The organism is Pseudomonas cedrina subsp. cedrina, from assembly GCF_001983175.1.
GTDB classification, from domain to species: domain Bacteria; phylum Pseudomonadota; class Gammaproteobacteria; order Pseudomonadales; family Pseudomonadaceae; genus Aquipseudomonas; species Aquipseudomonas cedrina.
On sequence record NZ_MNPW01000002.1, the window covers coordinates 339,754 to 396,294 of the forward strand.

The window sequence follows — 56,541 nt, forward strand, 5'->3', positions numbered from 1 at the left end:
GTAGGCACTAAAATGGGGCTGCAACGCAGCGATGAAGACTTCGGCCAGACCCTCGGTTACTGGGGCGTGGGCAGCGGTCCTTACGTGATGCTGCCGTTGCTGGGCCCAAGCACCTTGCGTGATGCGCCCTCCAAGTACGTGGACAGCTACACTCAGCCGTACCGTTACATGGACGATGTGTCCCTGCGCAATAGTGTCATGGGCCTCAACCTCGTTGACACCCGCGCCAGCCTGCTCGACAGCGAGAAGCTGATCACCGGTGACAAATACACCTTTATCCGCAACGCCTACCTGCAGAACCGCGAGTTCAAGGTCAAGGATGGCAAGGTCGTCGACGACTTCTAGGCCGTGACGTTTTGAAATGAAAAAGGCGACCCCAGTGGTCGCCTTTTTTGTGCGCGATCGCTATGGCTCCATCCTTACTTTGCGTTGTGGTCGTGCCTGTTCTTATAGCTCCCGGTGATTTGCGGTGTAAAGACGCCCGGCGACCATCGGCATGAGCTTGAAACCCCTCACGGATGGGAGTACCGTCTGCGCCTTAGAAGGGCACCTCTGCTTTACCGTTGTGCATGGGCGAAATCCCAATGCTTTGTAGGACAGAGAGGCTAGAAAGCGAATCCAGTACGTGCGCCCGGCCATTGCCGAGCCGCCTACGCCAACCTAATTCTGGCGCCGTTTGCCCACATGCAGAAAACCAGTGCCACGCTGCTGATAATCGATGACGACGAAGTAGTGCGCGCGAGCCTCGCGGCCTATTTGGAAGACAGTGGCTTCAGCGTCCTGCAGGCCAGTAATGGCCAACAGGGTCTCCAGGTATTCGAGCGCGACCAGCCCGACCTTGTGATCTGCGACCTGCGCATGCCCCAGATGGGCGGCCTTGAGCTGATTCGCCAGGTAACCGAGCTCGCCCCCGAGATGCCGGTGATCGTTGTGTCCGGTGCCGGCGTGATGAACGATGCCGTCGAGGCCTTGCGCCTGGGTGCCGCCGACTACCTGATCAAGCCCCTGGAAGACCTGGCGGTGCTGGAGCATTCGGTGCGCCGTGCCCTGGATCGTGCACGGCTGATGGTGGAGAACCAGCGCTACCGCGAAAAGCTCGAAACCGCCAACCGCGAACTCGAAGCCAGCCTCAACCTGCTCCAGGAAGACCAGAACGCCGGTCGCCAGGTGCAGATGAACATGCTGCCGGTGAGCCCCTGGACCATCGACGAATTCCAGTTTGCCCACCAGATCATCCCGTCGCTGTACCTGTCGGGAGACTTTGTCGATTATTTCCGCGTGGATGAACGGCGTGTCGCCTTCTACCTGGCTGACGTGTCCGGCCACGGCGCATCCTCTGCTTTTGTTACCGTGTTGTTGAAGTTCATGACCACGCGGCTGTTGTTCGAGTCCAAGCGCAATGGCACCTTGCCGGAGTTCACCCCGTCGCAAGTGCTGGGCCACATCAACCGAGGCCTGATCAGCTGCAAGCTGGGCAAGCACGTAACGATGGTCGGCGGCGTGATCGACGAAGAAACCGGTCTGTTGACCTACAGCATCGGCGGTCACCTGCCGATGCCTGTTTTATACACTCCTGACAGTGTGCGTTACCTGGAAGGGCGTGGCCTGCCCGTAGGCTTGTTCAATGAAGCCACCTACGAAGACCACATCCTGGAGCTGCCGCCGACGTTCAGCCTGACGCTGATGTCCGACGGCATCCTGGACCTGCTTCCAGAGCCTACACTTAAAGAGAAAGAAGCCGCCTTGCCCCAAAAGGTCAAGTCGGCGGGCGGCAGCCTGGATGGCCTGCGGCAGGTTTTTGGATTGGCCACGCTAGGGGAGATGCCGGATGATATCGCCCTATTGGTGTTGAGCAGGAATCTTTGATGAGTACCGGAAGAATCCAATTCGCCGAGCAAGACGGGACTTTCGTCCTGAAATTTGTCGGTGAAGTGCGCCTGACCCTGTGTTCGGCGTTGGATGCGACGATTGAGCGGATTTTCACAGCGCTGAACTTCTCGGCGATCGTGATCGATCTGACCGAAACCCGCAGCATCGACAGCACCACCCTTGGCCTGCTGGCCAAGTTGTCCATTCTGTCCCGGCAGAAGGTCGGCCTGTTGCCGACCGTCGTCACCACCCACGAAGACATCACCCGTCTGTTGCAGTCCATGGGTTTTGACCAAGTGTTCAACATCGTTGACCGCCCGATCCCGTGCCCGGAATGCCTGACCGATCTGCCTTCGCAAGACCAGTCCGAGGAAATCGTGCGGGTCAAAGTGCTGGAGGCGCACAAGATTTTGATGGGCTTGAACGAGTCCAACCGGGAAGCCTTCCACGACCTCGTCAACGCCCTCGAGCGCCACTGATCCCACTATTGGAATACATCCCAACTGTGGGAGCTGGCTTGCCTGCGATAGCGGTATGTCAGCCACCTATTCATTACTGACCCACCGCTATCGCAGGCAAGCCAGCTCCCACATTTTGAACTGTGACTGGCTTGAGATCAGCGAGCACAAAAAAGGGCGGCACCCGCAAGGGTACCGCCCTTTTTGCCGCCATCTGTCTTACAGCTTGGCCGACAACAACGCCTCCAGCTTCTCCTGATCCCGAGCAAACTGACGAATCCCCTCCGCCAGCTTCTCGGTCGCCATCGCATCCTCGTTGGACTCCCAACGGAACTGCGCTTCAGTCATATGCACACGGGCCTCGCCAGCATGCCCAGGCGACAGCTTACGCTCGAGCTTGCCTTCATCCGCCGCCAGCTTCTCCAGCAGGTCCGGGCTGATGGTCAGGCGATCGCACCCCGCCAGCTCTTCGATCTGGCTCAGGTTACGGAAGCTCGCACCCATCACCACGGTCTTGTAGCCGTTAGCCTTGTAGTAGTTGTAGATGCGCGTTACCGACTGCACGCCCGGATCATCGGAGCCGGTGTAGTCGTTGCCATTGGCCTTCTTGTACCAGTCGTAGATACGGCCCACGAACGGCGAGATCAGGAACACGCCGGCTTCAGCGCAAGCCACGGCCTGGGCGAATGAGAACAGCAAGGTCAGGTTGGTCTGGATGCCTTCTTTTTCCAGCTTCTCCGCCGCGCGGATGCCTTCCCAGGTGGAAGCAATCTTGATCAGCACGCGGTCACGGCTAACGCCGGCTTTATCGTACAAATCGATCAGACGGTGCGCACGCTTGAGTATCGCGCCTTCATCGAACGACAAGCGGGCATCCACCTCAGTGGAAATACGGCCCGGCACCACTTTAAGAATTTCTTGACCCACCGCCACCGCAAAACGGTCGCTGGCCAGACCTACGTCGCCATTGCAGTCCTGCACGCACTCGTCCAGCAGCTTGGCGTAGCCTGGAATCGAAGCGGCCTTGAGCAGCAGGGAAGGGTTGGTGGTGGCGTCTTGCGGCTTGAGCTTGGCGAGTGTGGAAAAATCGCCGGTATCGGCTACAACGGTGGTGAATTGCTTGAGTTGTTCCAGCTTGGAAGTCATGGGCGTGCTCTGTCCTGTGGGTCTGATGACATTACCCGAGCGCCGACAGGCGCTCAAGGGCGCAAATGGGTTCGATCGTTTGCGAGGGCAACAACCTGAAAACAGCCGTTTGAATACCCGGCCGTACTGCTCAATAGGAGGCCAAAACCGCCGCCAGGTTCAACCCGAATGACACACGCACAACACGGTCCCCTGTGGGAGCTGGCTTGCCTGCGATGACGGCCGCACAGTCGCCTATACCTACCAGATGTTCATCAATCCACTGTGGGAGCGGGCTTGCTCGCGAAAGCAATGGTCCAGTCACCCATGCCCCACTGACACACTCTCATTACCGCCCTTCCAACAACTCTCCCGCCTGATCCAGCAACGCCAACGGATCACTCGCCTTATGAATATCCACCGACAACAACTGCCGAAACTTGCGAGCCCCCGGAAACCCCGTCCCCAGCCCCAACACATGCCGCGTTACATGGTGCATCGTCCCACCCGAAGCCACATGCTGCGCAATATACGGCCGCAACTGCGCCAACACCTCGGCCCGACCAATCACCGGCGCCTCACTGCCAAACACCTGCTGATCCACCTGCGCCAGCACATACGGATTGTGATAAGCCTCCCGCCCCAACATCACCCCATCAAACGTCTGCAAATGCTCATGGCACTGCTCCAGCGTCTTGATCCCGCCGTTCAGCACAATCTCCAACTCAGGAAAATCCCGCTTCAACTGCGCCGCCACGTCATAGCGCAATGGCGGAATGTCGCGATTCTCCTTGGGCGACAGCCCCTCCAGAATCGCAATCCGCGCATGCACCGTAAAACTGGTGCAGCCCGCATCCTTCACCTGCCCGACGAAATCACACAGCTGGGCATAACTGTCCCGCCCGTTGATGCCGATACGATGCTTCACCGTCACCGGAATCGACACGGAATCGCGCATCGCCTTCACACAATCGGCCACCAGCGCAGGGTGAGCCATCAGGATCGCGCCGATCATATTGTTCTGCACACGGTCGCTCGGGCAGCCGACGTTCAGGTTCACTTCGTCATAACCGGCCGACTCGGCCATGCGCGCGCAGGCGGCCAAATCAGCGGGAACGCTGCCACCCAACTGAAGGGCCAACGGATGCTCGGCTTCGTTGTGGCGCAGAAAACGCTCGTGATCGCCGTGGAGGATCGCGCCGGTGGTGACCATCTCGGTGTAGAGCAGGGTGTGTTTGGACAGCAGGCGCAGGAAGTACCGGCAGTGACGGTCCGTCCAATCCATCATGGGGGCAACGCTAAAGCGGCGGGAGAGGGGAGCGGTATGTAGGGGCATTGGGGAATCTGAGTCAGCGGGGCGAATGGCGCGCAGTTTATCAGGGATGCTTGTCAGGTACTTGGCGGGTTCTCAAGCCTGGTCACTCAACCTTCGGTGACAACCTGAACATGTGGTCGGTTAGGGTTTCGACGCATACCTTGTGTTGATGATTTATTGTGGCTACGATAATCGCATGCAGATTACCTATGACCCAGCCAAAGACGCTCGCAACGTTGAAGAACGTGGACTCCCGTTTGCACTTGTGCGGGACTTCGAATGGTCTACGGCCTTGATCTTGGAAGATGATCGATTCGACTACGGCGAGTGTCGTTATCGGGCGATGGGGTACATAGGGGATCGGCTGCATGTCGTAGTGTTCACCCCACGGGGTGATGCGGTCCACGTCATCAGCTTTCGTAAAGCCAACAAACGGGAGGTCAAAAATTATGACCAAGAAACCCAGTCCTGAGAAGGTCGATACAGCGAACCCTGAATGGTCGGCTGAAGACTTTGCTAAGGCCAGGCCCGCCAGCGAGGTGCTTGTTGGGTTGTTTGGCAAGGCTCAGGCAAAGGAAATGCTCAAGCCCAAGCGTGGGCGGCCAAAGTCGGTAGCCACTAAAGAGCACGTTAATGTTCGTTTTGATGCTGACGTGCTGGAGCGATTCAGGGCTTCTGGCCCCGGGTGGCAAACGCGAATGAACGCCGCTTTGGCTGATTGGCTCAAGACGCATACGCCAGATGAGTTGAAGGCTTAGTCGCCGAAGATCACTCCTAAGACAATTAGCCGCCGATAAGGCGGCTTTTTACTGCTTGGTGATGAGAAGTCGTCAGCGGCTTTTGGATTCGAGAGCTATATAGTTCGCTTCGTCTTCCAGATTTTTGAAGTGCTTTTTCAAGCCACTCAATCCGCATTCCGGCTCCAGCGCCTGGCGCGCATGGCGGCCACTTGGTCATCTGTGGCGAATTTGCCTTCGTCGGCGCCTTTTACCGCTAGCTCGATCTGAGCGGTCAGTATTTTTTCATGCTCGATGTAGTCGCGAAGAACGTCCATCGCCAGGTAGCTTGCAGCCTGGCCGTTGGTTTTGGCCAAGTCGGCGAGAGAGTTGGACAGGTCTTCCGGCAGGGTCAAGCATATTCCAGTCATGGCAGCCTCGATGATGGAGGGTCGTGGCGCATTTTACACCGTGGAGCACTGGGTTGAATCGACAGTTTGTCGCCAACTCGTCTGCTGCCGGCAAAGCCCTCAGCGGCCTGGATTCTGAAGACCAAGTTGAGCCGCCGGTGTTTCGCCAAGAAATTTCCCACGTTCTTATCAGCTTGCCGCTCAGACCTCCCCTGACTAACCTCCTCCAGTCGCTGTAAACCCAGCGGCCGGAGGTGGAAGACCGTATTGCTAAGGCGTTTTAACTCCCGAACATATTGGAGCTTCGCCCATGCCTAACAAAACACGTAATCCTTATGTTGATCACAACACGGTACCTGTTGATGCCAAGCTACACGCTGCCCAACGAGCGATTCATCATTATCTGCCGCGATTCGCCAACGGTGCTCCCATCGAGCAACCAAGCGGCAACCTATTCATCGTCAGCCCGAACATAGACACCGAAACCCTCCTGGCCAACGCCTCCGAAAATCTAGCGTCCGCCAACCAAATGGCCGCAACCCTGGCTTTCGACCTCGACGAATCCCAACGCGCCATTGCCCTGGGAATCCAGCAGTTAATCGAATTGAGCACGCTACTCGTCGACCGAGCACACGAACAAGTCGCACCAGCGGCCTGACAACTCACCCTGCCGCCTTGCCCCAAGGCGGCAACCTGAACCCACCCTGTCACCCTGCAAAGTTTCATCATCCCCGGTGCTGTTGAGGTCTACGATCCTCCTTAAGAGAGGCCCCTACACCTCCAGCCCACAGGGAGCTAAAATGATCTCCAACCTCGTCAAACTAGTGATGATCACCGGCACGTTGATGTTAAGCGCTTGTTCGTCGAACTCAGCCGGCGTGAATAGCGACCCTTGTTTCACCGGAGGATGCCAAGCTTTCGGCGACCATAGCCCCAGCAAAGCCGCCAGGATGAGTTTCGGCGGCAGTGGGCTTGGCAGTAGTTATGGTGAGTATGGCTCTGGGTTGTTGCACGACGATTGAATAGCAGTGGGGCTGCTGCGCAGCCCGGCGGGAGCAAGCGCCCTCCCCACAGGGGTCAGCCCGTTACGACAGTGCCTTTATGGAAAATCTCACGCCGTGCCCGTCGGCTGATATTTTCGTGCTTGCTCGCCGCGTACACCTCGTCAAACCGCTCGCGATCAACGCCGGCATAGTGGGCCAGTTCGTCCGCTACCATTCGGTCGTATTCTTCTTCGATCACGAAGCGAAAAACCTCCCGGCGATAATAAAACCCGAATTGAAACCCCAGCACTTCGCTCATGTGATTCGTCGGCGTAAGGAAGCAGTTTTCCAGGTCGATGGCCTTGGTGAGCGAGGGTTGCGCCAGGTTGATCATCACATTGTTGGCCCAGAAATCCATGTGCACGATGTCTCTGTTGTGCAGGGAGCGTAGCAATGTGAATGACGCGGTGATCAGGCTGTGGATGTCGCGCTTTTGCTTGAGCCATTCCAGCCCGTTGAGGTAGCCGTCCAGCATCTCGGTGAAGATGAAGAATTCCTGGATCAAGCCCAGCGCCGACTTTCTGTAACCGAAGCCATACAGGCCGGCGACCGGAGCGCCGCGTTTCTGTGCGCGGAAGGTGTTGATGACTTCTTCTACCGGCCAATCGAAGGTCCCGTCGCGTTTTGCGCGGCCAAAGGTGACTCGCAGTTTTGGCCTGAGGCTGTCGAGGGGCTGGGATTTGGCGAACAGGTCGTTCTCCAACCCTTTAAGCGGGGCGCTGACGCGGTCTTTCAATGCGTAGCGACTGTCGATCAGGTTCTGGATCGCCTGCTGGGCGATTTCATCGGCGCCCTGTGAGGTGAAGACCGTGGCGTTTCGGTGGATCAGTGTCGAGGGAAAACTCTGGCGCACAGTTTTGTCAGGAAAGCTCAAAACACATCCTTGTCATATCGTGAATATGACAAAGATGTTACAGGCACGGACCATTGGATCCAACCTGAACGTAGCCTGAACGGAAATTAAATAACTGCTATTTTGTCAATTTATTCTTGACATTTAGGGTTTTCTTATTGGCTGGTCGTACAAGGCGGGTGCGCGCGACTTCGGTAAAAATCGCTGTGAAAAAATCAGGGTACGATGCAATAATGGCACCAAGCCATTATCTCCTTTCACTAAGTACTCTTGATGAAAACGACATTCCCCGCGAAATTGTTCATTGTTGTTATTGCTTCGCTGCTGGTCTGTGTCGTCTATTTCCTGATCGAAGAGTTTCTTTAGCGCCGCTCAAGGTCACTTCGACTGTTTGTATTGCCGAATGAAGAACCTGCCGAGCACAAAGATGCTACCCAGTATCAACCCCAAAAAAGCGCCCAGAAGCGCATACTTTTTGCCATTCTGGGTGGTAGCGACTTTTATTTCATCAAGGGTATTAAATGCTTTTAGCGTATTGCTGGCAGCCACGGTCGGCAAGTTAAGCGCTATGGCTTCGGTATTGGCGGTATCCATGGCGGCTTTCAGTTGGGCGCTGGCCAGTGCAGCAGTGGTCGCAGTGGCTGAGGCGATATAGAGAACCGGCTCATTCCCACCTGATTTTGGAGGGGTGTCCTTCAAACTGATCGATTTAGCTGCCATGACGCCCATGGCCGAATAGAAAATATCGTTTTGTATGGTGCTGTACAGCTTGGTTTCCAGCGAAAGCGGATTTGCAGGCGTTGGAGTGGCTTTTTCATTAACTTGTTTATATAAGCTGTACAGAGACGGTTTGGTAATGTAAGTGCTGGCCGTCCACTGTTCGGGGGACGTTTCATAAATCGCTAATGAGACGATAGTACCCAATACGGTTGCTGCGATAATAGTCAGCTTGCTTTTCCAGAGTGCCTGGATAAGGGGGATCAGATCTACTTCATCATCGTTGTGACGCGCTTTAGAATTTGTTGGAATGCTCACGAAAAATTCCTTAATTTACATTCCTGAATTGTAAAGAAAAAAACACAGCACGCCTACGTAGCATTCGGCTTTGCGGTGGATAGGAATAGTTCCTGTCTAATGGGCTCGGCGCGGTTATACAGCTGAAACTCGCGCCTATTAAGTACATCGGCTACAGAATCATACCTACGGCACAATTGTTCAAGGCGGCCAGTGGCTCAATGCCCACCCTTCATCCGCCGCGCCATCAGATAAACCCCGAGCCCGATCAACGCTGTCACCGCGCCGATATACCCGGTGCTCGTCCACCCCAGCCCAGCCGTGATCGCCATCCCGCCAAACCACGGCCCCAGCGCGTTCGCCAGGTTAAACGCCGCGTGGTTGGACGCCGCCGCCAGGCTGGGGGCTTCATGGGCAATGTCCATCAGGCGGATTTGCAGTGGCGCAGCCATGGCGATCATGGTGCCGACCAGGCCGATACCCAGCAGTACGCCCCACAGCGAGCTGGCGGCAAAGGTGAAGAAGATCAGCACGGCCATCGACCACACCAGGATCCAGCCCATCGCCCGAAACTGCAGGCGATCAAACAGCTTGCCGCCGGCGATGTTGCCGATGATCCCGCCCATGCCAAACGCCGCCAGGCCAAATGGAATCCACTGCGGCGACACTTTGGTCACTTCCAGCATGGTCGGCGCCAGGTAGCTGAATACGCAGAACATCCCGGCAAAGCCAATCGCGCCAATGGCCAGGGCCATCCACACCTGCGGTTTGGTGAAGGCGCGCAGTTCCTTGCGCGGGTCACTGCGTTGTTCGTCGTGGCGGTGGGGCACAAATTGCCAGACCAGGGCGATGGTGACGAGCGCGATCACGCTGACCAGGGCGAACGCCGAGCGCCAGCCCAGGTGTTGGCCGAGGAAGGTAGCGATGGGGTTACCGAGCAGCATGGCCAGGGTCAGGCCCATCATTACCCGGGCCACGGCGCCGGCGCGTTTGTCGTTGGGCACCATGCTGGAGGCGACGACGGCGGCAATCCCGAAGTAGGCGCCGTGGGGCAGGCCGCTGATAAAGCGGAAGGCCACCAGCGCACCAAAGGTCGGGGTAAAGGCCGTTGCCAGGTTGCCTAAGGCATACAGCCCCATCAACAGCAGCAGCAGATGTTTGCGCAGCAGCTTGGCGCCGAGGATGGCGAGCAGCGGGGCGCCAACCATCACGCCCAGCGCATAGGCGCTGATGGCGTGGCCGACCTGGGGTTCGCTTAAACCCAGGTTCTGGGCGATGTCGGGCATCAGCCCCATGATGGCGAATTCACCGGTGCCGATCGCGAAAGCGCCCACGGCCATGGCAGCTTCCATTTTGGCGGCGCTGCGTGCGGGCAGCACGTGCCCGGATGTTTGCTCAAGAGTCATGGAACGCTCTGTGTGGAGGGTGGCACGAAAGGCAGCCGCCGATGCTACGCAAGCAGCGGCGAAGGTGTCTAGAACAGCCTTTTGCTTGAGAGTTCCAGGCCTGTGACCCCACGTCGCGCCTGCCGGCCTTGACAGCAGCGGGTTAAAAGCCGCGATTTAGCGCTGTCAATTGGCCAAACGACGCATAAACGCCGTTTGCCGTGATATTCTGCGCGCCGTCCTGGACCGGCCTCCCCGGGTGCGTACATCCGTATACGCCCCCGCGAGTGGCTGCCGCCCAGGTAGCTGAAGCCAATAATGATAAGAAGTCAGCGCAGAAGGGACATAAAAGTGAGGTCGATACGTCGGTCTTGTGTGCCCACCCCGCGGCCTTGAACACTCAGGGGCGCTAGGGCGGATGGCGTTTTATCATAGGTGCTACTGATGTTTAAGAAAGTAAACACTGCCCTGCTGGGGCTGGCTTTGTCGATGGGGATCACGTCCGTTCACGCGGAAGAGGCAAAGAAAGTCGATGTGCTGCTGATCGGCGGCGGCATCATGAGCGCGACCCTGGGCGTCTGGCTCAACGAGCTGGAGCCGGGCTGGTCGATGGAAATGGTCGAGCGCCTCGACGGCGTGGCCGAAGAGAGCTCCAACGGCTGGAACAACGCCGGTACCGGTCACTCGGCCCTGGCTGAGCTGAATTACACCCCGGAAGACAAGAACGGCAACGTTGAGATCCCCAAGGCGGTCGAGATCAACGAAGCGTTCCAGATCTCCCGTCAGTTCTGGTCCTGGCAGGTCCAGCAGGGCGTGCTGAAGAACCCGCGTTCGTTCATCAACTCCACACCGCACATGAGCTTTGTGTGGGGCGATGACAACATCAAGTTCCTGAAAAAGCGCTACGAAGCCCTGCAAGCGAGCCCGCTGTTCGCCGGCATGCAGTATTCCGAAGACCCGGCGCAGATCGCCAAGTGGGTTCCGCTGATGATGGAAGGGCGTGACCCGAACCAGAAAATCGCGGCCACCTGGACCCCGATCGGCACCGACGTGAACTTTGGCGAGATCACCCGCCAGTTCGTCGCTCACCTGCAAACCACACCGAAGTTCGACCTGAAGCTGTCGAGCGAAGTGCAGGACATAACCCGCAACGACGACGGTTCGTGGCGTGTCAGCTACAAGAACCTCAAAGACGGCACCAAGACTGAAACCGACGCCAAGTTCGTGTTCATCGGCGCCGGCGGCGGCGCCCTGCACCTGCTGCAGAAGTCCGGTATCCCTGAAGCCAAGGAATACGCCGGCTTCCCTGTGGGCGGTTCGTTCCTGGTGACCGATAACCCGACCATCGCCGAGCAACACCTGGCCAAGGCCTACGGCAAGGCTTCGGTGGGTTCGCCGCCGATGTCGGTTCCGCACTTGGACACCCGCGTGCTGGATGGCAAGCGCGTGATCCTGTTTGGCCCATTCGCGACCTTCTCCACCAAGTTCCTCAAGGAAGGCTCGTACCTGGACCTGCTGACCAGCACCACCACCCACAACATCTGGCCAATGACCAAGGTCGGTATTCGTGAATACCCGCTGGTCGAGTACCTTGCCGGCCAACTGATGCTGTCGGATGACGACCGCTTCAAGGCGCTGCAAGAGTACTTCCCGAACGCCAAGCAATCGGACTGGCGCCTGTGGCAAGCCGGCCAGCGCGTGCAGATCATCAAGCGTGACGAAGAGCAGGGCGGCGTCCTGAAACTCGGTACCGAAGTGGTCAGCTCCGCCGACAACTCCATTGCAGGCCTGTTGGGCGCATCGCCAGGCGCGTCCACTGCGGCTCCGATCATGCTGACCGTGCTGCAGAAAGTGTTCAAGGACAAGGTCGCGAGCCCTGAGTGGCAGGCAAAACTGCACCAGATCGTACCGAGCTACGGCACCAAGCTGAACGACAGCCCTGAAGCTGTTGCCAAGGAATGGGCCTACACCGCCGGTGTGCTGCAACTGACGCCGCCGCCTGCGATCCCGCAACTGGGCGCTCCAAAGGCGACCGAGGCTGCCAAGCCTGCGGCTGCGCCGAGCAAGCCGGCGTCTGACCTGGCGCTGTAAGCAACACGCAGTAAAAAGCCCGCTGAACCGGTGACGGTCAGCGGGCTTTTTTATGTGCGTGGGCTCAGCCGCGGCGCTGGGTTCGCTCAACAGGAGGCAACTCAACCGTGCGCTCGGCCGCCGCCAGTGCCACCTTCAAGCCAGCCTGATCGAGCGGGACGCAGTACGCAGGCTTGGCCCGCTCGAACCGCCAGCTTTCATCGAGCCCGCCTGCGTCCACGGCATCGAACCCCAGCTCATCGAGCAACTTGATCACGCTCGCCTTTGCCGCCGCATCGTCCGCTGCCACTGGAAGCGCGCGGCGGTCGGGCGCGCCGTGAGGGCGGGCATCTTGAGCCAGGTCCGGGGCGAAGATCGCGTTGAACACTTTCACCACGTGGGAGTGCGGTAAATGGTCGGCAAGCAACCGGCTGGTCGTGGTTTCAAATCGGTCCAGCGCCTCAATACGTCCATCGCGGTCGGGATAGTAATTGTTGGCGTCCATCACTGTCTTTCCCTTCAGCCACTTCGCGGGCACGCTGCGGTAGTGCTCCAAAGGAATGGCCACGAGCGCCACATCACCGAATTGTGCTGCATCGTCTGCGCTGCCCACCTGCACGCCGAGTATGCCGCTCACCACGCTGCTCATGGTCTGTGGGCCACGGGAGTTGCTCAGCATCACTTCATGCCCGGCGGCAAGGGCCAACTGGGCCACGGCACGCCCTATAAAACCTGCTCCAATTACGCCAATCTTCATGTGCTTGCTCCAGGAAAAGTAGGAAGTGGCTATGATGATTGGCAACCAAGAGGTGATAAATGGCGATAATACATTGGCTGTTGTTACTGGGAGTGGGGAATGATGGACCGTTTATCAAGTATGAATGCCTTTGTGGTGGCCGCTGAACTGGGTTCCTACGCGCGTGCTGCCGAGCGGCTGAACCTGTCGCCACAGATGGTGGCCAAACATGTATCCGCATTGGAACAGCGCCTGGGCGCGCGCCTGCTCAACCGCACTACACGAAAGCAAAGCCTTACAGAGTTGGGCAGCGCTTACTACGAGCGGTGCAAGCACATCCTGACGGAAGCCGAAGCCGCCGACTCCTTTGCACAGATCATGAATGACACCCCGCGCGGCAAGTTGAAAATCACGGCTCCGGTAACCTTCGGCTCCTATAGCCTGATGCCTTTGGTTACCAGTTTTCTGCGTGACAACCCAGATGTACAGATCGATCTGCACCTGACGGATCGTTTTGTGGACCTGGTAGAGGAAGGGTATGAAGCCGCTTTTCGCATCGGCCCCCTGGCGACCACGGGCTTGACCGCGCGTCCGCTGGCGCCGTATCGCCTGGTTGTCTGTGCTTCGCCGGCATATCTGGAGGCCAGGGGCACGCCATCTTTGCCCGCAGACCTTGAGCATCACGAATGCCTGGGCTACGCCTTCTGGTCGCGCCCGGCGGACAGCGAATGGGTGCTCTATGAAGGCGCGGTCCCACACAAGGTTCAAGTGAGCAGCCGATTACAGGTCAACGAAAGCAGGGCGTTGATGTCGGCCGCTCTGGATGGGTTCGGTATCGTGCTCGGCCCGGAGGACTTCTTGCGCACCGCATTGTACAAGGGCGAGTTGGTGCGCGTGCTGCCGGGGTTTGACGCGCCAAGTCGATCGATGCATTTGGTCTACACCGCGAATCGGCAGCGCACGGCCAAACTACGACGCTTTGTCGAAGCTGTGTTGCAGCGTTTCGGCCCGGCTTAAACGTAAAAGCCGTCTCTTACCTGTTCATACAAATGCAGCGCGAGTGCATTGCCGCTATCGCACAGCAGGTACAGATGCTGCGCCGGCAGCGGCGGCAGGTCTTTCATTTCTACCAACCCCTCGCCCATGCGGCTGTGCTCCATCAGGCCCACCGCCACACCGCTGCGCACACAGGCTTCCACCGCGAAGGTATTGGGGCTTTCCAGCAGCACCCGGTGATAAATGCCGTGATCCTTCAACGCCTGCAAGGCCGCTGCGCGGTACGGGCAACCGGTGATGGGCAAGGTGACGGGAAGCGGCGTATTCGGTGGAGAGCTGAAGTGCTCGGCTGCGACCCACAGCGGTTGCACAAACCCCAGTCGCTCGCCTTGTGCCAGCGGCTGTGTGCTGACTGTGATTGTCAGGTCCAACTGGTTTGCCATAAACAGATTCAGCAATTCACCGCTGGTGCGCGCTTCAACTTCCAACTCCAGCAACGGATTGTCGGCAATCAACCTGGGCAAAAACTGCTGGATGAAGGCGGGCGCATAGGTGTCGGGAATCCCCAGGCGGATCTTGCCTTCCATGCGTTGCGGCATCAGTGAAATCAGCAGGCGGTCGTGGCTCTTGAGAAACTCGGTGGTTTCGCCCAGCAGCTTCTTGCCGTACAGCGTCAGTTCCACGCCCTGGTTGCTGCGGCTGAACAGGCGTTGCCCGATCTGATCCTCCAGCTTCTGGATATGCGTGGTCACGGTAGACGCGCTGCGGTGCACATAGTCGGCCGCTTCATTGAAGCGCTGAAAGCGCGCCACGGCATGAAAGGTGCGCAACAAATCGATATTCAGCTGTTTAGCCATGGTTCCATTTTTCCGGATTGCTTATGCAGCTTATTCAAATATACAGAATCATGTGTGCCCCTTAGCCTTGACGTCAACCTACAAGGCAGGAGGCGTCATGAAGCGATCAACCCTGGGACTCTTGGCAGTGCAAGCAGCGTTTGTGTTGTCGTGGAGTTCAGGCTACATCGGCGCAAAGTTGGGTACCCAAGGCAGCGGTGCATTCAACCTGCTGTTCTGGCGGTTCCTGTTGGTCTCGGTGTGCCTGTGCCTGTACTTGAATGCCAGGCTGCTGAAGGTTTCATGGGCGCAGATCCGCCATTACGCCATTATCGGTTTCCTGTCGCAGTTCCTTTATTTGAGTTGCCTCTACGTAGCGATCCAAAATGGCCTGCCGCCCGGCATCGCCGCGATTATCGCTGCGCTGCAGCCATTGATGACGGCCGCGCTCTCGACGGGAAACGCCGCCGAGCGCAGCGGCGGCTGGCAGTGGGTGGGCCTGATGATCAGCTTCGCCGGGGTCTCGATTGTTATTGCCGGCCAATACGGCAGCGGGGGCCAGGGTGTGAGCCTGGTGATGTACCTGTTGCCACTGGTGGCCGCCCTGGGGCTGACCCTGGCGACATTGTATGAGCGCCGCAGCGTACAGCGCCACGATGCGGGCCTGGTACTGCCGCTGTTCATCCAGTCGTTGCTGACCTTGATCGGCTTCACCGGCGCCGTGCTCTACACCGATACGTTGAGCATTCCCCATGAACCCGAGGTGCTGGTCTCGATTGTCTGGTTGACGGTGTTTTCCACCTTTGTCGCCTACTTGAGCCTGTGGATGTTGCTGCGAGTCATGACCGCAACCCATGTGGCGGCGTTGGTCTACCTGGAACCGCCCGTCACCCTCGTATGGGCGGCGTTGATGTTTGGCGACGTGATCCAGGCATCGACCTACGCCGGTATGGCCGTGGTGGGCGCCGGGTTGCTGCTGGTGCGCTGCAAGCGACCGACCGTCGCGTGTACCTCTTGAGGCCCGCAGGTTCAGCAAGCAGACAGACACCACCTGTTAAAAAGAACCCAGGGCCACGCAGGAGCGCGGCTGCAACAAGGGGGCTTTTTTACAGCAGTGGGCGTCAGCGCCCGAGGGTTTTGTATGTTGCTACGTTATGCGGCATTGGCGGCCATGGTCGTCGCAGCATCCGGTTGTGTACAAGAGCGCGTCGTGCACGAGCGCAGGCCGGTGCAACGTGAATACGTCGAGGTTGTCGCGCCGCAACCGCCGCCGGTGCAAGTGATCGAGGTCGAGCCGGCGCCACGCTACGGTTATGTGTGGTCACGCGGTTATTGGCGCTGGGAAGGCGGGCGTTATGTGGCGGTTCACGGACATTGGGAGCCGGTGCGCGAGGGTTATCGCTATGTCCATCCGCACTGGGTGCAACACAGTGACGGGTACCATTGGCAGGTGGGCGGCTGGATTCGCTGAGCCTTGGCCGGATAGGTCTTTGCGTGTCTGCAAGCCGAACGTCATCCGACAGTAGGGCACCGTGCTGATCGGTGCCCAAATCCTCTGGAGCAGCGGCGTATCCGTAGGCCTCAAGCCAGCCGTTTCATGCCCGCTGTCTTGGCCGCATTGCCATCGAAGGTCGCGGTGTAGTCGCAGCCGGCCGCATGGGCACAGCGCTCGATCAGGCAGTCGGCAAAATCAGCCTTGCTCGCGATGAACTTGCGCAGTGCCTGCCAGATGAGATCGGCATGCTCCACGGTCAGTTCGCGCGTGTGCAACAGGGTTTCCAGTACCATCACCACGTCGCTCTTGGCCGTTTGGTAGCAGGATTGCAGCACCCACACCAGTTCCACAATGGTCACCAGGCTGACAAAACCCGGTGACGCGGCGGTGAGTGATTCGATCAGTTGGGACGCCTTGGCTGATTGAGCAGGATCATCCTGGGTCACATAGCGCACCAGCACGTTGGTATCCAGGCCGATCATCCCGCTTTGGCTCCCTGGGCCGCGATGGCGCTATTCATGTCTTCTATGGACACGGCCTTGGCCGGCTTGCGGATGAGCCCCTTGAGGTCCCTGACGGTTTTGCTCGCGGCAATGATGGAAAACTTGCCGTCTTCCATTTCGACAAATTCCACCCGATCGCCTGTTTCCAGGCCCAGGGCGGTCCGGACCTGGACAGGGATGGTGATTTGTCCTTTTGAAGTGAGTGTGGCGGTTGCCATAGTGAAGATCTCCATCGTGATATTCCTTACCTTAGGGTAAGGAATGACAGAGGACAATATCCGTTGGTCCATAGATTGCTCGCAGAGGTGGGTGAGGGGAACAGTGAAAACCCTAGACCGGTTTTCTGATCCTCACACCCTCGGCCACGCGCCAAACAGATACAAACTATGACCGACCGCCGCTGGCTTACTGCACTACGCGATAGCACGGCACATACGCCGCGCCGCCTGGCAGTTTCATGCGGTGCTGGGCGACAAACGCTTTGAGCAGTTCATCCAGCGGTTGCATGATCGCCGGGTCGCCGTGAATCTCGTACGGGCCGTTTTCCTCGATCAGGCGGATACCCTTGTCCTTCACGTTACCCGCCACGATCCCGGAGAACGCACGGCGCAGGTTGGCCGCCAGTTCATGGGGCGGCAGCGCGTGGCTCAGTTGCAAACCGGCCATATTCTCGTGGGTCGGGTCGAACGGGCGCTGGAAGCCTTCGTCGATCTTCAGCAGCCAGTTGAAGTGGAAAGCGTCGTTGCGCTCGCGGCGGAACTGCTTCACGGCCTTGAGGCCGGCGGTCATCTGGCGCGCCACTTCGGCCGGGTCGTCGATGATGATCTGGTAGTGCGCCTGCGCGGCCGCGCCCAGTGTCGCGCCGACGAAGGCGTGCAGTTGCTGCAGGTACGGCGCTGCGTCTTTCGGCCCGGTGAGTATGACCGGGAACGGCAGGTCGCGGTTGTCCGGGTGCATCAGGATGCCGAGCAAGTACAGGAATTCTTCGGCCGTGCCGGCGCCCCCCGGGAAGATGATGATGCCGTGGCCTACACGCACGAAGGCTTCCAGGCGTTTTTCGATGTCCGGCAGAATCACCAGTTCGTTGACGATCGGGTTCGGCGCTTCGGCGGCGATGATGCCCGGCTCCGTCAGCCCCAGGTAGCGCCCGCCGGTAATGCGTTGCTTGGCGTGGGAAATGGTCGCGCCTTTCATCGGACCTTTCATCACGCCTGGGCCGCAGCCAGTGCACACGTCGAGGCTGCGCAGGCCCAGTTCGTGGCCGACTTTCTTGGTGTATTTGTACTCCTCGGTATTGATCGAGTGCCCGCCCCAGCACACCACGATCTTCGGCTCCACACCCGGGCGCAGCGTGCGGGCGTTGCGCAGCAAGTGGAAGACATAGTCGGTGATGCCCTGGGAATTGCTCAGGTCGATGCGCTGGCTGTCCAGCTCGTTCTCGGTGTAGACGATGTCGCGCAGGGCGCTGAACAGCATCTCGCGGGTGCTGGCGATCATCTCGCCATCGACGAAGGCATCGGCCGGGGCGTTCAGCAGTTCCAGGCGCACGCCTCGGTCCTGCTGGTGGATACGTACTTCAAAATCCTTGTAGGCATCCAGGATGGTCTTGGCGTTATCGATGTGTGCGCCAGTATTGAGGATCGCCAGGGCGCACTGCCGAAACAGGGTGTAGATGCTGCCGCTACCGGCTTCGCTCAGTTGCTGGACTTCACGTTGGGACAGGGTTTCGAGGCTGCCCTTGGGGCTGACGGAGGCATTGATGACTTGACGTTGGGGCATTCCGGTTCCTTGAAAGCGCAGCCACCGCACCCGCAAGGGGCCGCGATGGCTTGAGAAGAGTGGGCGCCGAATTCGGTCGCACGAGACGGATATTTACCTCAGGCGCAAGGCCGAGTGCAAATACCGTCCAGCGCCATCATGCCGCAGAACTCACTGAATCAGCTTCCAGTTTTTGTAGAAAACCCGACGCAGGGTAAAGACCATCCCGGCAAACCCTGCGATCACGGCATTGAGCACCAAGGGCAGGGCGGTCGGTCGCACGATGTCGATAAACAGGCAGTAACGCTTTGCGTCATTCTTGTTGAAAGACGCATGCATCAAGGTGTCATCGAAGATAAACAGCGGGTCGTCGTGCCAGTAATGCTTGTGCGTGCCGACCTGGATGTAGACGCCTTCGTGATGGGGCGCCGGGGCCATGTTGTAGAGCACGCGGAACATCATGCGCAGGGGGCCGAAGTGAAACGAGGTCGAGCGGTTTTCGTTGAATACCGATACGCCGATCGTCTTCACGAATGGCAGTTTTTCGCGCAATTTGGGAATGTCCAGAGCGGTTTCGATGGGCCTGCCATACCACTGGAAAAACAACATGCCGCGCTTTTTCTCGGCCATGCGCTCATCCAGGTAGCCGATGATCTCGTCCTTGTGGGCCATGGCCTCATCGATCACCCGTTGCAGTTCTTCACGCCAGGCCAACGGCAGGTCGGGCATTGTGTAGACGTGGCGGTTACGCGAACTCAGCAGGTCGAACAGGGTATTGAACGGTGCCAGCAGCCACGTGTTGCGGCCACTGCCGATAAAGTATTTCTTGATGGTAGGCGCGTCATACAGGCCATTGCGCAGGAAGTCGTAGATCCCGCAGACCACGACCAGGCCGAGAAACACCAGGGTGGTCTCGGGGAATACATCAATGATCAGCAGCACGCCGAAGACCCAGGCGACCGATACCGCTTTTTTACGCAAGGCAGGCTTGTTCATGCAACTCACTCCAGCAGGACGCCATTCGACAGGTCCGGATCCGTGGCCGCGAGTGGTGGGTTTTGAAACATATTGAAACAACTACGTCATGATAAGGCGTAAGCCGCTGGAAAAGGCGTTTTTAAATAGCGTGAAATTGTGAAGGCGCTGCACAGGTTCCAACGCCGGTTGCACAGCGTGGATCGGATTTTGTAATCGCTAGATTTGCGACTATCGTGACGCTTCGGTTTTTTGGACGTCATAGACCGGTACGATTGAAGTTGAATGGCCACCACTGGCCTTCGGCACCTTGGAAGAGGCAGAAATTTTATGATCATCAAACCGCGGGTTCGTGGCTTTATCTGTGTGACCGCTCACCCTGTTGGCTGTGAAGCGAACGTCAAGCAACAGATCGACTACGTGACTGAGCACGGCGCCATCGAAGGCGGCCCAAAAAAGGTGCTGGTCCTCGGCGCTTCCACTGGCTACGGCCTGGCCGCGCGCATCAGTGCTGCCTTTGGCTGCGGCGCCGACACCCTGGGCGTGTTTTTTGAGAAAGAAGGCGAAGAAGGCAAGCTGAGCTCCGCCGGCTGGTACAACAGCGCCGCGTTCGAGAAGTTTGCCGTCGAAAAAGGTCTGTACGCCAAGAGCATCAACGGCGACGCGTTCTCCGACGAGATCAAGCGCCTGACCATCGACACCATCAAGAAAGACCTGGGCAAGATCGACCTGGTCGTCTACAGCCTGGCCGCGCCGCGCCGTACCGACCCGCAAGGCGTAGTGCATACCTCCACCCTCAAGCCGATCGGCAAGGCCGTGACCTTGCGCGGTATCAACACCGACAAAGGCGTTGTCGTCGATACCACGCTTGAGCCCGCGACCCAGGAAGAAATCGACGGCACCGTGAAAGTCATGGGTGGCGAAGACTGGCAGCTGTGGATCGACGCCCTGCGTGACGCCGACGTGCTGGCCGAAGGCGCCAAGACCACCGCGTTCACCTACCTCGGTGAAAAGCTGACCCAGGATATCTACTGGAACGGCTCCATCGGCGAAGCCAAGAAAGACCTCGACAAGAAAGTCCTGACCCTGCGCGACAACCTTGCCGCACTCAAGGGCGACGCTCGTGTGTCGGTGCTCAAGGCGGTGGTGACCCAGGCCAGTTCGGCTATCCCGATCATGCCGCTGTACCTCTCGCTGTTGTTCAAAGTGATGAAGGAGCAGGGCACTCACGAAGGTTGCATCGAACAGGTCTACGGCCTGTTCAAGGACAGCCTGTACGGCGCCCAGCCGAAACTCGACGCCGACGGCCGCCTGCGTGCCGACCTGGCCGAGCTGGAACCCAAGGTCCAGGACGCCGTCGCTGCCCTGTGGAACCAGGTCACCGATGACAACGTCAACGAGATCAGCGATTTCGCCGGCTACAAGGCTGAATTCCTGCGTTTGTTCGGCTTTGAGGTCGATGGCGTGGACTACGAGGCTGATGTGAACCCGACCGTCAAGATCAACGGTCTGGTCCAGGCGTAATTGGCGTAATTGATAGGACGGACAGCGACCTCGGTACAGGGTTACCAGGCCGCTGTCTGTTTTTACGCTGATTTAAGCAAAACGATTTCTTGCCCGGATGAAGTCTGACCGCCTGACTTCGACCACTTCTTTCTCCCAGAGTGGATTCAACGGCACGTGATAGCCGCTATCCTTGGCGGTCTTGATCAATTCCATCATTTCCCTGCTGTTGTTGATAATGCTGATTTCATCGAATCTGCCTAGTTTTGTCGGCAGGAAAAAAGTTGTCGGGTAGTTAGCGGCCACATCCGTCACAGGGTTGCCTGAGTCCGCACTGTGATGGACCACCCGCTCTCCGTCGCGGACCAGCTTTTGATTGATGATGCCGATCATCTGCTTCAGGCGTGGGCTGATATTGCCGAGGTGGGGATCTTCCTTGCTGTAGAAGCGAGCGGCGCTCGCAAAGTCGGCGCTGAGTTCTTCCGGAACCTGCTTGTAGCGCTCCATTCGTTGCTTGAACACGCTGTGGGCGACATCGGGTACAGGGAGGTTATCCTGTGAGCCAAAGTCACTCAGGTGAGGGGCGATCATGTGCAGGTCATAATCGGCGGTCAAGGCTTTGCCCTCTGGCTGCTTCGCCAGCACTTCAAGCGGTTTGCCTTGATGGGTGATGAGGTAGCTATCGCTGCCGGGCGAGATGGGGTGGGCTTCGAATGTGTAAGACTGTTGGCTGGGCCCGCGCGCGTTTAATCGCAGGGTGCCGTCGCGGCCTGCCTGTTGGGTGATGTGGCCGAGCGCCGTCAGTTCGTCGATGCGACTCTTGGAGAGTTTCAGGGGAATCGGGACCGCATGGCCGCCCTGGAGGCAACCCACGATCTGCGCGTTGGCGTTAGCGATTTTTTCCGGTGTTTTCTGCACAAACTGTTCAAGTTTGCTGAAGGCCTGATCTGTACAGATCAGGCCGGCCTGCGGTCCCCAGTTGGCACTTTTGCCTTTTATATGAAAGTCCTTGGTGGGGTGCCCGGCCGCTATCAGCCCCGTGGCCACGGATTCGACCGGGCGTATGCCAATGATGGAATTAGTGGCTGCCGCTATGCCCTGCAAAGGGGCTAGGTGGCTCGCGACTATTCCGGTTTTGCCTCTGACCTGATCGAGCAGAGCGTGCGGGAGCCTGTCGGTGTCTTGCGCGACGCCAGTCTGTTGGAGGGGCTGATTAGGTTGCAACGCCTCCAGGCTGGGTACGAAGGGTAATGTAACGGGGGAAGTCATGTCTTTCATTGGAATGCCTCTACGTCAGGTTTGTGGCCGCGATGGCTGATTCCCTTCAGTACAGATCTCCTTGTGGTGCAAAGCTGACACTAAAGGATGTCGCCCTCCGATGTAGCTGGGGAGGGCAATTTTCAGAACGGTCCTACCCCCCGCTGCCTACTGCTATCGGCCGCAGGCATGCCAGACTGCCTTCGCCATGTTGCGCAAACGGAGGAACCCATGACAATCCATGCAGTTATTTTTGATTTCGGTGGTGTCCTGTTCGACTGGAGCCCGCACCACCTTTACCGCAAGCTGATTTCCGATGATCACGAACGGCAATGGTTTCTCGATAACATCTGTACCCAGGCCTGGAACACCGAGCAGGATGCCGGTCGCTCCCTGGCTGAAGGCACGCGCAGCCTCATCGAACAGCACCCGCAGCATGAGCATTTGATCCAGGCCTATTACGACCGCTGGCATGAGATGCTGCCTGGCCCGCTGTCGGACGGCGTGGCGATTCTCGAGGCGTTGCATCAGGCCGACGTGCCGTTGTTCGGGCTTACCAACTGGTCGGCTGAGACGTTCCCCTATGCGCGGGCCAATTACCCGTTCCTGCGGTGCTTTCGCGATATCGTGGTGTCGGGTGAGTTGAAGCTCATCAAACCTGATGCGGCGATTTATCACGCGAGCCTGCGCCAGGTGCGTGCCCATCTGCCGGATATCCAGCCCGAAGAAGTGGTGTTTATCGATGATGTCGCCGGCAATATCGAAGCGGCCATGGCGCTCGGTTGGCAGGGCATACACCATGTGTCGGCGCAGCGCACGGCGGCGCGCTTGCGTGAGCTGGGCGTAGGTTTCTAGCGCGCCCATTTCTCCATGGCGAAATCCACGAACGCGCGCAGCTTGGGCAGGCGATAACGGTCCTGGCCGTAGAGCAGGTGCATGGGGCGGCTGGGCAGTCGATACTGGGTCAACAAGGCCACCAGCTTGCCGCTCTCCAGGTCCGGTTGCACCAGGGCATCGGCCAGCATGATGATGCCCATGCCGTTCACCGCCGCCTGGCGCAAGCCTTGCGAGCTGTTGATGGTCAATGAGCCGCAGACCTGCACCTCCCGCTCGCCGTCATCACTGGTCATGCGCCACAGTTTTTCAGTGTCGCGCCAGTTGTCATTCGCCGGGTAGGCGAACGCCAGGCAGTCGTGTTGCTGCAGGTCATCGGGCGTTGAAGGCGTGCCGCGTCGCGCCAGGTAGGCAGGTGAGGCGCAGAGTGTGAGGGTGTAGTCCTGCATTGGCCTGGCGATCAGGCTGGACGTTTCCAGTTCGCCAAGCCGGATCGCCACGTCGAAGCCGCTGTCGACCAAGTCCATGCGCTCGTTGCTCAGCACCACGTACAGGTTGATCAGCGGGTAGCGCCGGGAAAATTCGCTCAAGGCCGGGGTAAGGCGTTCGGTGCCGAACACCGGGGGCGCGGTGATGCGAAGGGTGCCTTTGGGCACGTCGCTCTTGGCCTGTTCGGCCAATTGCTCGGAGTCGGCCACCAGCCCCAGCACTTCCAGGCAACGCTGGTAATACTGGCCGCCAAATTCCGTGAGGCTCTGCTTGCGCGTGGTGCGCTTGAGCAGGCTGACGCCCAGGCGCTGCTCCAGTGCGCGCAGGTGGTTACCGACCATGGTGGTCGACATGCCGCACGCGTGTGACGCCGCCGTCATGCTGCCGGTCTCGACCACCTTTACGTACACCGATATCGCCTGGAACAGGTCCATTATCAAGCCTTGATTTAAAGTCATCGCAGGAATGCCGAGTTTATCCAGCTCGGGTGGTTAACGATACTGCAGCCATCACAACGAAGCACTGGAGCCTCTGCCATGACCGCCGCCTGCCTGATGACCACTTACCAACCTTTGGCCCTGAGTTTTACCCGCGGCCTGGGCACACGCCTGTGGGACCAGCAAGGCCGTGAATACCTGGATGCGGTGGCCGGCGTGGCGGTGACCAATGTCGGTCACTCCCACCCCCGGCTGGTGGCGGCGATCAGCGAACAGGCTGGATTGTTGCTGCACACCTCCAACCTCTACAGCATCGACTGGCAACAACGGCTGGCCCAGCGCCTTGCCCGGCTGTCTGGCCTGGATCGCGCCTTCTTCAATAATTCCGGCGCCGAAGCCAACGAAACCGCGCTGAAACTGGCGCGGTTGCATGGCTGGAAAAAAGGCATCGAGGCGCCGCTGGTGGTGGTGATGGAAAACGCCTTCCACGGCCGCACGCTCGGTACCATGGCCGCGAGCGATGGGCCATCGGTGCGCTTGGGCTTCCAGCGCTTACCGGGGGATTTTCTCAAGGTCGCCTTTGGTGATATGGCAGCGATAGAGGCAATGACCAAGGCGTTCGGCACGCGCATCGCGGCGGTTCTGCTGGAGCCGATCCAGGGTGAAAGCGGCGTGTTGCCGGCACCGCAGGGCTACCTGAAAGCGTTGCGTGATCACTGCACGCGGCATGGCTGGTTGATGATGCTCGATGAAATCCAGACTGGCATCGGTCGCACCGGCAGCTGGTTTGCCTTCCAGCACGAAGGCATCGTGCCGGACGTGATGACCCTGGCCAAGGGCCTCGGCAATGGTGTACCGATCGGCGCCTGCCTGGCGCGGTCCGCGGTGGCCCAGTTGTTCACGCCGGGCAGTCACGGCAGCACCTTTGGCGGTAACCCACTGGCCTGCCGAGTCGGTTGCACGGTGCTGGACATTATTGAAGAACAAGGCTTGCTGCAGAACGCCGCGCAACAGGGTGAGCGTTTGCTCGCGCGGTTGCGGGTGGAGTTGAGCGAGCACCCTCAGGTACTGGCGATTCGTGGCCAAGGCTTGATGATCGGGATCGAGCTGGCCAGCCCTTACCGCGACCTGGCCCAGCGTGCCGCGCAGGAGCACGCCCTGCTGATCAACGTGACGCGGGGCAAGGTCATTCGGCTGCTGCCGCCGTTGACCCTGGATGCCAATGAAGTCGAGATGATCGTGCGGGGTATTACCCGCCTACTGGATTGAAATACGATGCCCTGTGGGAGCGGCGGTGCGACGATTCGACTTGCCCGCGATAGCGCAGTGTCAGCTTGCCAATGTCTCGACTGATACACCGCCATCGCGGGCAAGCCCGCTCCCACAGGGGGATATTCGTGACTGCTAGAGATCATCCCCATTCAACCACTCCTGGTTCATGGTTTCAGTATCCCCCAGATACTCCAGCAACCACGCCATGGCCGGCGACAGCTTGCTCTGCGCCCAAGCCACGCACGACGGGCTGGCCGGGAAGGGGCGCGACAGTTGCAGCGCCACCAGCTCACCGCGCTCGATCCACGGCAACACCTGATGCGCCGGCGCCATGCCGACACACAGTCCGTCACGCAGGCAGTCAAGCGCGGACGCCCAATTCGGCACCACCAGCCGCCGCTGGTTATCCAGGGTCCAGGTGTCGCGCTTGGGCAGGTTGCGCGAGGTATCCGTCATGCACAGCGAGGCAAAGGGGCGCAGTTGATCGTCGCTCAGCAACCCTTCGGCACTGGCCAGCGGATGCCGCGCACTGACCACGCACAGCCAGTTCAGCAAGCCCATGTCGCGGAAGGTAAAGCGGCTGGCCACCGGCACCGCGCTGGTGGCGCCGATCACGATGTCGGTGCGTTCATCGGCCAAGGCATCCCACACGCCGTTGTACACCTCGTACTCCAGCAGCAGCTCGACTTCGGGAAACTGGCGATAGAAATCCAGCACCAGCCGCCGGCAACGTTGAGGTTTGACGATAGAATCCACCGCGACCTTCAACTGGCCACTCCAGCCATTGGCCACCTGCTGGCACAGGCGCCGGGTGCCGAGCATCTTTTTCATCACGCCGCGGGCTTCGTCGATGAATAGACGGCCGGCAGGCGTCAGCTCCACGTCACGATGCCGTCGCACGAACAGCGGCACCGCCAGCCATTCTTCAAGCTGACGCACGGTGTAGCTGATGGCCGACGGCACGCGATGCAGCTCCTGGGCAGCGGCGCTGAAGCTGCCGTGGCGCGCCACGGCGTCGACCACATCCAGGGAATATTCGGACCACATGCTGGCTGCCTTCAAATTTGTTGATAGGAGTGTCCAATTATTATCGCTTCACAGCAAAACTGTCAGCTTCATAATGGGCGCCAGTCAGCAAATAGTTTGATGGCAGGATTAACAAGGCTTCAATGAAAAATTCTTTTGGTTTCACTTGGTATCTGGCGGGGCTGAGCATGCTCGGTTATCTCGCCATGGACATGTATTTGCCGGCGTTCGGCGCCATGGGCGAACAGTTGCAGGTTGGCGCCGGCGCGGTGGGCGCCAGCTTGAGTATTTTCCTCGCCGGTTTTGCGCTCGGGCAATTGTTGTGGGGGCCGTTGTCCGACCGCCTGGGACGCAAGCCAATCCTGCTCGCCGGCCTTGGTCTGTTTGTGCTGGGGTGCGCGGGGATGTTTTGGGTCGAGACCGCGCCGCAACTGCTGGCATTGCGTTTTGTCCAGGCGATTGGTGTGTGTTCCGCCGCGGTGAGTTGGCAGGCCTTGGTGATCGACCGCTACCCGGCCGACAAGGCGCATCGCGTGTTTGCCGGCATCATGCCGCTGATGTCGCTGTCGCCGGCCCTGGCGCCGTTGTTGGGGGCCATGGTGCTGAATCACTTTGGCTGGCAGGCGATCTTCGGCGTCTTGCTCGGGGTATCGCTGCTGTTGCTGCTGCCGACAGCCTTCCTGCGCACCCCGCCGAAACGCCGGGCAGAGGAGGGCGAACCTTCGCGCCTGGGTTATGGACAATTGCTGACGTCTCGCGTGTTCACCGGCAACGTGATGATCTTCGCCGCGTGCTCGGCCAGTTTCTTCGCCTGGCTGACCGCTTCGCCCTTCATCCTGGGCGACATGGGCTACAGCCCGAATGACATCGGCCTGAGCTATGTGCTGCCGACCTTGGCGTTCCTGGTGGGCGGCTACAGTTGCCGAAGCGCCCTGCAGCACTGCCAGGGCAAGACGCTGCTGCCGTGGTTGCTGCTGGCGTACTGCATCAGCATGCTGGCGTTGTACCTGGTCGCGACCTTGAGCGTGCCGACGCTGACCACCCTGCTGATTCCGTTCTGCCTGATGGCGCTGGTCAACGGTGCCAGTTACCCCATCGTCGTGGCGAATGCGCTGATGCCCTTTGCCGAAAATTCCGGCAAGGCGGCGGCGCTGCAGAACACGTTGCAACTGGGGCTGTGCTTTCTCAGCAGCTTGCTGGTGTCGTCGATGATCGAGCAGCCGCTGCTGATCACCGTGATCGTGATGCTGGCAACCGCACCCGTGGCTGTGTTCGGCTATTGGCTGGCGCGGCGCAAAACCGGCAGTCCGGAGCTGGCAACAGCCCCAAAGTGACAATGCGTTCAAGACTGTGGGAGCTGGCTTGCCTGCGATGCAGACACCTCGGTGTATCGGGAGTACCGAGGTGATGCTATCGCAGGCAAGCCAGCTCCCACAGTTTTATCCAGATTTCTTCAGGGGTATCAAAAGGTGATTTCCATATTCACCGTCGGCGTTGATGTACGGCTGCCCCGGCCGCCGTCCACGCCGAACTTGTTATGCCAGTACTCATAACCCACGCCCAGGTACAGGTTCGGCTTCACGCTTTTGCCCGGGCGTACCGCCACCATCAGCGCCGTGCGCATCAACGCTTCCGGCGCGGTATCGCGGCCGTGGTAGTCCTCGCCTTTTTTCCCGACGTAGTTGATAAACCCCTGGAATTTCGCCGCATGGTTGGCGACTTCGAACGGGCGCATCCAGGTCAGGTTGAGCATGTAAGTGTCGTCGAAGGTGTGGTTCGTCTCCTGCGCGCCAGGGATACCGGTGTGGTTCCTTTCCTTGTAGTACATCAGGCTCAGGTCCAGCACGCCGACGGTATTGAACTTCAAGGTCGGGCCGATCACCAGCGCGCGCTTTTTCGCTGAAGCGAAGTTGTTGTTGCGGTTGGCGTCAAACCCCAGGGTGAGCGCGTAATCCTTGACCAGGCCGCTGCCCAGCGGCACATCGAACACCCGCGATGCATACAGCTGGTGGCGATACACCGCGTAGACCTCGCTCCCGCCCCGGTCAGTGCCCTTGCGCGGGTCGCGGCTGTCGGACAGAAACACATCGAGGTTGAGGAAGTTGCTGCCATACCGGTAGCCGCTGGCGTGGGTAACGCTGTAGATGCGCTTGCTGAATGCGTCGGGGTTATTCGGATTGGTGAACTGCTGTCCGTAGCGAAAACCTACGCTGTTGTTCATCCACTCCACCGCGACGGCCTCCCCACCGCCGAGCAAGGTGAGTGCAACGGTGGCTCCCTGTAGTGCCTTTTTCATTGTTCTAGTCCTTTGGCGTTCTGGCTCATTACGGCCGAATTGTTTTTGTAACGCCGATGGAGGGTATCTTGTCCGATAGATTGTATACAACTCTATGGACATCCAGTCCTAACATTGCATACAGTGGCCGCACAACAAAAACAGAGAACCCCTCACCATGACTAACCCGAAGGCGTCACCGCAGCGGCCAGAAGATGAGAATCTCGGCGTCGCCGCCAACATGGCTTACGGCCTGCAACATGTACTCACCATGTACGGCGGCATCGTCGCGGTACCGTTGATCGTCGGTCAGGCGGCCGGGTTGTCGCCGGCGGACATCGGCCTGCTGATCGCCGCGTCGTTGTTTGCCGGTGGCCTGGCCACGCTGTTGCAGACCCTTGGCCTGCCGTTCTTTGGTTGTCAGTTGCCGCTGGTGCAGGGCGTGTCGTTTGCCGGTGTGGCAACCATGGTGGCGATTGTCGGCAGTGATGGCGCCGGCGGCGTGCCGGCGATTCTCGGGGCGGTGATGGCCGCGTCGTTCATCGGGTTGCTGATAACCCCGGTGTTTTCACGAATTACCAAGTTCTTCCCACCGCTGGTGACGGGTATCGTGATCACCACCATCGGCCTGACCCTGATGCCGGTCGCGGCGCGCTGGGCCATGGGCGGCAACAGCCGCGCCGCGGATTTCGGCAGTATGTCCAATATCGGCCTGGCGGCGTTGACCCTGGTGCTGGTGCTGCTGCTGAGCAAGATCGGCAGCGCGACCATCTCGCGCCTGTCGATCCTGCTGGCGATGGTGATCGGCACGCTGATTGCGGTGTTCCTCGGCATGGCGGACTTCTCCGGCGTGACCCAAGGGCCGATGTTCGGTTTCCCGGCCCCGTTCCATTTCGGCATGCCCACATTTCATCTGGCCGCGATCATTTCCATGTGCATCGTGGTGATGGTGACCTTGGTCGAGACCTCGGCCGATATTCTGGCGGTGGGTGAAATCATCGACACCAAGGTCGATTCCAAACGCCTGGGGAATGGCCTGCGCGCCGACATGCTGTCGAGCATGTTTGCGCCGATCTTCGGTTCGTTCACGCAGAGCGCGTTTGCGCAGAACGTCGGCCTGGTGGCGGTCACCGGGGTGAAGAGCCGCTTTGTGGTGGCCACGGGCGGGCTGTTCCTGGTGATCCTCGGCTTGTTGCCGTTCATGGGGCGAGTGATCGCGGCAGTACCCACGTCGGTACTGGGCGGCGCCGGGATCGTGCTGTTCGGCACCGTGGCCGCCAGCGGTATCCGCACGCTGTCGAAGGTGGATTACCGTAACAACATGAACCTGATCATCGTCGCCACTTCCATTGGTTTCGGCATGATCCCGATCGCCGCGCCGAGCTTCTATGATCAATTCCCGAGCTGGTTCGCGACCATCTTCCACTCGGGGATCAGTTCGTCGGCGATCATGGCGATCCTGCTGAACCTGGCGTTCAACCACTTCACCGCCGGCAACTCGGACCAGCAGTCGGTGTTCGTGGCCGGGACGGAGCGCAGTTTGTGCTTCCACGATGTGGCGGCGCTGCGTGATGGGGATTACTTCAGGGGCGGCAAGTTGTTTGATGCCGAAGGCAAGGAGATTCCGTTGCTGGCCGATGCGCCAAGGAAAACATCCAAGCCTGAGACCACTGAGGTCTAGAGTTGCACTGGGTCTAACTGTGGGAGCTGGCTTGCCTGCGATTACGATAGTGAATTCACCGCCGCTATCGCAGGCAAGCCAGCTCCCACATTTTGGATCTCAGCCGGCCTTTAGGGCGGTGTACGAAGCTGAACACACCTCATCCAGAAACTTCACCACCGTCCCCATGCACGCCTGGCGCTCTTCCACATGGGGCATGTGGCTGGAGTCTTCAAACAGCGCCCAGCGCACATCGGCGATTTCATCCAGGAACGGCTTGACCACCAACGGCGTGGCCTCGTCGTGCCGGCCGGAAATGACCAGGGTCGGTACCTTGATCGCCGACAACCGGCCCGTCGATTTCCAGTCCTTCAAGCTGCCGATCACGTGGAACTCGGTGGGCCCGCTCATGGCGTGGTACACCGTCGGGTCCGAGTCGACCTGGGCGAATGTGCGCGCGACCTCTTCTGGCCACGGGTTGACCCGGCACACGTGATGGTCATAGAACACCCGCGAGGCGGCGAGGTAGTCCGGGTCTTGGTAAGTGCCGGCGGCTTCGTGCTTGAGCAGGGTTTCATGCACACCCTGGGGCAACAATTTGCGCAGACGCTCAGCTTCACTGACCCAGGTGCGCATGCAGGTCGGCGAATTGGCCGGGATGAAGGCACGCAGGCCCTTGGGCTGCAGCATGGCGTGCTCACTGCCGAGCATGCCGCCCCAGGACTGGCCGAGGATCGCGTAGTTGTCGCTGATCTGCAGGTGGTCCAGCAGGTTGTCCAATTCGGCGAGGAACAGCCCCACGGTCCAGAAGGATGGGTCTTTTTCCGGCAAGTGGGTCGAGCGGCCGTTGCCGATCTGGTCGTAATGGATCACGGCGTGGCCGCTGGCGGCGACATCCTTGAACGCATCAACATAATCATGGGTGCAGCCGGGGCCGCCGTGGATAACCACCAGGGGCGTGCGGCCGCTGCAGAGGTCGCCGGTGATGCGGTACCAGGTCTGGTAGGCGCCAAACGCCGCATACCCTTCGCGGATTTTTTCGATGAATTCCATTTCGTGCCCTGCTCTGAAAAATAGGATCAGGCACACGATAATGCGTGGCAGACATTCAGGTAACTAGCAAAACAGCTAGGTTTTGCCGCCGGGTCAGTCTTCAAGCAGGCGGTAATGCGTGGCGCGCACCACGGCCTGCACGCGATTCTTGGCCCCCAGCTTGTGCATCGCCGAGGCCAGGTGCAGGGTGACCACCGCCAGTGAGCGGCTCAATTGCGTGGCGATTTCGGCGGCGGTCAGGCCGTCGGCGGCCCATTTGAGGCACTCGCGCTCGCGTTTGGTCAGGTGGATATGCGGGTAGGTGCGCAGCTCTTTGCTGAACAGCGGGTAGGCCGCTTCCTGCAAGGCATGGGAAATCAGGCTGAAATCCGACAGGGTGTGCTGCGCATCCTGCAATACGTTGCCGGCCTTGCCGGTACGCAGGCCGGTCAGCGAGGCGAAGCCGCCACGGGGCAGGTGGATCGGCACGCTGACGCCGCAGGTCAATTGCTGGTCGTGCAGGTAGGAAGAGACCGGCGCGTGGCAGGGGTCGATGATCCGCTGCAAAGGCGTGTCGACCTTGACGTCATAGGACCACACAAAGGGTGACACCGTGCTCAGGGCCAGATGTTGCACCGGATCAATCTGGTAGAACCCCTTGCTGCACCACAAGGCATGCCAGTCTGGCGGGGTGTTGCGCAGTTCGAGCACCGAAGGGGTGATCAATGCACCATCCTGGTCGATGGGCACCGGGCTGTAGTCATACACCAGTGCATCGAAGCCCAACTGCTGGGCGAGGATAAACGTATTGTCCATCTGCTCGTCCAGGCTCCTGCCCGGCATCAGACGGTGGTTTAAGGCAGTCAGCTTGGCCAGCATCCGTTCTGCTCCCGAATTCATTTGAATCTCGACTTGCTGCAAGTAGAATGCCACGCCCCGGCGAAGGACTGCCAGGCCAAACCTATAAGAAATGCTAGGTTATGGACGCGCGGCATCCTCGGTAGTGTTGGCCTGATAAACGGCCGCTACCTGCCAGGCCGACACTACACAAGGAATGTATGCATGTGGCGTGAAATTGCCCCCGACCAGCAGTACAGCGTGCAAGTCGATGGCCATGAGCTCGTGGTCTACAGCTTTGGCCAGGGCGACGAGGTGCTGCTGTGCCTCAACGGCGGGCCTGGGCTGCCGTGTGACTACTTGCGCGACGCCCATGGCTGGCTCAAAGACCATAACCTGCGAGTGGTTGCATTCGACCAGCTTGGCACGGGCGCTTCAGCCAGACCCACCGACGTTTCGTTGTGGGAAATCGGCCGTTATGTCGAAGAAGTCGAAACCGTGCGCCAGGCCCTGGGCCTGGGGCGTGTGCATTTGCTCGGGCATTCCTGGGGCGGCTGGCTCGGAATCGAATACGCCATCCATTACCCCGATGCGCTGAAAAGCCTGATCCTGGCAAACACCGTCGGTGATATTCCGCACCTGTCCCGGGAACTGGAGCGCCTTCGCGGCGCCCTCGGCAGCGAAACCGTGGCGATGATGCAGCGCCACGAAGCCATGGGCACCCTCGACCATCCGCAATACCAGGCCGCAATCACCTTGCTCAACTATCGCCACGTGTGCCGCCTCGACGAATGGCCCGAGCCGGTCAAGCGTTCCCTGGGCGACTGGAACATGGGCCCCTACGAAACCATGCAGGGACCCAACGAATTCCTCTACATCGGCAACCTCAAGGACTGGAACCGTCTCGACGAAATGGCAGCGTTCAAGATGCCGATCCTGATCACCACCGGCCAGCACGACGAACTCACCCCGGCCTGCGCCCTGCGCATGAAGCTTTCGGCCACACACGCTGAACTGCACGTATTTCCCAACAGCAGCCATATGCCCTTTTATGAGGAACCCCAGGCGTATTTCCCTGTGTTGTTGGACTTCCTCGCGCGTCATCGAGGCTGACGAATGAACCTGGCGCGCTATCGTTTTGTGCTGTCCCGGCCGCTGCAATTGCTGCCGGTGCTGCTGGGCATCAGCCTGATCACCTTTGTGCTGGTGCGCTCGATTCCCGGCGACCCGGCCCGGGCGCTGCTCGGCTCGCGCAGCACGCCGGATGCCTTGCTGAAGATCCGCGCCCAGTACGGCCTCGACCAGCCGTTGTGGCTGCAATATTTTTACTTCCTGAAAAACCTGCTCAAGGGCGACCTGGGCCAATCGCTGCTATACAAGGTCGACGCCCTCAAGCTGATCGTCACCCGCATCGAGCCCACCCTGGTACTGGTGCTGGGCAGCGTGGTGCTGGCGCTGCTGATCGCGGTGCCGCTGGCGACCGCGGCCGCGCGCAACAAGGGCGGTTGGGCAGATAACCTGATCCGCGTGTTCACCACGGTCGGCCTGGGCATGCCGGCGTTCTGGCTGGGCCTGATGCTGATCCTGTTGCTGAGCGTGCAGTGGGGGCTGTTTCCGGTTTCCGGTTACGGCCGCACCTGGCTGGACAAGGCGCACCATATGGTGCTGCCGTGCCTGACCATTGCCCTGGCGCTGTCGGCGGTGCTGGTGCGCAACCTGCGCGCGAGCATGTTGATGGAATTGCAGGCCGACCACGTCACCGCCGCCCGCGCGCGTGGGCTGTCGGAAGCCGCGGTGTTTCGCCGGCATGTGTTGCCCAATTCATTGGTGCCGGCGGTCAACCTGCTGGCGGTGAATATCGGCTGGCTGATCAGCGGCACGGTGGTGATCGAAAGCCTGTTCGCCATTCCCGGCATCGGCCAACTGCTGGTGCGCGGCATTTTTACCCGCGACTACATGGTAGTGCAGGGCGTGGCCATGGTGCTGGCCTGCGCGACGGTGGTGGTCAACTTTATCGCCGACGTGGTGACGGTGGCCCTTGACCCGCGAGTGAAGATGCAATGAGCAGCCGCCCGATGATTGCCCCGTGGCGCTTGCGCCTGCGTTTTGGTTTTCGCAACGGCCGCCTGACCGCTGCGTGGGGCCTATTGATCTTGCTGGTGTGGTTGGCGCTTGCCGTGTTTGCGCCGTGGATCGCGCCCTATGACCCGATTGCGCAAAACACCGACGCCAGTTTGCTTGGCCCAGGCCTTGCCCATCCATTTGGCACGGCAGAGACATCCTTTCGAGGGTGATCTGGGGCGCGCGCATCGACCTGCAACTGGCCATCGTCGGGGGCATTTTTCCGTTCATGATCGGCACCTTTATCGGCGCGGTGTCCGGGTATATCGGCGGGCGTTTCGACAGTGTCTGCATGCGCGTGATCGATGTGATCCTGGCGTTCCCGTTCCTGGTGCTGATGCTGGCGATCATGGCGATCCTCGGGCCTGGCTTGCAGAGTTTCTATATCGCCATGGCGCTGGTGGGCTGGGTGTCGTACGCGCGGCTGATCCGCTCGCAGATCCTGGTGCTCAAGGAAAGCGACTTTGCCCTGGCCGCCAAGAGCCTGGGGTTTGGCCACGGGCGTATTCTGTTCCGGCACCTGCTGCCCAATGCGATGTTCGGCTCGATTGTGTTTTCCATGTCTGACGCGGTGCTGGTGCTGCTCAATGGTGCCGCCGTGAGCTACCTGGGCCTGGGCGTGCAACCGCCGACCGCCGAATGGGGAACGATGGTCGCCGAAGGGCAAGCGTTTATCACCACCGCCTGGTGGATCTGCACCTTTCCGGGCTTGGCCATCGTGACCCTGGCCATGGGGTTCAGCCTGCTGGCCGACGGTGTGGCCCAAGTATTGGGGGATCGCTCATGAGCCTGCTGCAAGTACGTGACCTCAGCGTGATCGCCAACAACGCCGGGCGTGATCTCACGCTGGTGGACCGCGTGTCCTTCGACCTGGCCGAAGGCGAAATCCTCGGGTTGGTGGGGGAAAGCGGCTCCGGCAAGACCATGGCCTGTCGCGGCCTGATGCGCCTGCTGCCATCGGCCAACTTGCGTGTGCAAGGCGGCGCGGTTCGGCTGGCCGGCCAGGACTTGCTGCAACTCGATGAAGCCGGCATGCGCGCCGTGCGCGGCGGGCAATTGGGCATGATCTTCCAGAACCCCAGCAGTCATCTCGACCCGCTGATGCGCATCGGCGAGCAGATCGCCGAGGGCATTCGCCTGCACCAGGGCGCGTCGAAAAAAGACGCGCGGTTGCAGGCCATCGACGTACTGCGCCAGGTTGGCATTCCCGATCCCCAGGCGCGGGTCGACAACTACCCCCACGAGTTTTCCGGGGGCATGCGCCAACGGGCGATGATCGCCGTGGCCCTGGGCTGCAACCCCAAGGTGCTGATCGCCGACGAGCCGACCACGGCCCTGGATGTGACGGTGCAGGCGCAAATCCTGCGGTTGTTGCTGGAGCTGCGTGACCAACGCGGCCTGTCGATCATCATGATTACCCACGACCTCGGCGTGGTCGCGCAAACCTGCGATGCCATCGCCGTGATGTATGCCGGACGCCTGTGCGAGCACGGCAGCAAATATGAGCTGCTGGCCCATCCGCAGCATCCTTACACCGCGGGCCTGATCGATTGCCAGCCTGCCCATAGCAGCGGTCACGCGCTGTTGCGCACCATCCCCGGGCAACCGCCGTTGCTGGACGCGCTGCCCAGCGGCTGCCGGTTCAACCCGCGTTGCCCACAGGTTGGCGCCTTGTGCACCGAAGCGCTGCCGCAAGGCTCGCGGGTCGCCTGTCATTACCCTTTGGGAGCGCAGCCATGAGCCTGTTGCAGATCAAGGACCTCGAAGTGAAGTTTGCCGCGTCCGGCAGCGGCTTGTTCGGCTTGAACAAGCAGTGGGTGAGGGCGGTGAACGGCGTGTCCCTGGACCTGGCGGCGGGTGAAACCCTGGGGTTGGTCGGTGAGTCCGGCAGTGGCAAGAGCACCCTGGGCCGGGCGGTCTTGCACCTCAACCTGATCAGTGCCGGCCAGGTGTTGTTCGATGGCGTCGACATGGCGCACGGCAGTGCGATCGACATCACCCGATTGCGGCATGAAACCGCAATGATTTTCCAGGACCCTTATGCCGCGCTGAACCCGCGCCAGACCATCGGCGAAACCCTTGCCGAAGTGCTGCGCGTGCAGCGCAAGGTCGCGCCCGCGCAGATTCCCGCCCGGGTTAACGAACTGCTCGACCTGGTCGGCCTGCGCCCCGAACTGGCCAGCCGTAAACCCGGCTCCCTCAGCGGCGGCCAGTGCCAGCGCGTCGGCATCGCCCGGGCGCTGGCGGTGGAGCCACGGCTGATCATTGCCGATGAGTGCGTGGCGGCGCTGGACGTGTCGATCCAGGGCCAGATCATCAACCTGCTGCTGGAACTGCAACAGCGCATGAACCTGGCAATCCTGTTTATCGCCCATGACCTGGCTATCGTGCGCAGGCTGTGCGACCGCGTGGCGGTGATGTACCTGGGCAAGATCGTCGAGGAGGGGCCGGTGGAAGCGGTCTTCACCGCGCCGCGCCATCCCTACACGGCGGCGTTGATCCAGGCGATCCCCGAGATCGATCCGCATCGGCCGTTGCCTACGCAGCCTCTGCCGGGCGAACCACCGAGCCCGCTGAATTTACCTACGGGCTGCGCCTTTCACCCACGTTGCCGGCACGCCCGCGCAATGTGTTCCGTGGTATTGCCGCCGACCCATTTCCTGCACGAGCATCGATACAGTTGCGTGCTTGAAGAACCTTTGCTTTGACCCTCTGCCATTCATTAACAAGGAGTTGTGATATGCAATCGCGCCACTTGAAGTTGCTCGCCGCCGCTACGTTGACCGCCTGGTCCCTGAGTGCGGGACTGGCACAGGCCGCTGGTGTACTCACCATCGGCTGCCGTGAAGACAGCACCACGTTCGACCCGATCAAAAGCGCACAGAACCGCGACACCTGGGTGTTCGCCAACGTCTACGACACCCTGGTGCGCGTGGACAACCTGGGGACCAAGATGGAACCGGGCCTGGCCGAAAGCTGGGACATTTCCAAGGACGGCCTGACGTACACCTTCAAGCTGCGTGATGCCAAGTTCTCCGATGGCTCGCCGATCACCGCTGACGATGCGGCGTTCAGCCTGTTGCGCATCCGCGACAACAAGGCCTCGCTGTGGGCCGACCCGTTCAACCTGATCAACACCGCCAAGGCATCGGACCCGAAGACCCTGGTGGTCACGCTGAAGACCCCGGCCGTCGCCTTCCTCTCGCAACTGGCGTCGCCGACGGTGTCGATCCTGTCGGAAAAAGCCATGACCAAGATGGGCGAAGACGCCTACTCGGAAAACCCGGTGACCTCCGGCGCATTTACGGTGGAAGAATGGCGCAAGGGCGATCGCGTCATCCTCAAGAAGAACCCGAACTTCTGGCAGGCCAAGCAGGTGAGCCTGGATGGCGTGGAGTGGGTGTCGGTCACCGATGACAATACGCGCATGCGCATGGTGCAGAACAACGAGCTGGACACCGCAATCTTCGTACCTTTCTCACGGGTTGAAGAGCTGAAGAAAGACAAGAACGTGGTGATCCACGCCGACCCGTCCACCCGTGAAGATCACCTGCTGATCAACCACGCACATGGGCTGCTGGCCAAGCCGGAAGTTCGCCAGGCGCTGGACATGGCCATCGATAAACAATCGCTGGTCAAGACCGCCACTTACGGCCAGGGCACCGTGGCGTATTCCTACATCCCGAAAGGCTCGCTGTACCACTACGCCAACAACCTGCAACGCCCGTATGACCCGACCGCCGCCAAGAAGCTGCTGGAACAGGCCGGCGCCAAGGACTTGAAACTCAACTACGTGGTCAACGCCGGCAACGAGGCCGACGAGCAGATCGCGGTGATCATCAAGGACCAACTGGCCAAGGTCGGCGTGACCGCCAACCTGCAAAAGGTCGACCCGACCCAGAGCTGGCAGATGCTGGTGGACGGTGAGTACGATATTTCGGTGATGTACTGGACCAACGACATCCTCGACCCGGACCAGAAGACCACCTTCGTGCTGGGCCACGACACCAACCAGAACTACATGACCCGCTACAAGAACGACAAGGTCAAGGACCTGGTGGCCGCCGCACGGATCGAGGCCGACCCGGCCAAGCGTGAGCAAATGTATGTCGAGCTGCAGAAACTGGCGAAACAGGACGTTAACTGGATCGACTTGTATTACAGCCCGTACATCAACATCTCACGCAAGAATGTGAGCAACTTCCTGCAAAACCCGCTGGGGCGTTTCACCCTTGAGGAAGTGGTGAAAAACTAACATTTCAATCAAATGTGGGAGCTGGCTCGCGAAGGCGGTCTGTAGTGAGCGGGCTTGCCCCGCGCTGGGTGGCGAAGCCGCCCCAAACCAGGCGACTCGGTTCCGCCCGGAGGTTGGCGGTGTCTTTATTGGGGCGGCTTCGCAGCCCAACGCGGGCGGTGCGACGATTCGACAAGCCCGCTCACTACACTGCTATCGCAGGCAAGCCAGCTCCCACATTTTTGGTTCTGCGGTGTGTCAGGGGTTACTGCGCATCGAACGCCTGGCCATTGATGCCAGTACTGTCCGGCCCCATCAGGTACAAATACACCGGCATGATTTCCTCCGGCGCCGGCCGTTCCATCGGGTTTTCCCCCGGATACGCCTGGGCCCGCATGCTGGTGCGTGTGCCGCCGGGGTTGATGCTGTTGGCGCGCACCGCCGCCACGTCTTCGAGCTCATCGGCCAGGGTCTGCATCAGGCCTTCGGTAGCGAACTTCGACACCCCGTAAGCCCCCCAATACGCCCGGCCCTTGCGCCCGACGCTGCTGGAGGTGAATACCACCGACGCGTCCTTCGACAGCTTGAGCAGCGGCAGCAAGGTGCTGGTCAGCATGAACATGGCGTTGACGTTCACGTGCATCACGCGCATGAAGTTTTCGCCGGACAACTGCTCGATCGGCGTGCGCGGGCCGATGATCGAGGCGTTGTGCAGCAGGCCGTCGAGGTGGCCGAATTCTTTCTCGATCATCGCCGCCAGCTCATCGTATTGATGGGGCAGGGCGGTCTCCAGGTTGAACGGAATCACCACCGGTTGCGGCTGGCCCGCGGCTTCGATCTGGTCATACACCTGGGCCAGGTTGGCTTCGGTCTTGCCCAGCAACAGCACCGTCGCGCCATGCGCGGCGTAGGTTTTCGCCGCCGCCGCGCCAATCCCGCGCCCGGCGCCGGTCACCAGGATCACCCGGCCTTTGAGCAGATCTGGAGGTGCGCAGTAATCAAACATAAATAGCCTCGACAAAATTCACAGTGGAACAGCCCTCAGTGTGGAATCCAATTCCTGTGGGAGCCCCACATTTTGATCTTCATTAATCAGTGAGGGCGGTGGCCCATCAGCAACTGCACAGCGCGTTATCCAGCACCTTGCGCAGTTCCAACGGGTGATCCACCACCACGTCGGCGCCCCAGTGACGCGGGTTGTCGTCCGGGTGGATATAGCCGTAAGTCACCGCCGCCGTGCGCGTCCCGGCGTCGCGGCCGGACTCGATATCACGCAGGTCATCCCCCACGAACAGTACGCTGGCAGGGTCCAGGTTGAGCATCTTGCACGCCAGGATCATCGGCTCCGGGTCCGGCTTGCTGTTTTTCACATGGTCCGGGCAAATCAGCACGGCAGAGCGCTCGGCCAGGCCCAGTTGCTGCATGATCGGTTCGGCAAACCGCAGCGGCTTGTTGGTGACTACGCCCCAGATCAGGTTGGCTTTCTCGATGTCTTCGAGCAGTTCGGCCATCCCGTCGAAGAGCCGGCTGTGGACCGCGCAGCCCTTGAGGTAGCGCTCGAGGAATTCCTGGCGCAGTTCTTCAAAACCCGGAGATTCCGGGTCCATCGAGAAAGTCACCGCAACCATTGCCCGTGCACCGCCGGAGATTTCATCGCGGATGTGCTGGTCGTTGACCGGCGGCAGGCCGCGATCGGCACGCATCGCCTGGCAGATGGCGATAAAGTCCGGCGCGGTGTCCAGCAGGGTACCGTCCATGTCGAAGATAACCGCTCGCAACTTCACGGGCTTACTCCTCGCGCAGGGTCTGGATCATGTAGTTGACGTCAACGTCGCTGGCCAGCTTGTAGTGCTTGGTCAGCGGGTTGTAGGTCAAACCGATGATGTCCTTGACGGTCAGCCCGGCCTGGCGGCTCCAGGCGCCCAGCTCGGACGGGCGGATGAATTTCTTGAAGTCATGGGTGCCGCGCGGCAGCAGCTTCATGATGTATTCGGCGCCGATGATCGCGAACAGGTAGGCCTTGGGGTTGCGGTTGATAGTGGAGAAGAACACCTGGCCGCCCGGCTTGACCATTCGGAAGCACGCACGGATCACCGAAGACGGGTCCGGCACGTGCTCCAGCATCTCAAGGCAGGTAACCACGTCGAACTGCCCGGGCATCTCTTCAGCCAGGGCTTCGGCGGTGATCTGGCGGTATTCCACGCTCACGCCGGATTCCAGCTGGTGCAAGCGAGCCACGGCCAACGGGGCTTCACCCATGTCAATGCCCATCACGGTGGCGCCGCGCAGGGCCATGGCTTCGCTGAGGATGCCGCCGCCGCACCCCACGTCCAGCACGTTCTTGCCGGCCAGGTTGACGCGTTCGTCAATCCAGTTCACCCGCAACGGGTTGATGTCGTGCAGGGGCTTGAACTCGCTTTCGCGGTCCCACCAGCGGTGGGCCAGGGCTTCGAACTTGGCGATTTCGGCGTGGTCGACGTTGCTCATGGTGAATCCTCTAAAGCTGATAATTCGGTTTATTCGCTGTGCCCGCTGATGCGTTGTCCCCAGGCAATGGCCGTGGCGGTCAACTGTGCTTCATCCATGCGGGTCAATCGTCGGTCGTCGAGCAATTGCTTGCCGGCGACCCAAAGGTGTTTCACGCAATCGCGACCGGTGGCATAGATAAGCTGCGAGACCGGATCATAGATCGGTTGTTGCGCCAGCCCCGACAGATCGAAGGCGACGATATCCGCGGCCTTGCCGACTTCCAGCGAGCCGATCTCGCCTTCCAGGCCCATGGCCCGCGCGCCATTGAGCGTCGCCATGCGCAGCGCGCGATGGGCGTCCAGCGCCGTGGCCGAGCCTGCAACGGCCTTGGCCAGCATCGCGGCGGTGCGGGTTTCGCCCAGCAGGTCGAGGTCGTTGTTGCTGGCGGCGCCGTCGGTGCCTATAGCCACATTGACGCCAGCCTGCCACAGGCGTTCAACCGGGCAGAAGCCGCTGGCCAATTTAAGGTTCGATTCCGGGCAATGGATGACGCTGGTGTTGCTTTCTACCAGCAAAGCCAGGTCATCCTCGCTGATTTGGGTCATATGAACGGCTTGGAGGCGCGGGCCCAGCAGGCCCAGGCGTCCCAGGCGCGCCAGTGGGCGCTCGCCGGTCTGCTCGACGGCTTGCTGCACTTCGAAGGCGGTTTCATGCACGTGCATATGGATCGCGGCGTCCAGCTCTTCGGCGATCACCCGGATTTTCTCCAGGTTGGCGTCGCACACCGTGTAGGGCGCGTGGGGGCCGAAGGTGATCTTGATGCGCGAGTGGTGCTTGAGGTCGCCGAACAGCTCGATGCCTTGGCGGATCGCCTCATCGGCACTGCCGGCGCCGGGAATCGGGAAGTCGAGGATCGGAATCGCGATCTGCGCGCGGATACCGCTGTTGTGCACGCAGTCGCTGGCGACCTTGGGGTAGAAGTACATGTCCGAGAAGCAGGTGATGCCGCCCTTGAGCTGTTCGGCGATGGCCAGGTCGGTGCCGTCGCGCACGAAGGCTTCATCGACCCATTTGGCCTCGGCGGGCCAGATGTGTTTTTCCAGCCAGGTCATCAGCGGCAAATCGTCGGCCAGGCCGCGAAACAGGCTCATCGCCGCGTGCCCGTGGGCGTTGACCAGGCCGGGGCTGAGCAGCATGCCGGGCAGTTCGCGTACCTCAACGGCCGAAAGCTTCAAGGCCGCGGCCCGTGGCCCGATAAAGGCGATGCGCCCGTCGCGGATGCCCAGGCCATGTTCCTTGAGCACCACGCCGGCGGGTTCGACAGGTACCAGCCAGGTTGGCAGCAACAATAAGTCGAGCGGGGCGGCAGTGGCAGTCATCGCGGGCTTCTTCCCAGGCAGCTATAAAAGAAGAGCGAAGTATACCCGAGCGTCCTGGCTGGCGGATCGCTATAATCGGCGGCTTTGTTCATGAGTGCGGAGTAAGGGATGCGCGATCGACTGTTGGCAGCGGAGAAAGTGAAAGCCATCGATTGGCGTGATGGCGCGCTGTATCTGCTCGATCAGCGTGCCTTGCCGTCGCGCGAAAGCTGGGTGGCCTGCGTGACGGTCGACGAGGTGGCCGCCGCGATCCGTTCGATGGTGGTGCGCGGTGCGCCGGCCATCGGCATCAGCGCTGCGTATGGCCTGGTGCTGGCCGCTCGCGAACGCATTGCCGAAGGCGGTGACTGGCAGGCCGCATGGGAAGAAGACTACGCATTGCTGGCCGATACACGACCGACCGCGTCGAACCTGTTCTGGGCACTGAAGCGCATGCGCGACCGCCTGGACCGCGTCAAGAAGCACGCCGATCCGCTGGCGGTGCTGGAAGCCGAGGCGATTGCGATCCACGAGAGTGATCGCGAAGCCAACCTCACCATGGCCCAACTGGGTGTCGAGCTGATCCGCAAGCACCAGGGCAATGCCCAGGCGATCCTCACCCACGGCAATGCCGGCGCCCTGGCGACCGGCGGTGTCGGCACGGCCCTCGGGGTGATCCGCGCGGCCTACCTGGAAGGCATGGTCGAACAGGTGTATGCCAATGAAACCCGGCCCTGGCTGCAAGGCTCGCGCCTGACCGCCTGGGAGCTGGCGGGCGACGGCATCCCGGTGACGGTAAATGCCGACTCGGCCGGTGCGCATATCCTCAAGACCAAGGGTGTGACCTGGGTGATCGTCGGCGCCGACTGCATTGCCGCCAATGGTGATGTGATCGGCAAGATCGGCACCTATCAACTGGCGGTGTGCGCCATGCACCACGGCGTGCGGTTCATGGTGGTGGCGCCGAGTTCGACCCTGGACCTGATGATGGCCACTGGCGATGATGTTGCCCTGGAAGAGCGCGATGCCGGCGAGCTGCTGGAAGTCGCCGGCCAGCGTTTCGCGGCGGATGTGAGTGCGTACAACCCGGTATTCGACGTGACGCCGGCGGATCTGATCGATGTGATCGTGACGGAGAAGGGCGTTGTCGAGCGGCCGGATACGGCCAAGCTGGCCAAATTGATGTGCCGTAAGCGGTTGCATTGAGATCCCTGGCGCCTGTCAGATTGCTATCGCAGGCAAGCCAGCTCCCACACTGATTGTGTTCACAAATCAAAATGTGGGAGCGGGCTTGCCCGCGATTGGCCCTCAAAGTCAATAAACCCCTCGGATCCACCCTCCAAAAACAGCACCACCCCACCTCTGAGCCCCTCTCGTCCCTCTCAAGCCTGTCACCGGTCAAATTACTAGCCTCCATGCGCATCAGGGGGATAGGTGCGTGGCGGCGATTGTGATAACATCCGGCGGTTTCCAGGGCCACCCCGAGGGGTGGCCTATAACGTGCAGATCCGTGTCATAACTCGTTGATTTGTCGTAAGTCGTTGTCAGGCACTCTGCCGGCAACGGCGAGCTTCGTTCGTCCCGAATGGATGTGACGAGGTTTCACCCGAAAAAGGAATCAGGCTTCTCATGGGCGAACTGGCCAAAGAAATCCTCCCGGTCAATATCGAAGACGAGCTGAAACAGTCCTACCTCGACTACGCGATGAGCGTCATCGTCGGTCGGGCACTGCCTGATGCGCGCGACGGCTTGAAGCCCGTGCACCGGCGTGTACTGTTCGCGATGAGCGAGCTGGGTAACGACTGGAACAAGCCGTACAAGAAATCTGCCCGTGTTGTCGGTGACGTGATCGGTAAGTATCACCCTCACGGCGACACTGCGGTGTACGACACCATCGTTCGGATGGCCCAGCCGTTTTCCCTGCGCTACTTGCTGGTAGACGGCCAGGGCAACTTCGGTTCGGTCGACGGCGACAACGCCGCGGCCATGCGATACACCGAAGTGCGCATGACCAAGCTGGCGCACGAGCTGCTGGCCGACCTGCACAAAGAAACCGTGGACTGGGTGCCGAACTACGACGGCACCGAAATGATCCCGGCCGTCATGCCCACCCGTATTCCCAACCTGCTGGTCAACGGTTCCAGCGGTATCGCCGTGGGCATGGCGACCAACATCCCGCCGCACAACCTCGGTGAAGTCATCGACGGTTGCCTGGCCCTCATCGACAACCCCGAGCTGACCGTCGATGAGCTGATGCAGTACATCCCCGGCCCGGACTTCCCGACCGCCGCGATCATCAACGGCCGCGCCGGCATCATCGAAGCCTACCGCACCGGTCGCGGCCGCATCTATATGCGCGCCCGCTCGATGATCGAAGACATCGACAAGGTCGGTGGCCGCCAGCAGATCGTCATCACCGAACTCCCTTACCAGTTGAACAAGGCGCGTCTGATCGAGAAGATCGCCGAGCTGGTTAAAGAGAAGAAGCTCGAAGGCATCACCGAACTGCGCGACGAGTCCGACAAAGACGGTATGCGCGTGGTGATCGAGCTGCGTCGTGGCGAAGTGCCCGAGGTGATCCTCAACAACCTCTACGCCCAGACCCAGCTGCAAAGCGTGTTTGGTATCAACGTGGTTGCCCTGATCGACGGCCGCCCACGCATCCTGAACCTCAAGGATCTGCTGGAAGCCTTCGTGCGTCACCGCCGCGAAGTGGTCACCCGCCGTACCGTGTTCGAACTGCGCAAGGCCCGCGAGCGCGGCCACATCCTGGAAGGCCAGGCGGTTGCGCTGTCGAACATCGACCCGGTGATCGCCCTGATCAAGGCTTCGCCGACGCCGTCGGAAGCTAAAGAAGCGCTGATCAAGATGCCGTGGGAATCCAGCGCCGTAGTGGCGATGGTTGAACGCGCCGGCGCCGATTCCTGCCGCCCCGAGACCCTGGACCCGCAATACGGCCTGCGTGAAGGCAAGTATTTCCTGTCGCCGGAACAGGCCCAGGCCATCCTGGAACTGCGCCTGCACCGCCTCACCGGCCTGGAGCACGAGAAGCTGCTGGCCGAGTACCAGGAGATCCTCAACCAGATCGGCGAGCTGATCCGCATCCTCAACAGCGCCGTGCGCCTGATGGAAGTGATCCGCGAAGAACTGGAAGTGATCCGCGCCGAATACGGCGACGTGCGCCGCACCGAGATCCTCGATGCGCGCCTCGACCTGACCCTGGGCGACATGATCCCGGAAGAAGAGCGCGTGGTGACCATCTCCCATGGTGGCTACGCCAAGACCCAGCCGCTGGCTGCGTACCAGGCCCAGCGTCGTGGTGGTAAAGGTAAATCGGCTACCGGCGTGAAGGACGAGGACTACATCGCTCACCTGCTGGTCGCCAACAGCCACACCACGCTGCTGCTGTTCTCCAGCAAGGGCAAGGTGTACTGGCTCAAGACCTACGAAATTCCGGAAGCGTCCCGCGCCGCCCGTGGTCGCCCACTGGTCAACCTGCTGCCGCTGGACAGTGATGAATACATCACCACCATGCTGCCAGTGGACGAATACACCGAAGGTCACTTCATCTTCATGGCCACCGCCAAGGGCACCGTGAAGAAGACCCCGCTGGAATCCTTCAGCCGTCAACGCAGCGTGGGCCTGATCGCCCTCGAGCTGGATGAAGGCGACGTACTGATCTCCGCTGCGATCACCGATGGCGAGCGTGAAGTCATGCTGTTCTCCGACGGCGGCAAGGTCACGCGCTTCAAGGAATCCGACGTTCGCGCCATGGGCCGTACCGCCCGCGGTGTGCGCGGCATGCGCCTGCCGGAAGGGCAGAAGCTGATTTCGATGCTGATCCCGGAAGAAGGCAGCCAGATCCTCACCGCGTCCGAGCGTGGTTATGGCAAACGCACGGCCATCAGCGAGTTCCCGGAGTACAAGCGTGGCGGCCAGGGCGTGATCGCCATGGTCAGCAACGACCGCAACGGCCGTCTGGTCGGCGCGGTCCAGGTGCTCGACGGCGAGGAAATCATGCTGATTTCCGACCAGGGCACCCTGGTGCGTACCCGTGTCGCCGAAGTGTCGAGCCTGGGCCGTAACACCCAGGGCGTAACCTTGATCAAGCTGGCCAAGGACGAAAAACTGGTGGGCCTGGAGCGTGTGCAGGAACCCTCGGAAGTCGAAGGCGAAGAGCTCGAAGGTGAAGACTTTGAAGGCGAGGTGATCGCAACCGGCGATGACAACGTCGACGAGCCAACCCTCGATGCAGCCGCAGACGAAGAAGAACCGCAGGAATAAGCGGACACACAGGGGGCGGATGAAGATTCGCCCCCTTGTTGTTTGTCCCGTATGAAACATGTCCTTGGTCTGGCTCCGATCCCTGTGGGAGCTGGCTTGCCTGCGATAGCATCACCGCGGTATTACTGGAACTACCGCGGTGCCTGTATCGCAGGCAAGCCAGCTCCCACGAGGGTTCGCTCCAGCGAAAGGGTGTTGTGGAACATGATTGCAGCCCCACCAAATCAAAGTGAGATTGGATGTGAGCAAGAGAGCCTATAACTTCTGTGCCGGTCCCGCGGCGCTTCCTGAAGCAGTCCTGCAGCGCGCGCAGGGTGAACTCCTCGACTGGCATGGAAAAGGCCTCTCCGTGATGGAAATGAGCCATCGCAGTGATGAGTTCGTGTCCATCGCCACCAAGGCCGAGCAGGACCTGCGCGACTTGCTGGGCATCCCGTCCAACTACAAAGTGCTGTTCCTGCAGGGCGGCGCCAGCCAGCAGTTTGCGCAGATTCCGCTGAACCTGCTGCCCGAGAGCGGCACGGCCGACTACATCGACACCGGTATCTGGGGGCAGAAGGCCATTGAAGAGGCCTCGCGTTACGGCCATATCAATGTGGCGGGCACCGCCAAGCCTTACGACTACTTCGCGATTCCCGGCCAGAACGAGTGGAAGCTGTCCAAGGACGCGGCCTACGTGCACTACGTCGCGAACGAAACCATCGGCGGCCTGCAATTCGACTGGGTGCCGCAAGTGGGCGACGTCCCGCTGGTGTGCGACATGTCCTCGGACATCCTGTCGCGCCCGATCGACGTGTCCAAGTACGGCATGATCTACGCCGGCGCACAGAAGAACATCGGCCCGAGCGGCATCCTGGTCAGCATCATCCGTGAAGACCTGCTCGGCCGCGCCCGTTCGCTGTGCCCCACCATGCTCAACTACAAGGTCGCGGCCGATAACGGCTCGATGTACAACACCCCGCCGGCATTCGCCTGGTACCTGTCCGGCCTGGTGTTCGAATGGCTGAAAGAGCAGGGCGGTGTCGCCGCCATGGGCAAGCTCAACGAAGTGAAGAAGCGCACCCTGTACGACTTCATCGACGCCAGCGGCCTGTACAGCAACCCGATCAACCTCAGCGACCGCTCGTGGATGAACGTGCCGTTCCGCCTGGCGGACGACCGTCTCGACAAGCCGTTCCTGGCCGGCGCCGACGAGCGCGGCTTGCTGAACCTTAAGGGTCACCGTTCGGTCGGTGGCATGCGCGCCTCCATCTATAACGCTGTCGACATCCACGCCATCAACGCGTTGGTGGCTTACATGGCAGAGTTCGAAAAGGAACACGGCTAATGTCCGAACAAGAACTCAAGGCCCTGCGCGTACGCATTGACAGCCTGGACGAGAAAGTCCTTGAGCTGATCAGTGAGCGCGCGCGGTGCGCCCAAGAAGTGGCACGCGTGAAAATGGCTTCCCTGGCCGAAGGCGAAGTGCCGGTGTTCTACCGTCCCGAGCGTGAAGCCCAGGTGCTCAAGCGCGTGATGGAGCGCAACAAGGGCCCGCTGGGCAACGAAGAGATGGCGCGGTTGTTCCGCGAAATCATGTCGTCGTGCCTCGCGCTGGAGCAGCCGCTGAAAGTGGCGTACCTCGGCCCCGAAGGCACCTTCACTCAAGCGGCGGCCATGAAGCACTTCGGCCACGCGGTGATCAGCAAGCCGATGGCCGCCATCGACGAAGTCTTTCGTGAAGTGGCGGCCGGCGCGGTGAATTTTGGCGTGGTGCCGGTGGAAAACTCCACCGAAGGCGCGGTCAACCACACGCTGGACAGCTTCCTGGAACACGACATGGTGATTTGCGGCGAAGTCGAGCTGCGTATCCACCACCACCTGCTGGTGGGCGAGAACACCAAGACCGACAGCATCAGCCGCATCTACTCCCACGCGCAGTCATTGGCCCAGTGCCGCAAGTGGCTGGACGCGCATTACCCGAATGTCGAGCGCGTGGCGGTGTCCAGCAACGCCGAGGCGGCCAAGCGGGTCAAGGGTGAATGGAACTCGGCGGCCATCGCCGGGGACATGGCGGCGGGCCTGTATGGCCTGACGCGCCTGGCGGAAAAAATCGAGGACCGCCCGGACAACTCCACGCGCTTTTTGATGATCGGCAGCCAGGAAGTGCCGCCGACCGGCGACGACAAGACCTCGATCATCGTCTCCATGAGCAACAAGCCCGGCGCGCTGCATGAGCTGCTGGTGCCGTTCCACGACAATGGGATTGACCTGACGCGCATCGAGACCCGTCCTTCGCGCAGCGGTAAATGGACCTACGTGTTCTTTATCGACTTCATCGGCCATCACCGCGACCCGCTGGTCAAGGGCGTGCTCGAGAAAATCAGTCAGGAAGCCGTGGCACTCAAGGTGCTGGGCTCTTACCCGAAAGCGGTTTTGTGAGGCTTTAACATGAGTGGCAACTTCCTCGCCCTGGCGCAGCCGGGCGTGCAACAACTGTCGCCTTACGTTCCGGGCAAGCCTGTGGACGAGCTGGCGCGTGAGTTGAATCTGGATCCGGCGAAGATCGTCAAGCTGGCGAGTAACGAGAACCCGCTGGGCCCGAGCCCTAAAGTATTGGCGGCGATCCATGCAGAGCTGGCCGAGCTGACGCGCTACCCCGATGGCAACGGTTTTGCCCTCAAGTCGCTGTTGGCGCAGAAGTGCCGGGTCGAGCTGAACCAGGTGACCCTGGGCAACGGTTCCAACGACATCCTTGAGCTGGTCGGCCGTGCCTACCTGGCGCCGGGCTTGAACGCGGTGTTCAGCGAGCACGCGTTTGCGGTCTATCCGATCGTGACCCAGGCCGTCGGCGCCGATGCGCGCGTCATTCCCGCGAAGGACTGGGGCCACGACCTGCCGGCGATGCTGGCGGCCATCGACGCACAGACCCGCGTGGTGTTCATCGCCAACCCGAACAACCCGACCGGGACCTGGTTCGACGCGCAGGCGCTGGACGACTTCCTGCAGGACGTGCCGGAGCATGTGCTGGTGGTGCTGGACGAAGCCTACATCGAGTACGCCGAAGGCAGCGACCTGCCGGACGGCCTGGATTTCCTGGCGGCTTACCCGAACCTGCTGGTCTCGCGCACCTTTTCCAAGGCTTACGGCCTGGCGTCGCTGCGGGTCGGCTACGGCCTGTCCACCGCCATTGTCGCCGATGTGCTGAACCGCGTACGCCAACCGTTCAACGTCAACAGCCTCGCCCTGGCGGCGGCCTGTGCGGCGGTGAAAGATGCCGAGTACCTGGAAGAAGGCCGCCGCATCAACGAAAGCGGCATGCTGCAGTTGCAGGAAGGCTTCCGTGAGTTGGGCCTGGATTGGATTCCGTCCAAGGGCAACTTCATCTGCGTCGACCTTGGCCAGGTGGCCGCCCCGGTATTCCAGGGGCTGCTGCGCGAAGGCGTGATCGTGCGCCCGGTGGCCAACTATGGTATGCCGAACCACCTGCGAATCACCATCGGCCTGCCGGGTGAAAACAGCCGCTTCCTGGAGGCGCTGGCCAAGGTTCTGGCTCGTGGTTGATGTCACTGCATTGCAACCTGCTGTGCCTATGATCGGTCGCCTGGTGGTGGTCGGCCTGGGGTTGATCGGCGGCTCCTTCGCCAAAGGCCTGCGCGAGAGCGGGCTGTGCGGCGAAGTGGTCGGCGTGGACCTGGACCCGCGCTCGCGCGCGTTGGCGGTTGAGCTGGGCGTGGTGGATCGCTGTGAAGCGGACCTGGCGCGTGCGTGCCAGGGCGCCGACGTGATCCAGCTTGCCGTGCCGATCCTGGCCATGGAGAAATTGCTCGCCGTACTGGCCGGCATGGATCTGGGCCAGGCGATCCTCACGGACGTCGGCAGTGCCAAGGGTAATGTGGTGCGTGCGGCGCAACAGGCCTTTGGCGGCATGCCGGCGCGGTTCGTGCCGGGCCATCCGATTGCCGGTTCCGAGCAGAGCGGGGTGGAGGCGTCCAATGCGCAGCTGTTCCGTCGCCACAAGGTCATCCTCACGCCGCTGGCGCAAACCGACCCGGCTGCGCTGGCGGTGGTGGATCGCCTGTGGCGTGAGCTGGGCGCGGATGTCGAACATATGCAGGTCGAGCGCCACGACGAAGTGCTGGCAGCGACCAGCCACCTGCCGCATTTGCTGGCGTTTGGCCTGGTGGATTCGTTGGCCAAGCGCAACGAGAACCTTGAGATTTTCCGTTATGCCGCCGGTGGCTTCCGCGATTTCACGCGGATCGCCGGCAGCGACCCGGTGATGTGGCACGACATCTTCCTCGCCAATCGCGAAGCGGTGTTGCGCACCCTGGACACCTTTCGCAGCGACCTCGACGCCTTGCGCGACGCGGTCGATGCCGGAGATGGCCATCAATTATTGGGCGTGTTCACCCGAGCGCGGGTGGCGCGTGAACATTTCAGCAAGATCCTGGCACGCCGGGCCTATATGGAAACCGCTGTGAACGCCGATGACCTGACCTTCCTCGCCAACCCGGGCGGCCGCTTGAGCGGGCGCATCCGGGTGCCGGGCGACAAGTCGATCTCCCATCGGTCGATCATGCTTGGTTCGTTGGCCGACGGCGTGACCGAAGTCGAAGGTTTCCTTGAGGGCGAAGACGCCTTGGCCACCTTGCAGGCGTTCCGCGACATGGGCGTGGTGATCGAAGGCCCGCACCATGGGCGCGTGACCATCCATGGCGTAGGGTTGTATGGCTTGAAGGCGGCGCCGGGGCCGATCTACCTGGGTAATTCCGGCACCTCCATGCGCTTGCTGTCTGGCCTGTTGGCGGCGCAGGGTTTCGACAGCGTGTTGACTGGCGATGCCTCCTTGTCGAAGCGCCCGATGAATCGCGTGGCCAAGCCGCTGCGGGACATGGGCGCGGTGATCGAGACCGGGCCGGACGGGCGTCCGCCGCTGACCATCCGCGGTGGCCAGTCGTTGAAAGGCCTGGCTTACGCGATGCCGATGGCCAGCGCCCAAGTCAAATCCAGCCTGTTGCTGGCGGGGCTCTACGCCGAAGGCAAGACATCGGTGACCGAGCCTGCACCAACCCGCGACCATACCGAGCGCATGTTGCGCGGCTTCGGCTACCCGGTGGCGGTGGAGGGCGCGACGGCTTCGCTGGAGTCGGGCCATGCATTGACGGCGACCCATATAGAAGTGCCGGGGGATATTTCCTCGGCGGCGTTCTTCCTGGTGGCGGCTTCGATTGCCGAGGGTTCCGAGCTGTTGCTGGAGCATGTGGGTGTCAACCCGACACGAACCGGGGTGATCGACATCCTGCGGCTGATGGGCGCGGATATCACCCTGCAAAACCCGCGCGAAGTCGGCGGCGAACCCGTGGCAGACCTGCGCGTGCGAGCGGCGGCATTGAAAGGTATCGAGATTCCCGAGGCCCTGGTGCCGCTGGCCATCGATGAGTTCCCGGTGCTGTTCGTCGCGGCGGCCTGCGCCGAAGGCCGCACCGTATTGCGCGGGGCTCAAGAGCTGCGCGTGAAGGAATCCGACCGTATCCAGGTGATGGCCGATGGTCTGCTGGCATTGGGGGTCAAGTGTGAACCGACGCCCGATGGGATTATCATTGACGGCGGCCAGATGGGCGGGGGTGACGTGCATGCCCAGGGTGATCACCGGATCGCCATGGCTTTCAGCGTGGCTTCCCTACGGGCTGCGGCGCCGATTCGTATCCATGACTGTGCCAATGTTGCTACGTCTTTTCCGAATTTTCTTACACTGTGTGCCCAAGTCGGCATCCGTGTTGCCCAAGAGGCTCAATTGTGAATATCAAAGCACCGGTGATTACCATCGACGGGCCAAGCGGCTCGGGCAAAGGCACGATCGCGGGAATCCTGGCCAAGCGCCTGGGCTGGTGCCTGCTGGATTCCGGCGCGCTGTACCGTTTGCTGGCGTTCGCGGCGCGTAACCACGGCGTCGACCTGACCAACGAAGAATCCCTGAAGCTGCTGGCGGCGCACCTCGACGTGCAGTTCGTTGGCGCGACGGAAGGTCATCCCCAGCGCATCATCTTGGAAGGCGACGATGTGACCGATGACCTGCGCAACGAGCAGGTCGGCTCCTGGGCCTCCCAGGTCGCCGCGCTGCCAGCGGTGCGCGATGCCTTGCTGCAACGCCAGCGCGCATTTCAGGAGCCGCCGGGCCTGGTGGCCGATGGCCGCGACATGGGCACCGTGGTGTTTCCCGAGGCGCCGCTGAAGATTTTCCTCACCGCCAGCGCCGAGGAGCGGGCGCGCCGCCGCTACTTGCAGTTGAAGGGCAAAGTCGATGGTGTTAGTCTGTCGAGTCTGCTAGATGAGATCCGTGCGCGCGATGAGCGTGATACCCAGCGCGCAGTAGCCCCGCTCAAGCCGGCGGCTGATGCCATACAGCTGGATTCCACGGAGTTGTCCATCGAGCAGGTGCTGGAACGCATCATGAGCGAGATCGCCATTCGCGATATCGCCGGGTGACCAAGAAGGCCGCAGGGGACCAGTCATAGTCCTGTGGCGCTTCTTTTAATTGAAACTGACCCACACCGTCTGGGGTGTGGAGATGGGCGTATTCTCCGCCCTTATCAACAGGAATTAAAATGAGCGAAAGCTTTGCGGAACTCTTTGAAGAAAGCCTAAAAACCCTGAACCTTCAGGCAGGCTCCATCATCACCGGTGTTATCGTTGATATCGATTACCAAGCTCGCTGGGTAACCGTTCACGCTGGTCTGAAGTCTGAAGCTCTGATCCCGCTGGAACAGTTCTACAACGATGCTGGTGATCTGACAATCAATGTCGGTGACGAAGTTCACGTTGCTCTGGACTCGGTTGAAGACGGTTTCGGTGAAACCAAGCTGTCCCGTGAAAAAGCCAAGCGCGCTGAATGCTGGATTGTTCTCGAAGCAGCCTTCGCAGCTGAAGAAGTGGTCAAGGGCGTTATCAACGGTAAGGTTAAAGGCGGCTTCACTGTCGACGTTAACGGCATCCGTGCGTTCCTGCCAGGTTCTTTGGTCGACGTTCGTCCTGTGCGCGACACCACGCACCTGGAAGGCAAGGAACTCGAATTCAAGGTCATCAAGCTCGACCAGAAGCGCAACAACGTTGTCGTTTCCCGTCGCAGCGTCCTGGAAGCAGAGAACTCCGCCGAGCGTGAAGCTCTGCTGGAATCCCTGCAGGAAGGCCAACAAGTCAAAGGTATCGTCAAGAACCTCACCGATTACGGCGCATTCGTCGATCTGGGTGGCGTCGATGGCCTGCTGCACATTACCGACATGGCTTGGAAGCGTATCAAGCATCCTTCCGAAATCGTCAACGTTGGCGACGAGATCGATGTCAAGGTTCTGAAATACGATCGCGAACGCAACCGTGTTTCCCTGGGCCTGAAGCAACTGGGTGAAGATCCATGGGTCGCTATCAAAGCCCGTTACCCAGAAAGCACCCGCGTGACCGCGCGTGTTACCAACCTGACCGACTACGGCTGCTTCGCTGAGCTGGAAGAAGGCGTTGAAGGCCTGGTACACGTTTCCGAAATGGACTGGACCAACAAGAACATCCACCCTTCGAAAGTCGTACAAGTCGGCGACGAAGTGGAAGTCATGGTTCTGGACATCGACGAAGAGCGTCGTCGTATCTCCCTGGGCATCAAGCAGTGCAAATCTAACCCATGGGAAGATTTCTCTGGCCAGTTCAACAAGGGCGATAAAATCTCCGGCACCATCAAGTCGATCACCGATTTCGGTATCTTCATTGGTCTGGACGGCGGCATCGACGGCCTGGTTCACCTGTCCGACATCTCCTGGAACGAAGTGGGCGAAGAAGCTGTTCGTCGTTTCAAGAAGGGCGACGAGCTGGACACCGTTATCCTGTCGGTTGACCCAGAGCGCGAGCGTATCTCCCTGGGTATCAAGCAACTGGAAAGCGACCCGTTCTCTGAATACGTTCAGGACAACGACAAAGGCGCAATCGTTAAGGGCATCGTGAAAGAAGTTGACGCTAAAGGCGCCATCATCACCCTGGCCGACGATATCGAAGCGACTCTGAAAGCCTCCGAAATCAGCCGTGACCGCGTTGAAGACGCGCGCAACGTACTGAAAGAAGGCCAGGAAGTAGAAGCCAAGATCATCAGCGTTGACCGCAAGAGCCGTGTAATCCAGCTCTCCATCAAGTCGAAAGACGATGCTGAAGAGAAAGAAGCCATCCAAAGCTTGAAAGACAAGCCTTCGGATAGCATCGCTGCTGGTCCTACCACTCTGGGCGACCTGTTGCGTGCACAAATGGAAAAACAGAACTAAGTTCTGTCAGACCATAAAAAAGGGCGACTTCGGTCGCCCTTTTTTGCGCCTGAAATTCGTTGAATCAACCTTGAGAACCAAGACGTATAGCTCAGTGTCAGAACTGTCTATAGTTTCAAGAAAGACGGTTCCCGTGCTGTCGCTTCAATAAGGAATTGAATGAACAGGCTTATCCTAATATTCGCAGTGCTAATGCTTGCAGGCTGCTCCACCACCAGCGCCAAGACCCACGCCAAACGCGGCGTCAGCGGCATCGAGATCGACTGCTCGGGCCTTGGCAACAAATGGGAGAAGTGCGAGAAGCGCGCCGCCCGCGAGTGCAAGATGCAGGGCTACAAGGTCATCACCCGATCCAGCGACGCCAAGGACGAAGAGGGCGATTACCTGTTCGGCTGGAATCCGGCTGGCGCGGTAACGCGGACGATGTTGGTGATCTGCAATTGACCCAGGAATGCGCCCTTGGCAAGTTGCCATCTATCCTAAAGATAAGTTGCCAAGCGGGCTGTTCAAATCCATCAAGTCATGCTAAAACCTTCGAAGCGCTTTTCCTAGCTGCTTGAAAAAGAAGGGAAAAATATGACGAAGTCGGAGTTGATCGAACGAATTGTCACCCATCAAGGGCTGCTCTCATCCAAGGATGTGGAGCTGGCTATCAAGACCATGCTTGAGCAAATGTCTCAGTGTTTAGCGACTGGGGACAGGATTGAGATTCGTGGGTTTGGGAGCTTTTCGTTGCACTACCGAGCGCCGCGTGTCGGTCGCAACCCAAAGACCGGGCAGTCCGTCAGCCTTGACGGCAAATTCGTTCCTCACTTTAAGCCGGGGAAGGAGTTGCGGGATCGGGTTAACGAGGATGAGGAAGAGGGTGTCTAAGTCGATTTGGATTAGGGGGGAATATGCATCAAGCTAAGCGGGCTCTGCTGGCGATAATTTTGCTGATGATTGTGTTGAGTGTTTTAGCATTTGTCCTGGAGAACCAGCAGGCTCTTGCTCTTTCTTTTTTTGGTTGGGCTACGCCCCAAGTTCCAGTATCTGTATTCATTATAATCTCGCTAATTATCGGTCTTTTGCTCGGGCCTCTTCTTGGTTTGGCTTTCCAGCGTAAGGCTCGTCGTCGGTCAGTATCTTCTGGTAGCTAGCTTGCAGGGTGCCGCTTTCTTCTGGAAGTTGGCGGGTCCCAACGTGCGCTTTTCAGGCGGCGTGGGGAGATAGGGTAAGGCTTGTTTTAATAGCTTTTAATGTCTTTTCTCGTCCTCGGTGCGCGTGCTGTTTGTAGTGATGCGGCGTATCGTTGTTTTCGTCGTTGTTGAAAATCTCGGGTGATGCTGCACGATGACAGGTCGTACTGTGCTCCGTATCTCCAGTTATTGGAAGTTTCTTAAGTAAAGTAGTTGCTAGTCGAGTCTGGCGGCAGGTTCGTTGTCGTGTGTGGGGCATGGTTTTAGTAATTGTTGAGTTGTTTTTTAATATCCCCCACGCTTCGAATTTTATTAAGCGTAGCTGTAGTTCTTGCGCGGTAGATTCCAGTGATTCAGAGGTTGTGATCTGTGTCGGAATTGGCTCATGCGGGTAGGGGGGCTGGAGGATTTCTCTCTTCGTCCTGGCGCGGAATCACGA

At 60.2% G+C, this 56,541-nt stretch carries 54 protein-coding genes and 1 pseudogene (1 of these 55 only partly in view); 33 read left to right on the top strand and 22 right to left on the bottom strand.

Annotation, left to right across the window (positions count from 1 at the left end; genetic code table 11):
- From BLL36_RS04635 to rssC, 3 genes are all read left to right on the top strand, one after another.
- A protein-coding gene (locus BLL36_RS04635; protein WP_076950305.1) for an MlaA family lipoprotein crosses the window boundary here: on the top strand, positions 1-345 show its 3' portion. 345 nt of this gene lie to the left of the window's left edge; 345 of the gene's 690 nt are visible here — the last part of the coding sequence; the start codon falls outside the window, past its left edge; its stop codon occupies positions 343-345.
- Positions 346-684: 339 nt separating this feature from the next.
- Positions 685-1,866, top strand: a complete 1,182-nt coding sequence (gene rssB / locus BLL36_RS04645; RefSeq protein ID WP_076950307.1) for a two-component system response regulator RssB — start codon at positions 685-687, stop codon at positions 1,864-1,866.
- The gene (gene rssC, locus BLL36_RS04650) at positions 1,866-2,348 is read left to right on the top strand and encodes an anti-sigma factor antagonist RssC (protein WP_010212025.1); all 483 of its coding nucleotides are present in this window, start codon (positions 1,866-1,868) and stop codon (positions 2,346-2,348) included. Before rssB ends, rssC begins: the two co-directional genes overlap by 1 nt.
- A gap of 198 nt (positions 2,349-2,546) precedes the next feature.
- Here the strand turns inward: rssC and tal are convergent, their stop codons facing one another.
- Positions 2,547-3,473 carry a transaldolase gene (gene tal / locus BLL36_RS04655; RefSeq protein WP_076950308.1) on the bottom strand — a complete coding sequence of 309 codons (927 nt, stop codon included), beginning with the start codon at positions 3,471-3,473 and terminating at the stop codon, positions 2,547-2,549.
- A 328-nt stretch (positions 3,474-3,801) separates the two neighbouring features.
- A complete protein-coding gene (gene dusA, locus BLL36_RS04660; RefSeq protein WP_076950309.1) occupies positions 3,802-4,788 on the bottom strand; it encodes a tRNA dihydrouridine(20/20a) synthase DusA in 987 nt (328 codons plus the stop codon).
- 175 nt (positions 4,789-4,963) lie between these two features.
- Here dusA and BLL36_RS04665 point away from each other — a divergent pair, with 175 nt between their 5' ends.
- Positions 4,964-5,239: a BrnT family toxin gene (locus BLL36_RS04665; RefSeq protein ID WP_028237683.1), complete on the top strand. Its 276-nt coding sequence runs from the start codon at positions 4,964-4,966 to the stop codon at positions 5,237-5,239.
- Positions 5,217-5,525, top strand: a complete 309-nt coding sequence (locus BLL36_RS04670; protein ID WP_076950310.1) for a BrnA antitoxin family protein — start codon at positions 5,217-5,219, stop codon at positions 5,523-5,525. Before BLL36_RS04665 ends, BLL36_RS04670 begins: the two co-directional genes overlap by 23 nt.
- 146 nt (positions 5,526-5,671) lie before the next feature.
- On the opposite strand, the gene BLL36_RS04675 is transcribed toward BLL36_RS04670, so the two are convergent.
- Positions 5,672-5,914, bottom strand: a complete 243-nt coding sequence (locus BLL36_RS04675) for a CopG family ribbon-helix-helix protein (RefSeq protein ID WP_076950311.1) — start codon at positions 5,912-5,914, stop codon at positions 5,672-5,674.
- Positions 5,915-6,203: 289 nt separating this feature from the next.
- On the opposite strand from BLL36_RS04675, the gene BLL36_RS04680 reads away from it, so the two are divergent.
- Positions 6,204-6,551: a DUF6124 family protein gene (locus BLL36_RS04680; protein ID WP_076950312.1), complete on the top strand. Its 348-nt coding sequence runs from the start codon at positions 6,204-6,206 to the stop codon at positions 6,549-6,551.
- A gap of 142 nt (positions 6,552-6,693) precedes the next feature.
- Entirely contained in the window at positions 6,694-6,915 is a 222-nt protein-coding gene (locus BLL36_RS04685; protein WP_076950313.1) for a hypothetical protein, read from the top strand.
- Between the two features lie 55 nt (positions 6,916-6,970).
- Here BLL36_RS04685 and BLL36_RS04690 read toward each other — a convergent pair whose 3' ends face one another.
- From BLL36_RS04690 to BLL36_RS04700, 3 genes are all read right to left on the bottom strand, one after another.
- Positions 6,971-7,810, bottom strand: a complete 840-nt coding sequence (locus BLL36_RS04690; protein ID WP_076950314.1) for a protein kinase family protein — start codon at positions 7,808-7,810, stop codon at positions 6,971-6,973.
- A 357-nt stretch (positions 7,811-8,167) separates the two neighbouring features.
- Positions 8,168-8,824, bottom strand: coding sequence for a Wzz/FepE/Etk N-terminal domain-containing protein (locus BLL36_RS04695; RefSeq protein WP_076950315.1), 657 nt, complete (start codon positions 8,822-8,824; stop codon positions 8,168-8,170).
- A 197-nt stretch (positions 8,825-9,021) separates the two neighbouring features.
- Positions 9,022-10,209, bottom strand: coding sequence for an MFS transporter (locus BLL36_RS04700; protein ID WP_076950316.1), 1,188 nt, complete (start codon positions 10,207-10,209; stop codon positions 9,022-9,024).
- Positions 10,210-10,632: 423 nt separating this feature from the next.
- On the opposite strand from BLL36_RS04700, the gene mqo reads away from it, so the two are divergent.
- Positions 10,633-12,279 carry a malate dehydrogenase (quinone) gene (gene mqo / locus BLL36_RS04705; RefSeq protein WP_076950317.1) on the top strand — a complete coding sequence of 549 codons (1,647 nt, stop codon included), beginning with the start codon at positions 10,633-10,635 and terminating at the stop codon, positions 12,277-12,279.
- 64 nt (positions 12,280-12,343) lie between these two features.
- Here the strand turns inward: mqo and BLL36_RS04710 are convergent, their stop codons facing one another.
- Positions 12,344-13,015, bottom strand: coding sequence for an NADPH-dependent F420 reductase (locus BLL36_RS04710; RefSeq protein WP_076950318.1), 672 nt, complete (start codon positions 13,013-13,015; stop codon positions 12,344-12,346).
- Positions 13,016-13,114: 99 nt separating this feature from the next.
- Between BLL36_RS04710 and BLL36_RS04715 the strand changes: the two genes are divergently transcribed.
- Entirely contained in the window at positions 13,115-14,011 is an 897-nt protein-coding gene (locus tag BLL36_RS04715; protein ID WP_076950319.1) for a LysR family transcriptional regulator, read from the top strand.
- Here BLL36_RS04715 and BLL36_RS04720 read toward each other — a convergent pair.
- The gene (locus BLL36_RS04720; protein ID WP_076950320.1) at positions 14,008-14,847 is read right to left on the bottom strand and encodes a LysR substrate-binding domain-containing protein; all 840 of its coding nucleotides are present in this window, start codon (positions 14,845-14,847) and stop codon (positions 14,008-14,010) included. The two genes, BLL36_RS04715 and BLL36_RS04720, sit on opposite strands and share 4 nt — an antisense overlap.
- A gap of 97 nt (positions 14,848-14,944) precedes the next feature.
- Here BLL36_RS04720 and BLL36_RS04725 point away from each other — a divergent pair, with 97 nt between their 5' ends.
- Positions 14,945-15,844 (top strand): DMT family transporter, encoded by a 900-nt coding sequence (locus BLL36_RS04725; protein WP_076950321.1) that lies wholly within the window; start codon positions 14,945-14,947, stop codon positions 15,842-15,844.
- Between the two features lie 123 nt (positions 15,845-15,967).
- Positions 15,968-16,297 carry a YXWGXW repeat-containing protein gene (locus BLL36_RS04730; protein WP_076950322.1) on the top strand — a complete coding sequence of 110 codons (330 nt, stop codon included), beginning with the start codon at positions 15,968-15,970 and terminating at the stop codon, positions 16,295-16,297.
- Positions 16,298-16,407: 110 nt separating this feature from the next.
- On the opposite strand, the gene BLL36_RS04735 is transcribed toward BLL36_RS04730, so the two are convergent.
- The 4 genes from BLL36_RS04735 to BLL36_RS04750 all read right to left on the bottom strand — a co-directional run bounded on the left by BLL36_RS04735 (position 16,408) and on the right by BLL36_RS04750 (position 19,578).
- The gene (locus BLL36_RS04735; RefSeq protein WP_076950323.1) at positions 16,408-16,803 is read right to left on the bottom strand and encodes a PIN domain-containing protein; all 396 of its coding nucleotides are present in this window, start codon (positions 16,801-16,803) and stop codon (positions 16,408-16,410) included.
- Positions 16,800-17,057, bottom strand: coding sequence for an AbrB/MazE/SpoVT family DNA-binding domain-containing protein (locus BLL36_RS04740; RefSeq protein WP_076950324.1), 258 nt, complete (start codon positions 17,055-17,057; stop codon positions 16,800-16,802). Before BLL36_RS04740 ends, BLL36_RS04735 begins: the two co-directional genes overlap by 4 nt.
- Positions 17,058-17,229: 172 nt before the next feature.
- Positions 17,230-18,603 (bottom strand): nucleotide 5'-monophosphate nucleosidase PpnN, encoded by a 1,374-nt coding sequence (ppnN, locus tag BLL36_RS04745; protein WP_076950325.1) that lies wholly within the window; start codon positions 18,601-18,603, stop codon positions 17,230-17,232.
- A 150-nt stretch (positions 18,604-18,753) separates the two neighbouring features.
- Entirely contained in the window at positions 18,754-19,578 is an 825-nt protein-coding gene (locus BLL36_RS04750) for an aspartyl/asparaginyl beta-hydroxylase domain-containing protein (protein WP_076950326.1), read from the bottom strand.
- Positions 19,579-19,887: 309 nt separating this feature from the next.
- Between BLL36_RS04750 and fabV the strand changes: the two genes are divergently transcribed.
- On the top strand, positions 19,888-21,081 hold the full coding sequence (gene fabV, locus BLL36_RS04755) for an enoyl-ACP reductase FabV (protein WP_076950327.1): 1,194 nt from the start codon (positions 19,888-19,890) through the stop codon (positions 21,079-21,081).
- Between the two features lie 72 nt (positions 21,082-21,153).
- On the opposite strand, the gene BLL36_RS04760 is transcribed toward fabV, so the two are convergent.
- Entirely contained in the window at positions 21,154-22,338 is a 1,185-nt protein-coding gene (locus BLL36_RS04760; RefSeq protein WP_083735259.1) for an anthrax toxin-like adenylyl cyclase domain-containing protein, read from the bottom strand.
- A gap of 210 nt (positions 22,339-22,548) precedes the next feature.
- Here BLL36_RS04760 and BLL36_RS04765 point away from each other — a divergent pair, with 210 nt between their 5' ends.
- Positions 22,549-23,172, top strand: a complete 624-nt coding sequence (locus BLL36_RS04765) for an HAD family hydrolase (RefSeq protein ID WP_076950328.1) — start codon at positions 22,549-22,551, stop codon at positions 23,170-23,172.
- Here BLL36_RS04765 and BLL36_RS04770 read toward each other — a convergent pair.
- On the bottom strand, positions 23,169-24,074 hold the full coding sequence (locus tag BLL36_RS04770) for a LysR family transcriptional regulator (protein ID WP_076950329.1): 906 nt from the start codon (positions 24,072-24,074) through the stop codon (positions 23,169-23,171). The two genes, BLL36_RS04765 and BLL36_RS04770, sit on opposite strands and share 4 nt — an antisense overlap.
- A gap of 102 nt (positions 24,075-24,176) precedes the next feature.
- Between BLL36_RS04770 and BLL36_RS04775 the strand changes: the two genes are divergently transcribed.
- Positions 24,177-25,346 carry an aspartate aminotransferase family protein gene (locus BLL36_RS04775; protein WP_076950330.1) on the top strand — a complete coding sequence of 390 codons (1,170 nt, stop codon included), beginning with the start codon at positions 24,177-24,179 and terminating at the stop codon, positions 25,344-25,346.
- A 135-nt stretch (positions 25,347-25,481) separates the two neighbouring features.
- Here BLL36_RS04775 and punR read toward each other — a convergent pair whose 3' ends face one another.
- Positions 25,482-26,396 (bottom strand): DNA-binding transcriptional activator PunR, encoded by a 915-nt coding sequence (gene punR / locus BLL36_RS04780; RefSeq protein ID WP_076950331.1) that lies wholly within the window; start codon positions 26,394-26,396, stop codon positions 25,482-25,484.
- A 122-nt stretch (positions 26,397-26,518) separates the two neighbouring features.
- Between punR and punC the strand changes: the two genes are divergently transcribed.
- Positions 26,519-27,709, top strand: a complete 1,191-nt coding sequence (gene punC, locus BLL36_RS04785) for a purine nucleoside transporter PunC (RefSeq protein ID WP_076950332.1) — start codon at positions 26,519-26,521, stop codon at positions 27,707-27,709.
- A gap of 128 nt (positions 27,710-27,837) precedes the next feature.
- On the opposite strand, the gene BLL36_RS04790 is transcribed toward punC, so the two are convergent.
- Positions 27,838-28,671, bottom strand: a complete 834-nt coding sequence (locus BLL36_RS04790) for a nucleoside-binding protein (RefSeq protein ID WP_076950333.1) — start codon at positions 28,669-28,671, stop codon at positions 27,838-27,840.
- A gap of 157 nt (positions 28,672-28,828) precedes the next feature.
- On the opposite strand from BLL36_RS04790, the gene BLL36_RS04795 reads away from it, so the two are divergent.
- Entirely contained in the window at positions 28,829-30,331 is a 1,503-nt protein-coding gene (locus tag BLL36_RS04795) for a nucleobase:cation symporter-2 family protein (protein WP_076950334.1), read from the top strand.
- A 99-nt stretch (positions 30,332-30,430) separates the two neighbouring features.
- Here BLL36_RS04795 and BLL36_RS04800 read toward each other — a convergent pair whose 3' ends face one another.
- Positions 30,431-31,363: a proline iminopeptidase-family hydrolase gene (locus BLL36_RS04800; protein ID WP_076950335.1), complete on the bottom strand. Its 933-nt coding sequence runs from the start codon at positions 31,361-31,363 to the stop codon at positions 30,431-30,433.
- A 93-nt stretch (positions 31,364-31,456) separates the two neighbouring features.
- Entirely contained in the window at positions 31,457-32,221 is a 765-nt protein-coding gene (locus BLL36_RS04805) for a LuxR family transcriptional regulator (RefSeq protein WP_076950336.1), read from the bottom strand.
- Positions 32,222-32,404: 183 nt separating this feature from the next.
- Between BLL36_RS04805 and BLL36_RS04810 the strand changes: the two genes are divergently transcribed.
- The 6 genes and pseudogenes from BLL36_RS04810 (at position 32,405) to BLL36_RS04835 (ending at position 38,555) form a co-directional block, all read left to right on the top strand.
- The gene (locus tag BLL36_RS04810) at positions 32,405-33,292 is read left to right on the top strand and encodes a proline iminopeptidase-family hydrolase (protein ID WP_076950337.1); all 888 of its coding nucleotides are present in this window, start codon (positions 32,405-32,407) and stop codon (positions 33,290-33,292) included.
- A gap of 3 nt (positions 33,293-33,295) precedes the next feature.
- A complete protein-coding gene (locus tag BLL36_RS04815) occupies positions 33,296-34,243 on the top strand; it encodes an ABC transporter permease (protein ID WP_076950338.1) in 948 nt (315 codons plus the stop codon).
- Positions 34,240-35,087 (top strand): annotated as a pseudogene (locus BLL36_RS04820) (ABC transporter permease). The gene BLL36_RS04815 and the pseudogene BLL36_RS04820 overlap by 4 nt, the downstream one beginning before the upstream one ends.
- Positions 35,084-36,040 carry an ABC transporter ATP-binding protein gene (locus BLL36_RS04825; RefSeq protein ID WP_076950339.1) on the top strand — a complete coding sequence of 319 codons (957 nt, stop codon included), beginning with the start codon at positions 35,084-35,086 and terminating at the stop codon, positions 36,038-36,040. The pseudogene BLL36_RS04820 and the gene BLL36_RS04825 overlap by 4 nt, the downstream one beginning before the upstream one ends.
- Positions 36,037-37,008, top strand: a complete 972-nt coding sequence (locus BLL36_RS04830) for an ABC transporter ATP-binding protein (RefSeq protein ID WP_076950340.1) — start codon at positions 36,037-36,039, stop codon at positions 37,006-37,008. The genes BLL36_RS04825 and BLL36_RS04830 overlap by 4 nt, the downstream gene beginning before the upstream one ends.
- Positions 37,009-37,040: 32 nt before the next feature.
- Positions 37,041-38,555, top strand: a complete 1,515-nt coding sequence (locus tag BLL36_RS04835; protein ID WP_076950341.1) for an ABC transporter substrate-binding protein — start codon at positions 37,041-37,043, stop codon at positions 38,553-38,555.
- Positions 38,556-38,799: 244 nt separating this feature from the next.
- On the opposite strand, the gene BLL36_RS04840 is transcribed toward BLL36_RS04835, so the two are convergent.
- The 4 genes from BLL36_RS04840 to BLL36_RS04855 form a co-directional block, all read right to left on the bottom strand.
- Positions 38,800-39,540, bottom strand: a complete 741-nt coding sequence (locus BLL36_RS04840) for a YciK family oxidoreductase (protein ID WP_076950342.1) — start codon at positions 39,538-39,540, stop codon at positions 38,800-38,802.
- Positions 39,541-39,646: 106 nt separating this feature from the next.
- Positions 39,647-40,318 (bottom strand): N-acetylmuramic acid 6-phosphate phosphatase MupP, encoded by a 672-nt coding sequence (gene mupP, locus BLL36_RS04845; RefSeq protein ID WP_076950343.1) that lies wholly within the window; start codon positions 40,316-40,318, stop codon positions 39,647-39,649.
- 4 nt (positions 40,319-40,322) lie between these two features.
- Positions 40,323-41,021, bottom strand: a complete 699-nt coding sequence (gene ubiG / locus BLL36_RS04850; protein ID WP_076950344.1) for a bifunctional 2-polyprenyl-6-hydroxyphenol methylase/3-demethylubiquinol 3-O-methyltransferase UbiG — start codon at positions 41,019-41,021, stop codon at positions 40,323-40,325.
- Between the two features lie 29 nt (positions 41,022-41,050).
- Positions 41,051-42,382, bottom strand: coding sequence for a TRZ/ATZ family hydrolase (locus BLL36_RS04855; RefSeq protein ID WP_076950345.1), 1,332 nt, complete (start codon positions 42,380-42,382; stop codon positions 41,051-41,053).
- Positions 42,383-42,490: 108 nt separating this feature from the next.
- On the opposite strand from BLL36_RS04855, the gene mtnA reads away from it, so the two are divergent.
- From mtnA to BLL36_RS04910, 11 genes are all read left to right on the top strand, one after another.
- A complete protein-coding gene (gene mtnA / locus BLL36_RS04860) occupies positions 42,491-43,567 on the top strand; it encodes an S-methyl-5-thioribose-1-phosphate isomerase (RefSeq protein ID WP_076950346.1) in 1,077 nt (358 codons plus the stop codon).
- 423 nt (positions 43,568-43,990) lie between these two features.
- Entirely contained in the window at positions 43,991-46,645 is a 2,655-nt protein-coding gene (gene gyrA, locus BLL36_RS04865; protein WP_076950347.1) for a DNA gyrase subunit A, read from the top strand.
- A gap of 241 nt (positions 46,646-46,886) precedes the next feature.
- Positions 46,887-47,972: a 3-phosphoserine/phosphohydroxythreonine transaminase gene (gene serC, locus BLL36_RS04870; RefSeq protein ID WP_076950509.1), complete on the top strand. Its 1,086-nt coding sequence runs from the start codon at positions 46,887-46,889 to the stop codon at positions 47,970-47,972.
- Positions 47,972-49,066 carry a prephenate dehydratase gene (gene pheA / locus BLL36_RS04875; RefSeq protein WP_003172650.1) on the top strand — a complete coding sequence of 365 codons (1,095 nt, stop codon included), beginning with the start codon at positions 47,972-47,974 and terminating at the stop codon, positions 49,064-49,066. The genes serC and pheA overlap by 1 nt, the downstream gene beginning before the upstream one ends.
- Positions 49,067-49,075: 9 nt before the next feature.
- Complete coding sequence (gene hisC, locus BLL36_RS04880) at positions 49,076-50,188, top strand: histidinol-phosphate transaminase (protein WP_076950348.1); 1,113 nt, start codon at positions 49,076-49,078, stop codon at positions 50,186-50,188.
- A gap of 28 nt (positions 50,189-50,216) precedes the next feature.
- Positions 50,217-52,427, top strand: coding sequence for a bifunctional prephenate dehydrogenase/3-phosphoshikimate 1-carboxyvinyltransferase (locus BLL36_RS04885; RefSeq protein WP_231998994.1), 2,211 nt, complete (start codon positions 50,217-50,219; stop codon positions 52,425-52,427).
- Positions 52,424-53,113 (top strand): (d)CMP kinase, encoded by a 690-nt coding sequence (cmk, locus tag BLL36_RS04890; protein ID WP_012722932.1) that lies wholly within the window; start codon positions 52,424-52,426, stop codon positions 53,111-53,113. The genes BLL36_RS04885 and cmk overlap by 4 nt, the downstream gene beginning before the upstream one ends.
- 119 nt (positions 53,114-53,232) lie before the next feature.
- The gene (gene rpsA, locus BLL36_RS04895) at positions 53,233-54,924 is read left to right on the top strand and encodes a 30S ribosomal protein S1 (protein ID WP_012722933.1); all 1,692 of its coding nucleotides are present in this window, start codon (positions 53,233-53,235) and stop codon (positions 54,922-54,924) included.
- A 159-nt stretch (positions 54,925-55,083) separates the two neighbouring features.
- Positions 55,084-55,368, top strand: a complete 285-nt coding sequence (locus tag BLL36_RS04900; protein ID WP_076950350.1) for a hypothetical protein — start codon at positions 55,084-55,086, stop codon at positions 55,366-55,368.
- 132 nt (positions 55,369-55,500) lie between these two features.
- Complete coding sequence (gene ihfB, locus BLL36_RS04905) at positions 55,501-55,797, top strand: integration host factor subunit beta (protein ID WP_003218804.1); 297 nt, start codon at positions 55,501-55,503, stop codon at positions 55,795-55,797.
- A gap of 65 nt (positions 55,798-55,862) precedes the next feature.
- Complete coding sequence (locus BLL36_RS04910; RefSeq protein WP_394329472.1) at positions 55,863-56,063, top strand: lipopolysaccharide assembly protein LapA domain-containing protein; 201 nt, start codon at positions 55,863-55,865, stop codon at positions 56,061-56,063.
- Positions 56,064-56,541: the final 478 nt, after the last annotated feature.

Coding starts and splice junctions, on each gene's coding strand:
- rssB (WP_076950307.1), top strand. CDS start 685: ATGCAGAAAACCAGTGCCACGCTGCTGATAATCGATGACGACGAAGTA.
- rssC (WP_010212025.1), top strand. CDS start 1,866: ATGAGTACCGGAAGAATCCAATTCGCCGAGCAAGACGGGACTTTCGTC.
- tal (WP_076950308.1), bottom strand. CDS start 3,473: ATGACTTCCAAGCTGGAACAACTCAAGCAATTCACCACCGTTGTAGCC.
- dusA (WP_076950309.1), bottom strand. CDS start 4,788: ATGCCCCTACATACCGCTCCCCTCTCCCGCCGCTTTAGCGTTGCCCCC.
- BLL36_RS04665 (WP_028237683.1), top strand. CDS start 4,964: ATGCAGATTACCTATGACCCAGCCAAAGACGCTCGCAACGTTGAAGAA.
- BLL36_RS04670 (WP_076950310.1), top strand. CDS start 5,217: ATGACCAAGAAACCCAGTCCTGAGAAGGTCGATACAGCGAACCCTGAA.
- BLL36_RS04675 (WP_076950311.1), bottom strand. CDS start 5,914: ATGACTGGAATATGCTTGACCCTGCCGGAAGACCTGTCCAACTCTCTC.
- BLL36_RS04680 (WP_076950312.1), top strand. CDS start 6,204: ATGCCTAACAAAACACGTAATCCTTATGTTGATCACAACACGGTACCT.
- BLL36_RS04685 (WP_076950313.1), top strand. CDS start 6,694: ATGATCTCCAACCTCGTCAAACTAGTGATGATCACCGGCACGTTGATG.
- BLL36_RS04700 (WP_076950316.1), bottom strand. CDS start 10,209: ATGACTCTTGAGCAAACATCCGGGCACGTGCTGCCCGCACGCAGCGCC.
- mqo (WP_076950317.1), top strand. CDS start 10,633: ATGTTTAAGAAAGTAAACACTGCCCTGCTGGGGCTGGCTTTGTCGATG.
- BLL36_RS04710 (WP_076950318.1), bottom strand. CDS start 13,015: ATGAAGATTGGCGTAATTGGAGCAGGTTTTATAGGGCGTGCCGTGGCC.
- BLL36_RS04715 (WP_076950319.1), top strand. CDS start 13,115: ATGATGGACCGTTTATCAAGTATGAATGCCTTTGTGGTGGCCGCTGAA.
- BLL36_RS04720 (WP_076950320.1), bottom strand. CDS start 14,847: ATGGCTAAACAGCTGAATATCGATTTGTTGCGCACCTTTCATGCCGTG.
- BLL36_RS04725 (WP_076950321.1), top strand. CDS start 14,945: ATGAAGCGATCAACCCTGGGACTCTTGGCAGTGCAAGCAGCGTTTGTG.
- BLL36_RS04730 (WP_076950322.1), top strand. CDS start 15,968: ATGTTGCTACGTTATGCGGCATTGGCGGCCATGGTCGTCGCAGCATCC.
- BLL36_RS04735 (WP_076950323.1), bottom strand. CDS start 16,803: ATGATCGGCCTGGATACCAACGTGCTGGTGCGCTATGTGACCCAGGAT.
- BLL36_RS04740 (WP_076950324.1), bottom strand. CDS start 17,057: ATGGAGATCTTCACTATGGCAACCGCCACACTCACTTCAAAAGGACAA.
- ppnN (WP_076950325.1), bottom strand. CDS start 18,603: ATGCCCCAACGTCAAGTCATCAATGCCTCCGTCAGCCCCAAGGGCAGC.
- BLL36_RS04750 (WP_076950326.1), bottom strand. CDS start 19,578: ATGAACAAGCCTGCCTTGCGTAAAAAAGCGGTATCGGTCGCCTGGGTC.
- fabV (WP_076950327.1), top strand. CDS start 19,888: ATGATCATCAAACCGCGGGTTCGTGGCTTTATCTGTGTGACCGCTCAC.
- BLL36_RS04760 (WP_083735259.1), bottom strand. CDS start 22,338: ATGAAAGACATGACTTCCCCCGTTACATTACCCTTCGTACCCAGCCTG.
- BLL36_RS04765 (WP_076950328.1), top strand. CDS start 22,549: ATGACAATCCATGCAGTTATTTTTGATTTCGGTGGTGTCCTGTTCGAC.
- BLL36_RS04770 (WP_076950329.1), bottom strand. CDS start 24,074: ATGGACCTGTTCCAGGCGATATCGGTGTACGTAAAGGTGGTCGAGACC.
- BLL36_RS04775 (WP_076950330.1), top strand. CDS start 24,177: ATGACCGCCGCCTGCCTGATGACCACTTACCAACCTTTGGCCCTGAGT.
- punR (WP_076950331.1), bottom strand. CDS start 26,396: ATGTGGTCCGAATATTCCCTGGATGTGGTCGACGCCGTGGCGCGCCAC.
- punC (WP_076950332.1), top strand. CDS start 26,519: ATGAAAAATTCTTTTGGTTTCACTTGGTATCTGGCGGGGCTGAGCATG.
- BLL36_RS04790 (WP_076950333.1), bottom strand. CDS start 28,671: ATGAAAAAGGCACTACAGGGAGCCACCGTTGCACTCACCTTGCTCGGC.
- BLL36_RS04795 (WP_076950334.1), top strand. CDS start 28,829: ATGACTAACCCGAAGGCGTCACCGCAGCGGCCAGAAGATGAGAATCTC.
- BLL36_RS04800 (WP_076950335.1), bottom strand. CDS start 31,363: ATGGAATTCATCGAAAAAATCCGCGAAGGGTATGCGGCGTTTGGCGCC.
- BLL36_RS04805 (WP_076950336.1), bottom strand. CDS start 32,221: ATGCTGGCCAAGCTGACTGCCTTAAACCACCGTCTGATGCCGGGCAGG.
- BLL36_RS04810 (WP_076950337.1), top strand. CDS start 32,405: ATGTGGCGTGAAATTGCCCCCGACCAGCAGTACAGCGTGCAAGTCGAT.
- BLL36_RS04815 (WP_076950338.1), top strand. CDS start 33,296: ATGAACCTGGCGCGCTATCGTTTTGTGCTGTCCCGGCCGCTGCAATTG.
- BLL36_RS04825 (WP_076950339.1), top strand. CDS start 35,084: ATGAGCCTGCTGCAAGTACGTGACCTCAGCGTGATCGCCAACAACGCC.
- BLL36_RS04830 (WP_076950340.1), top strand. CDS start 36,037: ATGAGCCTGTTGCAGATCAAGGACCTCGAAGTGAAGTTTGCCGCGTCC.
- BLL36_RS04835 (WP_076950341.1), top strand. CDS start 37,041: ATGCAATCGCGCCACTTGAAGTTGCTCGCCGCCGCTACGTTGACCGCC.
- BLL36_RS04840 (WP_076950342.1), bottom strand. CDS start 39,540: ATGTTTGATTACTGCGCACCTCCAGATCTGCTCAAAGGCCGGGTGATC.
- ubiG (WP_076950344.1), bottom strand. CDS start 41,021: ATGAGCAACGTCGACCACGCCGAAATCGCCAAGTTCGAAGCCCTGGCC.
- BLL36_RS04855 (WP_076950345.1), bottom strand. CDS start 42,382: ATGACTGCCACTGCCGCCCCGCTCGACTTATTGTTGCTGCCAACCTGG.
- mtnA (WP_076950346.1), top strand. CDS start 42,491: ATGCGCGATCGACTGTTGGCAGCGGAGAAAGTGAAAGCCATCGATTGG.
- gyrA (WP_076950347.1), top strand. CDS start 43,991: ATGGGCGAACTGGCCAAAGAAATCCTCCCGGTCAATATCGAAGACGAG.
- pheA (WP_003172650.1), top strand. CDS start 47,972: ATGTCCGAACAAGAACTCAAGGCCCTGCGCGTACGCATTGACAGCCTG.
- hisC (WP_076950348.1), top strand. CDS start 49,076: ATGAGTGGCAACTTCCTCGCCCTGGCGCAGCCGGGCGTGCAACAACTG.
- BLL36_RS04885 (WP_231998994.1), top strand. CDS start 50,217: ATGATCGGTCGCCTGGTGGTGGTCGGCCTGGGGTTGATCGGCGGCTCC.
- rpsA (WP_012722933.1), top strand. CDS start 53,233: ATGAGCGAAAGCTTTGCGGAACTCTTTGAAGAAAGCCTAAAAACCCTG.
- BLL36_RS04900 (WP_076950350.1), top strand. CDS start 55,084: ATGAACAGGCTTATCCTAATATTCGCAGTGCTAATGCTTGCAGGCTGC.
- ihfB (WP_003218804.1), top strand. CDS start 55,501: ATGACGAAGTCGGAGTTGATCGAACGAATTGTCACCCATCAAGGGCTG.
- BLL36_RS04910 (WP_394329472.1), top strand. CDS start 55,863: ATGATTGTGTTGAGTGTTTTAGCATTTGTCCTGGAGAACCAGCAGGCT.